The sequence below is a fragment of the Gordonia sp. QH-12 genome (genome assembly GCF_001578675.1).
Taxonomy (GTDB): Bacteria; Actinomycetota; Actinomycetes; order Mycobacteriales; family Mycobacteriaceae; genus Gordonia; species Gordonia sihwensis.
Map to the genome: position 1 here is coordinate 113,411 of NZ_KQ969288.1, position 55,700 is coordinate 169,110.

General features: G+C 68.2%; 57 protein-coding genes and 1 tRNA gene (2 of these 58 running past the window's edge). 27 read left to right on the forward strand and 31 right to left on the reverse strand.

Translation table 11 applies throughout. The features are described 5' to 3' along the window. A protein-coding gene (gene eccCa, locus Y710_RS08250) for a type VII secretion protein EccCa (protein WP_062367119.1) crosses the window boundary here: on the reverse strand, nucleotides 1-272 show its start. Its footprint begins 3,679 nt before the window's first position; only the first 272 of its 3,951 coding nucleotides appear in the window; its start codon is at nucleotides 270-272; its stop codon lies beyond the left edge, outside the window. A gap of 161 nt (nucleotides 273-433) precedes the next feature. On the opposite strand from eccCa, the gene eccD reads away from it, so the two are divergent. Further along, on the forward strand, nucleotides 434-1,885 hold the full coding sequence (gene eccD / locus Y710_RS08255; RefSeq protein ID WP_062367121.1) for a type VII secretion integral membrane protein EccD: 1,452 nt from the start codon (nucleotides 434-436) through the stop codon (nucleotides 1,883-1,885). Continuing rightward, nucleotides 1,882-3,201 (forward strand): type VII secretion-associated serine protease mycosin, encoded by a 1,320-nt coding sequence (gene mycP, locus Y710_RS08260; protein WP_006898019.1) that lies wholly within the window; start codon nucleotides 1,882-1,884, stop codon nucleotides 3,199-3,201. The genes eccD and mycP overlap by 4 nt, the downstream gene beginning before the upstream one ends. A gap of 27 nt (nucleotides 3,202-3,228) precedes the next feature. On the opposite strand, the gene Y710_RS08265 is transcribed toward mycP, so the two are convergent. Next, the gene (locus Y710_RS08265) at nucleotides 3,229-4,182 is read right to left on the reverse strand and encodes a 4-hydroxy-3-methylbut-2-enyl diphosphate reductase (protein WP_081598154.1); all 954 of its coding nucleotides are present in this window, start codon (nucleotides 4,180-4,182) and stop codon (nucleotides 3,229-3,231) included. A gap of 34 nt (nucleotides 4,183-4,216) precedes the next feature. On the opposite strand from Y710_RS08265, the gene Y710_RS08270 reads away from it, so the two are divergent. The 3 genes from Y710_RS08270 to Y710_RS08280 are packed head-to-tail and all read left to right on the forward strand — an operon-like array spanning nucleotide 4,217 to nucleotide 6,461. Then, nucleotides 4,217-4,930, forward strand: a complete 714-nt coding sequence (locus Y710_RS08270) for a lipid droplet-associated protein (RefSeq protein ID WP_006898021.1) — start codon at nucleotides 4,217-4,219, stop codon at nucleotides 4,928-4,930. A 50-nt stretch (nucleotides 4,931-4,980) separates the two neighbouring features. After that, nucleotides 4,981-6,225, forward strand: a complete 1,245-nt coding sequence (xseA, locus tag Y710_RS08275) for an exodeoxyribonuclease VII large subunit (protein WP_006898022.1) — start codon at nucleotides 4,981-4,983, stop codon at nucleotides 6,223-6,225. Then, complete coding sequence (locus Y710_RS08280; protein ID WP_062367124.1) at nucleotides 6,222-6,461, forward strand: exodeoxyribonuclease VII small subunit; 240 nt, start codon at nucleotides 6,222-6,224, stop codon at nucleotides 6,459-6,461. The genes xseA and Y710_RS08280 overlap by 4 nt, the downstream gene beginning before the upstream one ends. Nucleotides 6,462-6,539: 78 nt before the next feature. Here Y710_RS08280 and Y710_RS08285 read toward each other — a convergent pair whose 3' ends face one another. Next, the gene (locus tag Y710_RS08285) at nucleotides 6,540-7,109 is read right to left on the reverse strand and encodes a DUF4245 domain-containing protein (RefSeq protein ID WP_006898024.1); all 570 of its coding nucleotides are present in this window, start codon (nucleotides 7,107-7,109) and stop codon (nucleotides 6,540-6,542) included. A 108-nt stretch (nucleotides 7,110-7,217) separates the two neighbouring features. On the opposite strand from Y710_RS08285, the gene glpX reads away from it, so the two are divergent. Next, entirely contained in the window at nucleotides 7,218-8,204 is a 987-nt protein-coding gene (glpX, locus tag Y710_RS08290) for a class II fructose-bisphosphatase (protein ID WP_006898025.1), read from the forward strand. 117 nt (nucleotides 8,205-8,321) lie between these two features. Here the strand turns inward: glpX and Y710_RS08295 are convergent, their stop codons facing one another. Further along, complete coding sequence (locus tag Y710_RS08295; protein WP_062367126.1) at nucleotides 8,322-9,020, reverse strand: ABC transporter ATP-binding protein; 699 nt, start codon at nucleotides 9,018-9,020, stop codon at nucleotides 8,322-8,324. A gap of 41 nt (nucleotides 9,021-9,061) precedes the next feature. Further along, nucleotides 9,062-10,033: an ABC transporter permease gene (locus Y710_RS08300; RefSeq protein ID WP_045539652.1), complete on the reverse strand. Its 972-nt coding sequence runs from the start codon at nucleotides 10,031-10,033 to the stop codon at nucleotides 9,062-9,064. A 181-nt stretch (nucleotides 10,034-10,214) separates the two neighbouring features. Here Y710_RS08300 and Y710_RS08305 point away from each other — a divergent pair, with 181 nt between their 5' ends. The 3 genes from Y710_RS08305 to Y710_RS08315 are packed head-to-tail and all read left to right on the forward strand — an operon-like array spanning nucleotide 10,215 to nucleotide 12,755. After that, nucleotides 10,215-11,402, forward strand: coding sequence for a sensor histidine kinase (locus Y710_RS08305; protein WP_039868099.1), 1,188 nt, complete (start codon nucleotides 10,215-10,217; stop codon nucleotides 11,400-11,402). Beyond that, the gene (locus Y710_RS08310; RefSeq protein ID WP_006898029.1) at nucleotides 11,399-12,031 is read left to right on the forward strand and encodes a response regulator; all 633 of its coding nucleotides are present in this window, start codon (nucleotides 11,399-11,401) and stop codon (nucleotides 12,029-12,031) included. Before Y710_RS08305 ends, Y710_RS08310 begins: the two co-directional genes overlap by 4 nt. A gap of 46 nt (nucleotides 12,032-12,077) precedes the next feature. After that, a complete protein-coding gene (locus tag Y710_RS08315; RefSeq protein WP_062367128.1) occupies nucleotides 12,078-12,755 on the forward strand; it encodes a PIG-L deacetylase family protein in 678 nt (225 codons plus the stop codon). Between the two features lie 90 nt (nucleotides 12,756-12,845). Here Y710_RS08315 and Y710_RS08320 read toward each other — a convergent pair whose 3' ends face one another. Then, nucleotides 12,846-13,709, reverse strand: coding sequence for a L,D-transpeptidase family protein (locus Y710_RS08320; RefSeq protein ID WP_062367130.1), 864 nt, complete (start codon nucleotides 13,707-13,709; stop codon nucleotides 12,846-12,848). Between the two features lie 193 nt (nucleotides 13,710-13,902). On the opposite strand from Y710_RS08320, the gene Y710_RS08325 reads away from it, so the two are divergent. Then, a complete protein-coding gene (locus Y710_RS08325; protein ID WP_062367132.1) occupies nucleotides 13,903-14,502 on the forward strand; it encodes a class I SAM-dependent methyltransferase in 600 nt (199 codons plus the stop codon). Between the two features lie 96 nt (nucleotides 14,503-14,598). Next, nucleotides 14,599-15,429 carry a DUF559 domain-containing protein gene (locus tag Y710_RS08330; RefSeq protein ID WP_062367134.1) on the forward strand — a complete coding sequence of 277 codons (831 nt, stop codon included), beginning with the start codon at nucleotides 14,599-14,601 and terminating at the stop codon, nucleotides 15,427-15,429. Between the two features lie 73 nt (nucleotides 15,430-15,502). On the opposite strand, the gene Y710_RS08335 is transcribed toward Y710_RS08330, so the two are convergent. The 4 genes from Y710_RS08335 to Y710_RS08350 all read right to left on the reverse strand — a co-directional run bounded on the left by Y710_RS08335 (nucleotide 15,503) and on the right by Y710_RS08350 (nucleotide 20,855). Continuing rightward, nucleotides 15,503-16,807 (reverse strand): PhoH family protein, encoded by a 1,305-nt coding sequence (locus Y710_RS08335; RefSeq protein ID WP_006898034.1) that lies wholly within the window; start codon nucleotides 16,805-16,807, stop codon nucleotides 15,503-15,505. A gap of 498 nt (nucleotides 16,808-17,305) precedes the next feature. Then, nucleotides 17,306-18,175 carry an acyl-ACP desaturase gene (locus Y710_RS08340; RefSeq protein ID WP_006898035.1) on the reverse strand — a complete coding sequence of 290 codons (870 nt, stop codon included), beginning with the start codon at nucleotides 18,173-18,175 and terminating at the stop codon, nucleotides 17,306-17,308. An 89-nt stretch (nucleotides 18,176-18,264) separates the two neighbouring features. Continuing rightward, the gene (gene glyA, locus Y710_RS08345) at nucleotides 18,265-19,560 is read right to left on the reverse strand and encodes a serine hydroxymethyltransferase (RefSeq protein ID WP_006898036.1); all 1,296 of its coding nucleotides are present in this window, start codon (nucleotides 19,558-19,560) and stop codon (nucleotides 18,265-18,267) included. Nucleotides 19,561-19,628: 68 nt separating this feature from the next. Continuing rightward, complete coding sequence (locus tag Y710_RS08350; protein ID WP_062367136.1) at nucleotides 19,629-20,855, reverse strand: hypothetical protein; 1,227 nt, start codon at nucleotides 20,853-20,855, stop codon at nucleotides 19,629-19,631. A gap of 70 nt (nucleotides 20,856-20,925) precedes the next feature. Here Y710_RS08350 and coaA point away from each other — a divergent pair, with 70 nt between their 5' ends. Continuing rightward, entirely contained in the window at nucleotides 20,926-21,867 is a 942-nt protein-coding gene (coaA, locus tag Y710_RS08355; protein ID WP_062367139.1) for a type I pantothenate kinase, read from the forward strand. A gap of 28 nt (nucleotides 21,868-21,895) precedes the next feature. Here coaA and Y710_RS08360 read toward each other — a convergent pair whose 3' ends face one another. The 3 genes from Y710_RS08360 to Y710_RS08370 are packed head-to-tail and all read right to left on the reverse strand — an operon-like array spanning nucleotide 21,896 to nucleotide 23,946. Then, nucleotides 21,896-22,381, reverse strand: coding sequence for an aminoacyl-tRNA deacylase (locus Y710_RS08360; protein WP_062367179.1), 486 nt, complete (start codon nucleotides 22,379-22,381; stop codon nucleotides 21,896-21,898). After that, nucleotides 22,381-23,124 carry an SDR family oxidoreductase gene (locus Y710_RS08365; protein ID WP_062367141.1) on the reverse strand — a complete coding sequence of 248 codons (744 nt, stop codon included), beginning with the start codon at nucleotides 23,122-23,124 and terminating at the stop codon, nucleotides 22,381-22,383. The genes Y710_RS08360 and Y710_RS08365 overlap by 1 nt, the downstream gene beginning before the upstream one ends. Before the next feature lie 39 nt (nucleotides 23,125-23,163). After that, complete coding sequence (locus tag Y710_RS08370; protein ID WP_006898042.1) at nucleotides 23,164-23,946, reverse strand: isoprenyl transferase; 783 nt, start codon at nucleotides 23,944-23,946, stop codon at nucleotides 23,164-23,166. 60 nt (nucleotides 23,947-24,006) lie between these two features. On the opposite strand from Y710_RS08370, the gene Y710_RS08375 reads away from it, so the two are divergent. The 3 genes from Y710_RS08375 to Y710_RS08385 all read left to right on the forward strand — a co-directional run bounded on the left by Y710_RS08375 (nucleotide 24,007) and on the right by Y710_RS08385 (nucleotide 26,736). Further along, on the forward strand, nucleotides 24,007-24,693 hold the full coding sequence (locus tag Y710_RS08375) for a PAQR family membrane homeostasis protein TrhA (protein WP_062367143.1): 687 nt from the start codon (nucleotides 24,007-24,009) through the stop codon (nucleotides 24,691-24,693). Between the two features lie 23 nt (nucleotides 24,694-24,716). Beyond that, a complete protein-coding gene (locus Y710_RS08380) occupies nucleotides 24,717-25,217 on the forward strand; it encodes a hypothetical protein (protein WP_006898044.1) in 501 nt (166 codons plus the stop codon). Between the two features lie 70 nt (nucleotides 25,218-25,287). Next, the gene (locus Y710_RS08385; RefSeq protein ID WP_062367145.1) at nucleotides 25,288-26,736 is read left to right on the forward strand and encodes a PepSY-associated TM helix domain-containing protein; all 1,449 of its coding nucleotides are present in this window, start codon (nucleotides 25,288-25,290) and stop codon (nucleotides 26,734-26,736) included. A gap of 105 nt (nucleotides 26,737-26,841) precedes the next feature. On the opposite strand, the gene Y710_RS08390 is transcribed toward Y710_RS08385, so the two are convergent. From Y710_RS08390 to mca, 4 genes are all read right to left on the reverse strand, one after another. Further along, complete coding sequence (locus Y710_RS08390) at nucleotides 26,842-27,933, reverse strand: 3-deoxy-7-phosphoheptulonate synthase (protein WP_006898046.1); 1,092 nt, start codon at nucleotides 27,931-27,933, stop codon at nucleotides 26,842-26,844. 271 nt (nucleotides 27,934-28,204) lie between these two features. After that, nucleotides 28,205-30,241: a thioredoxin domain-containing protein gene (locus tag Y710_RS08395; protein WP_062367147.1), complete on the reverse strand. Its 2,037-nt coding sequence runs from the start codon at nucleotides 30,239-30,241 to the stop codon at nucleotides 28,205-28,207. Beyond that, a complete protein-coding gene (locus Y710_RS19085; protein ID WP_006898048.1) occupies nucleotides 30,201-30,566 on the reverse strand; it encodes a hypothetical protein in 366 nt (121 codons plus the stop codon). The genes Y710_RS08395 and Y710_RS19085 overlap by 41 nt, the downstream gene beginning before the upstream one ends. Next, the gene (gene mca, locus Y710_RS08405) at nucleotides 30,563-31,414 is read right to left on the reverse strand and encodes a mycothiol conjugate amidase Mca (protein WP_045537340.1); all 852 of its coding nucleotides are present in this window, start codon (nucleotides 31,412-31,414) and stop codon (nucleotides 30,563-30,565) included. The genes Y710_RS19085 and mca overlap by 4 nt, the downstream gene beginning before the upstream one ends. A 79-nt stretch (nucleotides 31,415-31,493) precedes the next feature. Here mca and Y710_RS08410 point away from each other — a divergent pair, with 79 nt between their 5' ends. The 3 genes from Y710_RS08410 to greA all read left to right on the forward strand — a co-directional run bounded on the left by Y710_RS08410 (nucleotide 31,494) and on the right by greA (nucleotide 33,301). Next, a complete protein-coding gene (locus Y710_RS08410) occupies nucleotides 31,494-31,952 on the forward strand; it encodes a DUF4307 domain-containing protein (RefSeq protein ID WP_006898050.1) in 459 nt (152 codons plus the stop codon). After that, nucleotides 31,949-32,698: a queuosine precursor transporter gene (locus tag Y710_RS08415; RefSeq protein ID WP_006898051.1), complete on the forward strand. Its 750-nt coding sequence runs from the start codon at nucleotides 31,949-31,951 to the stop codon at nucleotides 32,696-32,698. The genes Y710_RS08410 and Y710_RS08415 overlap by 4 nt, the downstream gene beginning before the upstream one ends. Before the next feature lie 114 nt (nucleotides 32,699-32,812). Further along, on the forward strand, nucleotides 32,813-33,301 hold the full coding sequence (greA, locus tag Y710_RS08420) for a transcription elongation factor GreA (protein WP_006898052.1): 489 nt from the start codon (nucleotides 32,813-32,815) through the stop codon (nucleotides 33,299-33,301). 73 nt (nucleotides 33,302-33,374) lie between these two features. Here greA and Y710_RS08425 read toward each other — a convergent pair whose 3' ends face one another. Together Y710_RS08425 and Y710_RS08430 are read right to left on the reverse strand one after the other, a co-directional pair. Beyond that, entirely contained in the window at nucleotides 33,375-33,806 is a 432-nt protein-coding gene (locus tag Y710_RS08425; protein ID WP_006898053.1) for a helix-turn-helix domain-containing protein, read from the reverse strand. Between the two features lie 717 nt (nucleotides 33,807-34,523). Next, on the reverse strand, nucleotides 34,524-34,823 hold the full coding sequence (locus Y710_RS08430; protein WP_197462924.1) for a hypothetical protein: 300 nt from the start codon (nucleotides 34,821-34,823) through the stop codon (nucleotides 34,524-34,526). Nucleotides 34,824-35,075: 252 nt separating this feature from the next. Between Y710_RS08430 and Y710_RS08435 the strand changes: the two genes are divergently transcribed. After that, a complete protein-coding gene (locus tag Y710_RS08435) occupies nucleotides 35,076-35,579 on the forward strand; it encodes an SRPBCC family protein (protein ID WP_062367151.1) in 504 nt (167 codons plus the stop codon). A 40-nt stretch (nucleotides 35,580-35,619) separates the two neighbouring features. Here the strand turns inward: Y710_RS08435 and Y710_RS08440 are convergent, their stop codons facing one another. Together Y710_RS08440 and Y710_RS08445 are read right to left on the reverse strand one after the other, a co-directional pair. Then, on the reverse strand, nucleotides 35,620-36,762 hold the full coding sequence (locus tag Y710_RS08440) for a cystathionine gamma-synthase (RefSeq protein ID WP_006898057.1): 1,143 nt from the start codon (nucleotides 36,760-36,762) through the stop codon (nucleotides 35,620-35,622). Continuing rightward, nucleotides 36,762-38,177 carry a cystathionine beta-synthase gene (locus Y710_RS08445; protein WP_006898058.1) on the reverse strand — a complete coding sequence of 472 codons (1,416 nt, stop codon included), beginning with the start codon at nucleotides 38,175-38,177 and terminating at the stop codon, nucleotides 36,762-36,764. The genes Y710_RS08440 and Y710_RS08445 overlap by 1 nt, the downstream gene beginning before the upstream one ends. A gap of 97 nt (nucleotides 38,178-38,274) precedes the next feature. On the opposite strand from Y710_RS08445, the gene Y710_RS08450 reads away from it, so the two are divergent. Further along, nucleotides 38,275-39,495, forward strand: a complete 1,221-nt coding sequence (locus tag Y710_RS08450; RefSeq protein WP_062367153.1) for an acetyl-CoA C-acetyltransferase — start codon at nucleotides 38,275-38,277, stop codon at nucleotides 39,493-39,495. An 87-nt stretch (nucleotides 39,496-39,582) separates the two neighbouring features. Here the strand turns inward: Y710_RS08450 and Y710_RS08455 are convergent, their stop codons facing one another. From Y710_RS08455 to Y710_RS08470, 4 genes are all read right to left on the reverse strand, one after another. Beyond that, a complete protein-coding gene (locus Y710_RS08455) occupies nucleotides 39,583-40,017 on the reverse strand; it encodes a hypothetical protein (protein ID WP_006898060.1) in 435 nt (144 codons plus the stop codon). A 109-nt stretch (nucleotides 40,018-40,126) separates the two neighbouring features. Then, nucleotides 40,127-40,993 (reverse strand): Bax inhibitor-1/YccA family protein, encoded by an 867-nt coding sequence (locus Y710_RS08460; protein WP_006898061.1) that lies wholly within the window; start codon nucleotides 40,991-40,993, stop codon nucleotides 40,127-40,129. Between the two features lie 89 nt (nucleotides 40,994-41,082). After that, on the reverse strand, nucleotides 41,083-41,706 hold the full coding sequence (locus Y710_RS08465; RefSeq protein WP_006898062.1) for a TetR/AcrR family transcriptional regulator: 624 nt from the start codon (nucleotides 41,704-41,706) through the stop codon (nucleotides 41,083-41,085). Nucleotides 41,707-41,715: 9 nt separating this feature from the next. Further along, complete coding sequence (locus Y710_RS08470; RefSeq protein WP_062367155.1) at nucleotides 41,716-43,929, reverse strand: MMPL family transporter; 2,214 nt, start codon at nucleotides 43,927-43,929, stop codon at nucleotides 41,716-41,718. Nucleotides 43,930-44,056: 127 nt separating this feature from the next. Here Y710_RS08470 and Y710_RS08475 point away from each other — a divergent pair, with 127 nt between their 5' ends. Together Y710_RS08475 and Y710_RS08480 are read left to right on the forward strand one after the other, a co-directional pair. Next, the gene (locus Y710_RS08475; protein WP_006898064.1) at nucleotides 44,057-45,178 is read left to right on the forward strand and encodes a phosphotransferase family protein; all 1,122 of its coding nucleotides are present in this window, start codon (nucleotides 44,057-44,059) and stop codon (nucleotides 45,176-45,178) included. Further along, nucleotides 45,178-46,302 (forward strand): Rv3169 family protein, encoded by a 1,125-nt coding sequence (locus Y710_RS08480; RefSeq protein ID WP_062367180.1) that lies wholly within the window; start codon nucleotides 45,178-45,180, stop codon nucleotides 46,300-46,302. The genes Y710_RS08475 and Y710_RS08480 overlap by 1 nt, the downstream gene beginning before the upstream one ends. A 64-nt stretch (nucleotides 46,303-46,366) precedes the next feature. Here Y710_RS08480 and Y710_RS08485 read toward each other — a convergent pair whose 3' ends face one another. From Y710_RS08485 to Y710_RS08500, 4 genes are all read right to left on the reverse strand, one after another. Beyond that, nucleotides 46,367-47,002, reverse strand: coding sequence for a DsbA family oxidoreductase (locus Y710_RS08485; RefSeq protein WP_062367157.1), 636 nt, complete (start codon nucleotides 47,000-47,002; stop codon nucleotides 46,367-46,369). A 69-nt stretch (nucleotides 47,003-47,071) separates the two neighbouring features. Next, on the reverse strand, nucleotides 47,072-48,013 hold the full coding sequence (locus Y710_RS08490; protein ID WP_231875710.1) for an MFS transporter: 942 nt from the start codon (nucleotides 48,011-48,013) through the stop codon (nucleotides 47,072-47,074). Nucleotides 48,014-48,219: 206 nt separating this feature from the next. Beyond that, the gene (locus tag Y710_RS08495) at nucleotides 48,220-49,074 is read right to left on the reverse strand and encodes a 3-hydroxyacyl-CoA dehydrogenase (RefSeq protein ID WP_062367159.1); all 855 of its coding nucleotides are present in this window, start codon (nucleotides 49,072-49,074) and stop codon (nucleotides 48,220-48,222) included. 2 nt (nucleotides 49,075-49,076) lie between these two features. Further along, nucleotides 49,077-49,736 (reverse strand): TetR/AcrR family transcriptional regulator, encoded by a 660-nt coding sequence (locus Y710_RS08500; protein WP_006898069.1) that lies wholly within the window; start codon nucleotides 49,734-49,736, stop codon nucleotides 49,077-49,079. A gap of 145 nt (nucleotides 49,737-49,881) precedes the next feature. Between Y710_RS08500 and Y710_RS08505 the strand changes: the two genes are divergently transcribed. Beyond that, a tRNA-Leu gene (locus tag Y710_RS08505) sits at nucleotides 49,882-49,954 on the forward strand. Nucleotides 49,955-50,098: 144 nt separating this feature from the next. Here Y710_RS08505 and Y710_RS08510 read toward each other — a convergent pair. After that, nucleotides 50,099-51,244 (reverse strand): lactonase family protein, encoded by a 1,146-nt coding sequence (locus Y710_RS08510; protein WP_156479426.1) that lies wholly within the window; start codon nucleotides 51,242-51,244, stop codon nucleotides 50,099-50,101. Nucleotides 51,245-51,343: 99 nt separating this feature from the next. Between Y710_RS08510 and Y710_RS08515 the strand changes: the two genes are divergently transcribed. Together Y710_RS08515 and Y710_RS08520 are read left to right on the forward strand one after the other, a co-directional pair. Further along, the gene (locus Y710_RS08515; protein ID WP_045537310.1) at nucleotides 51,344-52,942 is read left to right on the forward strand and encodes an FUSC family protein; all 1,599 of its coding nucleotides are present in this window, start codon (nucleotides 51,344-51,346) and stop codon (nucleotides 52,940-52,942) included. Nucleotides 52,943-52,985: 43 nt separating this feature from the next. Continuing rightward, nucleotides 52,986-53,588, forward strand: coding sequence for a DUF998 domain-containing protein (locus Y710_RS08520; RefSeq protein WP_006897531.1), 603 nt, complete (start codon nucleotides 52,986-52,988; stop codon nucleotides 53,586-53,588). A gap of 33 nt (nucleotides 53,589-53,621) precedes the next feature. Here the strand turns inward: Y710_RS08520 and Y710_RS08525 are convergent, their stop codons facing one another. Continuing rightward, nucleotides 53,622-54,890, reverse strand: coding sequence for a competence/damage-inducible protein A (locus tag Y710_RS08525; protein ID WP_006897532.1), 1,269 nt, complete (start codon nucleotides 54,888-54,890; stop codon nucleotides 53,622-53,624). Nucleotides 54,891-54,992: 102 nt separating this feature from the next. Here Y710_RS08525 and Y710_RS08530 point away from each other — a divergent pair, with 102 nt between their 5' ends. Both Y710_RS08530 and Y710_RS08535 read left to right on the forward strand, forming a co-directional pair. Further along, nucleotides 54,993-55,403: a hypothetical protein gene (locus Y710_RS08530; protein WP_006897533.1), complete on the forward strand. Its 411-nt coding sequence runs from the start codon at nucleotides 54,993-54,995 to the stop codon at nucleotides 55,401-55,403. Further along, on the forward strand, nucleotides 55,370-55,700 hold the 5' portion of the coding sequence (locus tag Y710_RS08535) for a hypothetical protein (RefSeq protein WP_051999673.1). 83 nt of this gene lie beyond the right edge of the window; the window shows 331 of its 414 coding nt (coding positions 1-331); its start codon is at nucleotides 55,370-55,372; the stop codon falls past the right edge of the window. Before Y710_RS08530 ends, Y710_RS08535 begins: the two co-directional genes overlap by 34 nt.

Consider the following 55,700-nt stretch of genomic DNA (forward strand, 5'->3'; position numbering starts at 1 on the left):
GATGCCAGCATTCCCACCATCGACATCACCATCATCAGCGGGAACATCAGAAACATCGGATTCGCCAGTGCCCCAGCGCCTCCGGTCATCACCATCATGGCGACCATGCCGATGACGGCGACCACCATGACCACCGGCAGAAGCCGCACCAGCAGATTCGGCGGCACTGCGCGCGACAGCTCCGGCGGCGCGGTCAGCTCGATCTCCCCGTCCGGCGGAGCCTCCACGACGATCCGCGGACGACGCGCGAAACCGATTGTTGCACTGCCCATTCGAGCCCCCCAGCTCTGATTCGGCCGCCGCGTGAGGCCGGTTGAGCGATTTCCCCCAATCGCTGACCGCGACGACTCCCGACATGGTTATCTCGACGACGTCCTCGCCTCACGGGCGATGGAAGAGGTTGTATCAGGAACCTTGGGGGAAGGTTTGCCGAATGACCGTGTTGACCGAACCGGACATGATCCGGACATCGATCGTGGGTGGGAGCACTCAACTCGACGCAGGCCTTCCGGCCGGCGTGCCGATCGCGGCGCTGATGCCCGATCTTCTCGACGCTCTGCGGGTCCGGGTGGACGACAGCGCTGAACCCGCGAACTGGACACTCGCCCGCATCGACGGAACCGCCTTGGCCGCCGAGCACACTCTCGCGCAGTGCGGGGTGTGCGACGGCGATCTGCTGGTGATCCGCACTGCGCCGGCCGATGCCGGGACGGTGCTGATCGACGACGTCGCCGACGGTGTGGCGGCGGCTCTGCAGCGGGACCGCTTCGGCTGGTCGTCGGACGCCTCACGCATGGTGAGCTATCTGGTCTTCCTGGTCGCGGTGGTCGGGGCCGTCCCGGCCGGCCGCTGGGCGGCGGCCGCCGGCGACGCTCCGGTGGTCCTCGCGGTCTCGGCCCTGGGTGCGGCGGTCTCACTCGGGGCGGCACTGTCCGGCCGTCGCCTGGAGAGCGACCCGCGGACCTCCGCCGTCCTCAGCATCGCGGGCTGCGTCCTCGGCGCCGTCGCGGCCTCGCTCGTCGTGCCCGGCGCGGCGGGCGGAGTCCAGCTCGCGTTAGCGGGCATCGCTGCCCTGGCCGGTGCGGTGATCGGATACCAGGGCACCGGCCGGGCCGCGGCGGCCCACACCGCGATCGCCGTGGTCGGCGGCGCAACCGCGGCGACCGGGCTGCTCGCCACGGTGTGGGCGCCGTCAGTGCGGGATCTGGCCGCAGTCGTCGCGGCGGCGGGCGTCGGCCTGGTGCTCTGCGCGCCGCGAATCGCGATCGCCGCCGGACGTCTGCCGTTGCCGTCGGTGCCGAACACTGCGCCGGCGGCACCCGACGGGACCGATCCCGCGGTGGTCGACGGCGTGGACGCGGTCCGGCTCTCGACCCGCGATCCGCTCGGCGCAATCGCCGACCTCGCGCTGGGCGACCTCGACGCGCTCGCGCGCCGCGCCGCCGTGACCGCATCGATTCTGACGGGCGCACTCGCCGGTGCCGTCCTGGTCACCGGGGTCGCGACCGCGGCCGTCGCCGCTGCGGCGGGCGGATCGCCGGTGGCGCTGGGCTACTGCGCGTGCATCGTGGTGGCACTCGCCGCCCGCGGCCGGACGCACGCCGACCGGCTGCAGTCGGCTCTGCTGGTCGGGGCGGCCGGGATCATCGGAGTCGTCGCCGCGCTCGCCGCCGTCGCGGGGTCCGGCCCGGAACCGGTCTGGGTGTTCGCGGGGACGATCGGCTGGGCGGTCGGCGCTCTGCTGCTGGGCACGGTCGCATCCGGCCGCGACTACTCTCCGCCCGCCGTGCGCGCCGTCGAGATCGCCGAATACGCCGCGCTGACCGCGGTGATTCCGCTGCTGCTCTGGGTCCTGGACGTCTATCAGGCGGTCCGGACCCTGTGATCCGGCGGATCGGCGCGATCACGGCGGTCGCGGCGGTCGTCTGGTTCTCCGGCGCGGGTGCCGCCGTGGCGGTCCCGGCGCCGGTGATCGCCCGGGCGACGGTCTCGGCCGCACCGCTGGGCCCGCCCGAGCCGACCGAGCAGCGCGCCCGCTGCGCGACCACCGCCGACGCGGACACCGCAGGCGAACCCGCGGGCCACCGACTGCTCGACGTGGCAGCGGCCCATCGGTTCAGTCGCGGCGCCGGCGTGTCCGTGGCGGTCATCGACACGGGTGTGAGCCCGCACACCAGGCTGCCGCGCCTCGTCGCCGGCGGCGACTACGTCGGGACCGGCGACGGACTGTCGGACTGCGACGCCCACGGAACGCTGGTCGCGGGCATCATCGCAGCACAGCCCTCCGCCGACGACGACTTCGTCGGTGTGGCGCCCGAGGCGACCATCATCTCGATTCGGCAGTCGAGCGGAGCGTTCAGCGCCCGGGGCAGCGGAGCCGACGACGCCGTGGTGGGAGCCGGATACGGCCCGCTCACCACTCTCGCGCGGTCGGTGGTACGGGCCGTCGACCTGGGTGCACGGGTGATCAACATCTCAGAGGTGGCATGCGCACCCGCCGCCGGTCCGCTCGATGACGGTCTCGTCGGGACCGCGCTGGCCTACGCGCGTGAGCGGGACGTGGTGGTGGTCGTGGCAGCCGGGAACCTGACCGAGACCACGGCGTGTCGGGAGCAGAACCCGTCGGGTGCGGCCTCGGTCGAGCAGGCGTGGGCGCGACTGCGCACGGCCGTCACCCCGGCGCGATTCGCGCCGCTGGTGCTGACGGTGGGCGCCGTCGCGGCCGCCGACGGCGCAGCGGCGGACTTCAGCCTGCGCGGGCCGTGGGTGAGCGTGGCGGCGCCGGGCACCGATGTGGTCAGCGTGATGCCGGGCTCGGGCGGCCCGCGGCTCGCCGGCGGCCTGCGCACCGGCGACGGGGTGGCCCCGCTCGCCGGCACCAGCTACGCGGCGCCGTACGTGTCGGGCCTGGCGGCGCTGATCCGGTCCCGGTACCCACGACTGTCGGCCGCTGAGGTGATCGACCGCATCGTCGACACGGCGCACGGCGGCGGCCGGGACGACGCCGTCGGCAGCGGGGTGATCGATCCGCTCGCCGCACTCACCGACGACCCCGAGGTGCGCGCCGCTCCGGGTCTGCGGCCGTTGGCTCTCCCCGACGATGAGCCCGAGTCGGGCTCCGGTGCGGGCGTCATCCTCGCGGGTGCGGGTTTCGCGGCTGTCGCCGTCGTGGGCGGACGCCTGCTGCGCCGCCGCCGATGATCGCTGCCGAGGCGATGGGCGCCGCGGTCAGCGGGGATTGCGGGCGGGCCGCAGTTCGCGCGGCAACGCGAAGGTGAGCGTCTCCTCGGCGGTGGTCACGGTCTCGACGTCCGCGTAACCGTGCTCGGCGAGCAGATCCACCACCCCGCGGACGAGGACCTCCGGGACCGAGGCACCCGAGGTGACGCCGACCGTGGTGACGCCGTCGAGCCAGGCCAGGTCGATGTCGCGGGCGTAGTCCACCAGGTAAGACGCCTCGGCGCCGTTCTGCAGCGCCACCTCCACCAGCCGCTGCGAATTGGACGAGTTCTGCGAACCGACCACGATCACCAGCTCGCACCGCGGCGCCATCGCCTTGACAGCTACCTGGCGGTTCTGGGTGGCGTAGCAGATATCGTCCGACGGCGGGTCGTTCAGCAGCGGGAACCGTTCCCGGAGCCGGGACACCGTCTCCATCGTCTCGTCCACCGACAGCGTGGTCTGCGACAGCCAGATCACCCGCGACTCGTCGCGCACCTGCACGTCGTCGACGGCGTCGGGTCCGTCGACCACCTGGATGTGCTGCGGGGCCTCGCCGGCGGTGCCCTCGACCTCCTCGTGGCCCTCGTGGCCGATCAGCACGATGTCGTAATCGTCGCGCGCGAACCGCTTCGCCTCCTGATGCACCTTGGTGACCAGCGGGCACGTCGCGTCGATGGTCTTGAGGCTGCGCTGCGCAGCGCTCTGGTGCACCTCGGGAGAGACTCCGTGGGCGGAGAAGACCACGATCGCACCCTCGGGCACTTCGTCGGTCTCGTCGACGAAGATCGCGCCACGCTCGGTCAGCGTGTCGACCACATGCCGGTTGTGCACGATCTCCTTGCGGACATACACCGGCGCACCGTGCTTGTCGAGGGTCCGCTCGACAGTCTCCACGGCCCGGTCGACGCCTGCACAATATCCACGGGGCGACGCGAGAAGGACGCGCTTACTATCAGCCATGAACTCCAGGGTACGGCTGTGAGAGAGTTAGTACATGAGTCGTCCTCCATACGCTGCCCGCGTGGTCGCCGGTCTGGTCGCCACCACCATCGAGGAAACCCGCAAACTGCCGACGCGAGTCATCACTCTGCCGATGGGTGCGGTGAGCCGGAGTCTGCAGGCCGGCATGCGACTTCAGCAGAACATCGCCGAGCTCGCCATCAAGGGCGACGAGCTGCTCGCGCCGCTGTGCGACAAGTCTCAGGAACAGCCCGAGTGGGCGCGGTTCGACGAAGACGACGACGCGGAGGCGGCGAGCCGGCCGCTGCGTGCCGACGCGCCGGCCACTGTTCCGCAAGCCCCGGCCCGCGCCCCTGAGATGAACTCCGCGACAAACCACGCTGAGACGAGCGCCGCCGAGGCCTCCGCTGCGAGCCCCGACGAGTCCGCCGCCGACAGCGCCGCGCCCCCGGCCAACGCCGGACGTTTCGCGCTCTACAGCTCGGCTCCGGCCGACGTGGCCGCGGGCCCCACCTCTACGACGCCGGATGCCGCAGCGTCGCCGGAGCATCTCCCGGCCGCCGTCGCCGCCCTCGACTACCCGACGCTGACGCTGGCCCAGCTGCGCGCCAAGGTCCGCGGGCTCGGCACCGAGGAACTCACCGAGATCCTCGAGTTCGAGAAGGCGAACCGCAATCGCACGCCCTTCGTCACGATGCTCGACAACCGCATCGTCAGCCAGCAGAAGAAGGCCGAATCCGCGCAGTGAGCAACCGGCGCAGTGATCGACCCGGCCCGGCTCTGCACCGGGGTTCCGCGATGACGCCCGAGCAGGGGAACACCGCCGAGAATCCGTGGCCGGTGCGCACGCTCAGTTTCAAGATCGCGGACTGGATCCACCGGCTCGGGCAGGTGTGGGTGGAAGGTCAGATCACCCAGCTGAGCCTGCGCCGCGGCACGCGCACCGCTTTTCTGACGTTGCGCGATCCCGCCGCCGACATCTCGATCTCGGTGACCTGCGACCCGGGTCTGCTTCAGCGGAGTCCGGTGCCGCTCACCGAGGGCGCCCGGGTGGTGGTGTACGGCCGGCCCAACTTCTACACCGGCCGGGGCACTCTGTCGCTGCGGATCACCGACATCCGGCCGGTCGGCATCGGCGAACTCCTCGCCCGGATCGAACGCGTCAGGGCCCTGCTCGCCGCCGAGGGGCTCTTCGACGCCCGCCGAAAGAGGCCGCTGCCGTTCCTCCCCCACACGATCGGACTGATCACCGGCCGCGCCAGTGCCGCACAGCGCGATGTGATCGCCGTCGCGACCGCCCGGTGGGACGCGGTGCGGTTCGAGGTCCGGGATTCGCCCGTGCAGGGACCGACCGCGGTGCCTGCGATCGTCGAGCACCTCGCGGCGCTGGACGCCGCACCGCACGTCCAGGTCATCGTCATCGCGCGCGGGGGCGGCAGCGTCGAGGACCTGCTCCCCTTCTCCGACGAGACGCTGCTGCGCGCCGTCTCCGCCTGCCGGACCCCCGTGGTGAGCGCCATCGGCCACGAACCCGACAGTCCGCTGCTCGACCTGGTGGCCGACGTCCGCGCCGCGACGCCGACCGATGCCGCCAAGCGTGTGGTGCCGGACGTCTCGGCCGAACTGCAGGGAATCGCCGAGTTGCGCCGGCGCAGTGCCCACGCGCTGCGCAACTGGGTGCACCGGGAGGAACGGGTGGTCGAGGGGCTCCGGGCCCGGCCCGTGCTCGCGAACCCGCTGCGCATGGTCGACGACCGGCAGGACCGTGTCGACGGCGCAGTGCGCGACATCCGCCGCAGTGTCCGGCACCTGGTGACTGTCGAGGAGCATCGCACCGAACGTCTCGCATCGCAGCTGTCGACCCTCGGACCAGCGCAGACGCTCGCCCGCGGATACGCCGTGGTGCAGCGCACCGACTCCGACCAGCCGCACGCGGTCCGCTCGGTGGACGACCTGCCGGCCGGAGCGGCCGTGCGCATCCGCGTCGCCGACGGATCGGCCGCGGCAGTGATCTCGCCGACCACGAAGGAGAGCCGACAGTGACCGATCCCGGAGCCGATTTCACGCCCGTCGCCGAACTCGACTACGAGCAGGCTCGTGACGAATTGTCGGAGGTGGTCACCGCACTCGAGCGGGGTGGACTGGGTCTCGACGAGTCGCTGGCGCTCTGGGAGCGCGGCGAGGCGCTGGCCAAGCGGTGCACCGAGCATCTCGAGGGAGCTCGATCACGGATCGAGGCCGCACTGAACGACGACGCCGAGACCGACGACGAGGACTGAGGGACGAGGGCTGGCGGACGAGGACTGGAAGATTAACTTCCCCGCAGGCCCGGTGGCCGATCCGGCGACCGGCTCGGGTCAGGGACGCTTGGACGGCAGCGGTTCGGCCTCGGTGACCGCCTTCGCGAGGGTCTGCATGTCGGAGTCCGCGCCGCGGCTCACCACGCCCACTCGCACGTCGCCCATGTCGGCGATCCATGCCTTGCGGTGATCGTCGCCTGAGTAGGTGACCCAGCGCTGGCCCGAGATCTCGCGCACGCCACCGCCACTCGCGCCGTCGCCGAGCAGCTTCGGAACCAGCTGCTCCTCGGTCGCGGCGGTCTGCGTCAGCTGGATGTAGACGCCGTTGGGGGTGATCCAGCCGACGTTGCTGGAGAGAGTGGCGCCGATCTCCTGAGTCGAACCCGAGTTGGCCTTCCAGTTCGCGGGCAGTTTCGGCTCCCGGATCGGGAACGGCATCGACTCCGCATCGGCGTGCAGACCTGCACTGACGTTGAAACTGGGAATCTTCTGCTCGGTCGCCGAGTTGCCGAAGCCCCAGGAGCAACTGCCGCTGACCCCGGCCACGATCAGTGCGATCACCAGCAGCGGGATGAGCGACCAGACGAGGTCTCGTCCGTCTTGCAGGATCCGGGGTTTCTGGGCCATGGCTTCGATTATCGCAGTCGGGCGCCGCCCCCAGCCAATCGCCGGTCCCGGCCATGAAAGAATCGAGGTCTAGACCTCATCAAGGTTCGCAACGAAAGTGGAGTCCGCATGACCAAGCAAGCACCCGACCGCAACCTGGCCATGGAACTGGTCCGTGTCACCGAGGCCGCGGCGCTGGCCGCTGGTCGGTGGGTCGGGCGCGGCGACAAGAACTCCGGCGACGGCGCCGCGGTCGACGCGATGCGCGAACTCCTCTCCACAGTGTCGATGCGCGGAACCGTCGTGATCGGCGAGGGCGAGAAGGATGAGGCCCCGATGCTGTACAACGGCGAGATCGTCGGCAACGGCGAGGGCCCCGAGGTGGACGTCGCCGTCGACCCGATCGACGGCACCACGCTGATGGCCGAGGGACGTCCGAACTCGATCGCCGTCATCGCGGTCTCCGAACGCGGCACCATGTACGACCCGTCGGCGGTGTTCTACATGAACAAGATCGCCGTCGGCCCGGCCGCGAAGGGCGCGATCGACATCAACCAGTCCACCGAGTGGAACATCAATTCGGTCGCCGCGGCCAAGGGCATCGACGTCGCCGACCTGACCGTCGTCGTCCTCGACCGTCCCCGCCACGCCGAGCTGATCCACGAGATCCGTGAGGCCGGCGCCAAGATCCGGCTGATCTCCGACGGCGACGTGGCCGGCGCCATCGCCGCCGCCGGCGATTACAGCACCGTCGACATGCTCATGGGCATCGGCGGCACCCCCGAAGGCATCATCAGTGCCGTCGCGATGAAGTGCATGGGCGGCGAGATCCAGGGCAAGCTGTGGCCCAAGGACGACGCCGAACGCCAGAAGGCCGTCGACGCGGGCCTGGACCCGGACATGGTCCTGACCAACGACATCCTGGTGCGCGGAGAGAACTCCTTCTTCTGCGCGACCGGCGTCACCAACGGCGACATGCTCCGCGGCGTCACCTACCGTCCCAACGGGGCCACCACCCGCTCGCTGGTCATGCGCTCCAAGTCGGGCACCATCCGGACCATCGAGGCGGTCCACCAGACGTCCAAGCTGCGCGAGTACGCGCGCCTGGACATCTGATCCCCGCGATCGACCCCCGCGATCGACTGACCCCGGCCTCGCACCGAGGACCGACGATGCCCCTCGACTCCATGAGTCGAGGGGCATCGGTGCGTTCGGTGGGGAACGGCAGCGGTGTCAGACCCCGACACCGGCCAGCAGGGCGCCGTCCTTCATCTCCAGCACTCCGTCCACCCCGGTCACCGTCTGCAGATCGTGCGTCACCAGCAGGGAGGCGATGACGCGGTCTCGCGCCAGTTCGGTGAGCAGTTCGACGATCTGCGTTCCCCGTGTCGAGTCGAGCGCGGAGGTGGGTTCGTCGATCAGCAGCACCTGCGGTCCGTTCATCAGCGCCCGGGCGATGTTGACCCGCTGCCGCATTCCGCCCGAGAGCTGTCCGGGCCGGCGTCCGAACGCTCCGTCGAGCCCGACGGCCGAGAGGAGTTCGCGGGCCTGGGCGCGGTGCCGCGACGGCCGGCGACCGGCCACATGCGCCGCGAGCAGCAGTTGTTCCTCTGCGGTGAGTCCGGGTACCAGGTTGTCGTTCTGGAAGATCAGTCCGATCCGTTCGCGCCGGACGCGGGCCAGCGCCTCCGCGTCGAGGCCGTCGAGGCATCGGTCGCCGATCCGCACCGTCCCCGAGTCGGGCCGGATCAGTGCGCCGGCCACCGCGAGCACGCTCGACTTCCCGCATCCGGAGGGGCCGGTGAGCGCGACGGTGGTGCCCGGCTCCACGTGCAGGCTCACCCCGCGCACCGCGCGCACCACGCTGTCGCCGTCGGGGTAGGTCAGATCGATGTCGGTGAGTGTCAGTCCCGTGTCAGTTGCAGATCCCATGTCAGTTCCCATCAGTAGTCATCGGTCGGATCGGAGAAGTGTCAGCGGTTGAGGGCGACCAGCGGGTCCACCTTCACCAGGGGCCGCAGCGCCAGCGCCGCGCCCACCAGTCCCAGGACGGCCATGCCTGCGAGGACCGTCGCCCCGGCCGCCGGGTCGACGACCACCGGCGCCTTGCCCGACAGCAGCGAGGCGAAACCGACCGCCAGTGCCGCGCCGAGTGCCAGGCCGACCACCAGGACCGAACCGGCTTGGGCGAGGCCGTCGCGCAGCAGGTACCAGCGTCCCGCGCCCATCGCCCGGACCACCGCGAGCGAGCCGATGCGCTGACCGGTCCACACGGCGAAGAATCCGCAGACGACGACCGCCGAGATCACCACGAGCAGCCCCTGGATCAACAGCAGCGACATGTGTTCGGACGAGAAGCCCGGGACCAGGTCGGGCAGATCGGCGTGCGCCACCCGGACCAGGCCCGCCGGAGCCGCACTATCGGAGTCGACGATCAGTGCGTTCACCGAATCGCGGTGCGTCACCTCGCGCCATTCGCCGACCGGCATGGAGATCACCTGCTGATGGGCGTACTGACCGACGTCGGCCACGCGGTCGACCCGCACCGTCGTGGATCCGAGCTGGATCGAGCCGCCGGGGACCACGCCCAGCGTCTTCGCGATGTCCGGCGACACCGCCACCTCGTGAACGTCGCCGCGGCCGAACACCGCGACCGTGGAGTTGGCTCCGTCATGGCTGGCACGCAGCGTCGCCACCCCCAGTTCGGTGCCCTCACCGGCGGTGCGGGTGATCTCGCTGTCCGACAGCAGCGCGGGCTTGTCGCCGTCCTCCTGCACCAGCAACGCGGCTCCGGGGAGCTTCTCCACGGCCGACACCGACTGCTGGCGGAGCCCCTCGGTCAGCGCCGACAGCGCGACCACCATGAACGCGAGCAGTGTCACCACCCCGACGACGAGCGCGAACCGCCCTGCTGCAGCGCGGAACTCCCGCAATCCCAGATACATGCGTCCTCCTGTGAACAGCGGTGCGAAACCGCTCGACCAACGTGCTTCCAGCCTGTCGGGAATCGGGCGCCGGAACATCGTCTGGGCACCTCAGATCTGCATCCATCCGGCGGCGCGCGGGCATCCATCGAAAGTTGTAGACGCCATGGTCGGTGGCGGCGGGGCGGTGATACTGGAGGCTATGACGCACGATCGACCGGCCGAGCGCTATGCGGAATGGGGCGGCCACATCCTGTTCCTGGCGCTTCTGCTCGCCGGAATGGCTCAAGCTCTGGCCGGCTCGGCGCCCATCGTGTTCGGCGGGGCCGCCGCGGTGATCGCCGGTGTCGCCGTCGTCGGCGGGTGGTACCTGCTCGGCGTGTGGTCGCACACGCGCGGCCGGGGCCTCGACACGGGCATCTGGGTGGTGATCCTCACCCTGCTGTGGGTCGCACTGGTGCTGCTCTCCCCCGGGTTCGTCTGGCTGGCCTTCGTCCTGGCCATGCTGTGCTGGTACTTCCTCGAACCGCCGGTCTCGGTGGTCGCCGAGGTGGTGATCGTGACGACGTCGATCGGCTCCACGCTGCTCCACAGTCCCGAGCTGATGGTCGGCGGCATCATCGGTCCGGCGTTCGGCATCGCCACCGCGGTCGCCGTGACTGAGATCTTCCGTCGGATCATCGCGATGGTGGACGAGCGCGACGAGCTCGTCGCCGATCTCCTCGCAACCCGAGAACTTTTGGCCGCCAAGGAACGTCAGGCCGGGATCCTCGCCGAGCGGGAGCGCCTGGGCGGGGAGATCCACGACGGCACCGGGCAGAGCCTGGCGAGCATCGTGCTGCTGCTGCGCTCGGCCACCAACGATGAGACCCCGGGCGATCAGCGCGACGTCCAGGTCCGCACCGCGCTCGACACCGCACAGAAGGCGCTCACCGAGTCGCGACGCTTCCTTCGCGGGCTCGACGGGCCGGACCTGCGCCCGGACGGCCTCACCGACGCCCTGCGCGAGGAGGTGGATCGGGTCTCCCAGAGCGGGTTGCCGGCTGAACTGCGAGTGCACGGCGACACCGTCGCGCTCCGGCCGGAGACCCGCAACACGCTGCTGAGAACGGCGCAGGAGGCGCTCACCAACGCCGCCCGCCACGCCCACGCGACCCGGGCCACCGTGACCCTGACCTATCTGCCCGACGAGGTGCATCTCGACGTCGTCGACGACGGAGTCGGCTTCCCGGCCGGCCGGCGACCCCCGCGCAGGTCCGACGGCTCGGGCTTCGGCCTGCGCGCCATGCAGAATCGGGTGTCGGAGGCGGGCGGGAGCGTCAGCGTCGAATCGGAGCCCGACGACGGTACCGTGATCCACGCCCGGCTCCCGATCGGAGGGCAACCGTGATCCGCATCATGCTGGTCGACGACCACCCCGTGGTCCGCGCAGGTCTGCGCGCCGTCCTGGGCGCCTCCCCCGATCTCGACGTGGTGGCCGAGGCCGGTACCGCCGACGAGGCGATCGCCCTCGCCGGCGAACTCTCCCTCGACGTCGTCCTGATGGATCTGCGCCTGCACGGGACCGAGACGCACGACGCGGACGGCGTCTACGCCACCCAATCGATCCGCCGGCTGGCCGATCCGCCTCAGGTGCTGATCCTCACCACCTACGAATCCGATGCCGACATCGTCCGATCGGTCAGTGCCGGTGCCGTCGGCTACCTGCTCAAGGACGCCGCGCCCGAGACCCTGATCAGCGCCATCCGGTCGGCTGCCGCCGGCGAGACGGTCCTCGGCCCAGCGGTGGCGGCGCGACTGCTGACCCGCGTCACCGACAGCAGGCCGGCCCTCACGGCACGAGAGCTCGAGATCGTGGAGCATCTCGACCTCGGCCTCAGCAACCGCGAGATCGCCAAGCGTCTGTTCATCTCGGAGGCCACCGTCAAGTCGCATCTGGTGCACATCTTCGACAAGCTCGGCGTCTCGAGCCGCAGCAAGGTGGTTGCCGTCGCACGTCAGCGCGGACTGATCGGCTGAGCGCACCCGCCGGACGGGATCGCCGGTTCCGCGTACCGTGACCCGCATGAGCCTCACCACGTTTCCCACGGACTGGTCCACCGCCCTCGTGCTCGTCGCACATCCCGACGACCCGGAGTACGGGATGGCCGCGGCCGTCGCGCGCTGGACATCCGAAGGCAGACGCGTGGTCTACGGCCTGGCGACCAGCGGAGAGGTCGGCATCGAGGGGATGGCCGCGGCCGAGGCCGGGCCGCTGCGAGAAGGTGAGCAGATCGCCTCGGCCGCCGTGGTCGGCGTCGACGAGGTGGAGTTCTGGGGCTTCCCGGACAGCGAGTTGCACAACACTCCGGAGCTGCGCGCGAAGATCACCGAGGCGATCGAGCGCGTGTCGCCCGACGTCGTCCTGGCGACGTACGGCGGCCCCGAGTGGGCGCCGGGCTTCCCCAATCAGCGCGATCACATGGAGTTCGCGGCGGCGGTGGTCGACGCCTACGACGAGCTCGCTGACCCGCCCTCGGGATTGTTCTGGAACGGCCCGCACCCGACGCACGCGGTGGACGTGACGGGCTTCGTCGAGGCGGCGGTCGAGTCGCTGTCGTGCCACCGCGTGTACCTCGAGGTGCTCGATCCGTCGACACCGGTGGCCGATCAGGCCCGCAATCAGGTGGAGTCGTTCACCGCCGCGATCGACGAGTTCGACGCCGCGCACGCCACGGGTTTCGAACAGGTCCGGCCCCGCTGAACTGGCCTGTGGTGCCCCCGAGACAAGCGCCGGGGCCGCACGCGTCGTCGCATGCGGCCCCGGGTCCAACCGATGTGGCTTGGGCGCGTGTCAGCGCATCGCGCCGCTGAGCAGGTTCGGGATCAGCGTGGCGAGATTCCCCAGGACTCCGCCGATGAGATCGGCACCGGGCATCTTCTGCTCGGCCGGAGCCTCCTTCGGCGCGTTGACGTTGACGCCGATGGTGATCTTCGGGTTCTTGGCCGGGTCGAGCCACTTGAGGATCTCGACCATCTTGTCGCGGTCGATCGCGACGCAGCCCTGCGTCGGTTCGCCGTTGGTCACGTGCAGGAAGATCGCCGACGCGTCGCCCGGTGTGTTGGTCGGGTTGTGGTTGATGTTGACCGCGTAGTCGTACACCGGTCCGCTGTTGTACAGGTTCTCGCTGTCGCCGCCCGGGCTGGTGGCCGACTTGACGTGCGTGTTGTAGGTCGGCGACTTCTCGTTGGAGTCCCACCAGTCCTGCGTGGTCGCCTGGAAGTACGGCATCTTGGTCCCGGGATTCGCCTGGCGACCGAAGGCCTGGTCGAGTCCGAACGTGCCCTCCGGAGTCCGGTACACGTTGTCCTGCGCCTTGCCCATGCCCTTCTCGCCGAGGAAGGCCTTGGTCGGGCCGATGACCGGCTTCCACTGACCTGCCGCATCCTTCTCGAACGCGGTCAGCGTCGCGGTCTGCGACGACGCCACCGGCGCCGTCACGACGATCATCTGGCTCGTCTCCTGCGCACCGGGCACGGCGGGGGTACCCGGTTCCTTCATCCCCTTGAGCAGGTTGTCGATCAACGTCGTGATGCTGTCGGATCCGGTCTGCGGAGACCCTGTCTGCGGCGCGGTCTGCGGGACCGCGGACGCCTGTCCGGCACCCACGACGAGTGCTCCGAGGAGCGCAGTAAGCGCAAACCCCACTTGCAACATTCGCCTCATCAGTAACTTCAGCACCATGCCAGTGTGCCAGTCGTTCGCTCGTGGCTGCCACACCTGGAGACCATCGTCACCTTTCCGCAACTGTTCTGTGAGCTGCCTGCGGAGGGTTCGCCGACGGCGTCCGCACCGAGGCCCGGCCCCGCACCCATGCCGCTGACCTGTGGCTCCGGCTACCGTGGAGGCCATGACCCCTGCTCCCCGATGGATCACCGACACCGCGCCCGGCCACAGTGAGTGGTACATCCAGCGATTCCGTGAGATGGCGGCGAACGGCGACGATCTGTTCGGGGAGGGTCGACTCATCGATGCGATGGTCGCCCGCTCGGCGCGGGTCCTGGACGCCGGTTGCGGACCCGGCCGGGTCGGCGGCTACCTGCACGGCGTCGGTCACCGGGTCACCGGCGTCGACGTCGATCCGAAGCTCATCGAGGCAGCGCAGACCGACTACCCCGGCCCCCACTGGCGCGTCGCCGATCTCGCCGAACTCGATCTCCGCCGGCCGGACGGAACGCGCGAGCAGTTCGACGCAATCGTCTGCGCGGGCAATGTGCTGGCCTTCGTGGCGCCGAACACCGAGGCGGTCGTGCTGCAGCGCTTGTCCGACCATCTGCTGCCGGACGGCTTCGTCGCCGTCGGGTTCCATACGGCGAAACTGGCGGTGGAGACCTTCGACGCCGCCCTGACCGAGACCGACCTGTCGCTCGACCTCCGGCTGTCGACCTGGGACGTCCGCCCGTGGCACGACGACGCCGACTTCGCCGTGTCGATTCTGCGGCGCGCATGAGGTTGACGCCTGTAGACGAGGAGCAATCGATCCACACTCGCGCTCCCGCGCGGAGGAAACCCGGAACGCAGTTCCCGAAGTGCGCATCATCTGCGCATGAACGCGATCAGATCCGGGGTGTACCCGTACCGAGAGATCGAACGGATGATCGGCCGCGCCCGCTTGAACGACCTGATCCGGCGCGGCCACGCCGAACAGCTCCGTCGGGGCTGGTACCGAATCGGCGAGGCGCGCAGTGACGACGTCGCCGCGGTCCGCCGCGGCGGTGTAGTGAGTTGCATGTCGGCCCTCAGACGCCACGGCGTCTGGGTTCCCGCCGACGACCGGCTCCACGTCCGCGGCAACTCGTGGGCGGTGCAGCACCTTCGAGGACCGTTCTGCAGGCAGTTCGGGCGGCCCGTTCCGGAGGCCGGCGCAGTCGACGACCTCCCGACCGCACTGCGACACGCGGCTCGCTGCCTCGATGCTGAGGGATTTGTGGTCGTTTGCGATTCGGTGCTGAACCTGCGACTGATGCACATCGAGGAGCTCGAGTACCTGTTCCGCGACGCTCCGAAGTCCGTCCGACTGCTGATCGATGAGTGCGATCCGAACGCCGAGTCAGGCCCGGAGTCGATGGCTCGCCGACGACTGCGCACTCACCGCGTCCCCGTGCGAACGCAGGTGAAGATCGACGGAGTCGGCCGGGTCGACCTCCTCATCGGCGACTACCTGATCATCGAGATCGACGGCTGGGAGATCCACGGCGACCGGCCGCACTTCCAGTCCGACCGGACGCGCGACGCGACCGCCTTCGACCTCGGCTATCACACGCTCCGCTTCACCTACGACGACATCGTCTTCCGATGGAAGGCAACCCTCGCGAAGATCATCCGGGCCGTCCGCAACGGCGCTCACATGCGTCCGGCGCAGCGCGCACAGCATTGACCGCTCACGCGTGTCGCCCGAACTTCTCGGCCGGAAGCCGCCGAATCGGTCAATGCTGTGCGCGAGCCCGGAGTCACACCCCGGCGCCCGGCGCGAACTCCTCCAGCATGTCGGTCACCAGCGCTGCGATCGGCGACCGCTCGCTCCTGGTGAGGGTCACGTGTGCGAACAGCGGATGGCCCTTGAGCTTCTCGATCACCGCGGCGACACCGTCATGGCGGCCGACGCGCAGGTTGTCGCGCTGCGCGACATCGTGCGTCAGCACCACGCGCGACCCCGACCCGAGCCGCGAGAGCACCGTGAGCAGCACGTTGCGCTCGAGCGACTGCGCTTCGTCGACGATCACGAAGGAATCGTGCAGCGACCGTCCGCGGATGTGCGTCAGCGGCAGAACCTCGAGCATGCCCCTCGACAGGACCTCGTCGACCACCTCGGTCGACACCAGTCCCTCCAGCGTGTCGAAGACGGCCTGCGCCCACGGCCCCATCTTCTCGGCCTCGCCTCCGGGCAGGTAGCCCAGTTGCTGACCGCCGACCGCGTACAGCGGGCGAAAGACGACCACTTTGCGCTGAGTGCGACGCTCGAGCACCGCCTCCAGACCCGCGCACAGGGCCAGCGCCGACTTGCCGGTGCCGGCCTTGCCGCCCAGGGAGACGATCCCGACGGATTCGTCGAGCAGCAGGTCGAGCGCCACGCGCTGTTCCGCCGACCGGCCGCGCAGGCCGAACGCCTCGCGGTCGCCGCGGACGAGCTGTACCTGTTTGGTCTCGGTGACGCGGCCCAGCGCACTCTGCCCGTTACCGACCATCCGCACGCCCGTGTGGCAGGGCAGTTCCCGCGCCTCGTCGAGATCGATCAGCCCGTCGGCGAACAGGGCGTCGATCGCCGTGTCGGCGACGTCGATCTCGTCCATTCCGGTCCATCCCGAGACCACCACGTCCTGGGCGTGGTACTCGTCGGCGGCGAGGCCGACCGCGCCCGCCTTGACGCGCAGCGGGGTGTCCTTCGAGACCAGCGTGACGTCGCGGCCCTCCGCACGCAGATTGAGCGCGCAGGCCAGGATCCGCGAGTCGTTCGTGTCGTTGCGGAAACCGGCGGGCAGGACCGTCGGGTCGGTGTGGTTGAGCTCCACCTGCACGGTTCCGCCCTCGTCGCCGATCGAGATCGGCAGATCGAGACGTTCGTGTCTGACTCGCAGGTCGTCGAGCAGGCGAAGTGCCTGACGCGCGAACCAGCCGAGTTCGCTGTGGTGGCGTTTGCCCTCGAGTTCGCTGATGACGACCAGCGGGAGCACTACGTGATGCTCCGCGAAGCGGGTCACCGCCCACGGGTCGGACAGCAGGACGGAGGTATCGAGGACGTAGGTGCGAACGGTCACGTCGGACTCCTAGTCGCCCGTGCAGCCCCGCACGGAACGAGTTTGTCTGAGCAGCCGGTCGGCTCGTGCCTGCTCGATCTCCACCTGCCGGCGGTCAACCGAAGTCGGCGAGAGCCGGGGCCGGCCCTCTCGTGACACCTGTGTCGTTCACGAATCGAACCTCCCGAACGAACCGCTTCCCCGCGGCCCGTTAAGGCCCAACGTACGCTGCGTCACATCTCCGAGTGGCCAAGCGCAGTCGGCGCGTCGGTGAAGGTTGAGTTACCGAACGACGACGCCGAGCGATCTCTCGTCACACCACGGATCAGCGGCAACTTCAGCACCACGACAGCGGTCGACGGGCGTCGCGCCCGTCGACCGGTCACCAATGGTGGATCGACCGCCGCCGGGACGTGCGGGGCGGTTCGCCGCGCGACGCCTTACGGACGCGGGTGTCTGTGAATCGGCTCGGGCCGGGAACGACGATCTCCCGGACCCGATTCCGGGGCCTGCAGGGAGTCAGTGCCCGGCAGCCTTCGCGAGAATCCGGGCACGCGCGGACTCGGCCTCGGCGCTGAGCTCCTGAAGGCTCTCCAGCTTGAGCTCCGAGGCCAGCTTCGCCGCGATCGCGGCGTCGGTCGAGACGTCTTCGAAGTCCGAGATGAAATCGCGCTGCGCGTCGAAGTCGGCGATGTCGGAACCGATGTGCTCGATCCCGGCGAGCGCCTTGTCGACGGCCAGGACGGTGGACTCCTGGTCCGCTACCACGCCCGCCATCAGGAAGGCCTGGAACGTCGCGGCCTGCACGGCGTCGTCGGTCTGGATCTTGGTCAGGATCTGAGTCAGGTTCTCGTCGTCGACGTAGCCCAGCAGCTTCTCGATGAACGTGACGCACTGGTTCTCGTGGACCGCGAGCAGGGCCAGGACGTCCATCGGTCCAAGGTTCTCGATGGCCTCGGGCGACTGCCGCCAGCCGGCGACCACATGGATGCGACGACGGTTCTCGGCCTCCACCGGATCCACCGCCCGGGTCACCACCAGGTAGTCGCGCAGGACGATCGAGTGACGATTGTCCTCGGCGGTCCACACGCCGACCAGCTGTCGCCAATCGGAGAACGCGGGGAAGTGCATCGCGAGGACGCGATGGAACGAGGGCAGATTGTCCTTGGTGAGCAGCAGCGCCTGGAGTCCGGCCGCGGCGGTCTCGGGCAGCGTGGAATCGGACGGCACGTAGTCGTCACCGCCCAGGAAGGCGAAGTTGCGGCCCAGGTCCCAGGGGATCCAATCCGACGGCGTCCACGAGATGGCACCTTCGGCGTGCTCCTCCGCGATCTCCGGGAGCGCCTTCTCCAGCGCGTTGATCAACTCGTCATTGCTCAGTACAGCCACGACACCCACCCTAAACGACGGACGGCCCCCACCGAAACCAGGCGACGCCGGCCACTACGGGACCGGCGTCGCCTGGATTTCGGCTCGGATCAGGCCTGCGCGCTCATCAGACCCCAGTCCTCGAGGCCCTCGTACAGAGGCAGATCGAGAGCGAGCTTGCTGACGCGTGCACGAAGGGCCGAGACGTCGGCGCCCTTGCCCGCGGCGAGCGCGGTGCCGATGATGTCGGCGACCTCGGTGAACTCGGCGTCGCCGAATCCGCGCGTCGCGAGCGCCGGGGTGCCGATGCGCAGCCCGGAGGTCACCATCGGCGGGCGGGGGTCGAACGGCACGGCATTGCGGTTGACCGTGATGCCGACCTCGTGCAGCAGATCCTCGGCCTGCTGGCCGTCGAGGTCGGAGTTGCGCAGATCCACCAGCACGAGGTGGACGTCGGTGCCGCCGGTCAGGACCGAGACGCCGGCCTTGGTCACGTCGTCGGCCGTCAGGCGCTCGGCGAGGATCTTGGCGCCCGACAGGGTGCGGCGCTGGCGCTCGGCGAACTCCTCGCTCGCGGCGATCTTCAGCGCGACGGCCTTGGCCGCGATGACGTGCATCAGCGGTCCGCCCTGCTGGCCGGGGAACACCGCGGAGTTGAGCTTCTTGGCCCACTCCTGCTTGGCGAGGATCATGCCCGAGCGCGGACCGCCGAGAGTCTTGTGGACGGTGGTGGAGACGACGTCGGCGTGCGGCACCGGGCTCGGGTGCAGCCCGGCCGCGACCAGACCGGCGAAGTGCGCCATGTCGACCCAGAGGTGTGCGCCGACCTCATCCGCGATCTCGCGGAACGCGGCGAAGTCGAGGGTGCGCGGGTACGCCGACCATCCGGCGACGATCACCTTCGGACGGGTGTCGAGCGCGATCTTGCGCACCTCGTCCATGTCGACGCGGAAGTCCTCTTTGCTGACGCCGTAGAAGGCGTTCTCGTAGAGCTTGCCGGAGAAGTTGAGCCGCATGCCGTGGGTCAGGTGGCCGCCGTGCGCCAGATCGAGTCCGAGGAGCGTCTCCCCCGGTTCCATGAGAGCCTGCAGCACCGCGGCATTCGCCTGCGCACCCGCGTGCGGCTGGACGTTGGCGAAATCGGCGCCGAAGAGAGCCTTGGCGCGGTCGCGGGCGATGTCCTCGATCACGTCCACGTGTTCGCAGCCGCCGTAGTAGCGGCGTCCCGGGTAGCCCTCGGCGTACTTGTTGGTCAGCACGCTGCCCTGCGCCTGCAGGACGGCCCGGGGAACGAAGTTCTCCGACGCGATCATCTCCAGGGTGTCGCGCTGACGCGACAACTCGCCGTTCATGGCGGCGGCTACATCGGGATCCAGGTCGGCAAGGGACTGCGAAAACAGGCTCATGGCGCCCGATTCTACCTGCGTGTCTCCGCTCTCCACCGCGTCGGGTTCACGGGCGAACCGGCGGCCCGCTACGCGGCGAGTTCCCTGCGCAGCGACGCCGGGATCAGCGGCTCGTCCAGCAGTCGGCCGAACCGTGCCAGACGTTCCGGACCCGAGGGGCCGGCCCGATCGAGCCAGGTCTCGAGCAAGGCGTAGCCCTCGACGTAGGTGGAGATGTACGCGCGCCAGAGCGGCGAGGTGAGGAACCGGAGCATCTGGCGGGCCCGGTCAGGAGCCACGAGCAGCCAGCGCTGGAGGAAGGCCGCGACATCGTCGATGTCGTCGCCGCGATCGTGCAGCGCCAGGGCCGCGTCCTGACGCACCCGGATCAGACCGGCGGCCGCGGCCCCGACCGCGCGCGCCCGCTCGGGGTCGAAACGCAGCCCGAAGTCGGCGTAGATCTCCGCGGCCCACTCGTGCCACCCGGTGCCCTTGGCCGCCGCGAGCGCGTGGTCGGCGAGCCCCTCGGCCATCAGACACTGGGGCGTGTTGACCAGGAACACGGTGTGTTCGAGTTGTCCCGATCCGACCAGACCCTGTTCCTTGCGGCAGTGCTCGGTGTGGTGTCCCGGGTAGGCCTCGTGAGCGATCAGCCCCGGCAATGAGGACATGTACTGCGGCAGATCGGTGTTCACCGCGACCTTGGAACGGTAACCGCCCAGGTAGTAGTTGAAGCCCGACCACGGTTTGTCGCCGACCACTTCGAACTCGACGGTCTCCGCATCCGGCAGCGGGAAGGCGGTGCGCACCGTCTCGCGCAGACTGCCCGAGAACTCCGCGATCAGTTGCGCCACCGCGGCGGCCGGGATCTCGTCGGCCCGACGGTAGGCGGCGTACGCCTCGCGGAGCCGGTCGCCGGTCGCCCCCGGCACCCCGAGCGCCTCGGCCATCCCGGCGTGGGCCTCGCGGTAGACGGCCTCGTCGCCGGGCTCGATCCGGACGTCGAAGTACGCCTGGACCTCGTCGACGAACCCGACCTCCTCGCCCGCGAACTTGCGGGCCGAGCACTCGAGTGCACGCAAGTGGGCCCCGACGAACTCGGCCCGTTCGGCGGGCAGACCGGCCGGCAACTCGCGCTGCAGCGCGCGGGCGCGGTCCGCCAGCTCGGCCGGGTGCGGCGCGGGCGCGTTCTCGACCTCCACGCGCAATGCGGGATCACCGGTGTAGGCGTCGACGAATCCCTCTTCGAGGCGGTCGAACGCCAGCCCCAGCCGCAGGTACTCGGTCACCGGATCCGCGGACATGCCACCTGTCATGTGACCAACGCTACCGGCGACGCCCGGCTATCGTCTCCGCGACATCGGCGTCCCTGTAGCCTTACCCTCCATGGCGCGTCTATCCCACGACCGCGACCCCGGCCTGTACCTGGAACTCGACCGCAAGCAGTGGCGTGAGCTGCGGCAGTCGATGCCCATGGTGCTGAACGAGTCTGAACTCGACAAACTCGTCGGCCTCGGTGAGCAAGTCGATCTCAACGAGGTCGCTGAGGTCTACCTTCCGCTGTCCCGGTTGATCCACCTGCAGGTGGAGGCCAGACAGCGACTGTTCGCGGCGACGTCGACCTTCCTCGGCGAACGTCAGCGGAATCGACAGGTGCCCTTCGTGATCGGCATCGCCGGTTCGGTGGCCGTCGGCAAGTCGACCACCGCCCGCGTCCTGGCGACGCTGCTGTCGCGGTGGGAGACCCACCCGAAGGTCGACCTCGTCACCACCGACGGATTCCTACTGCCGACGGCGGAGTTGGAGCGGCGGGGCATCATGCACCGCAAGGGCTTTCCCGAGTCGTACGACCGCCGCGCGCTGCTGCGCTTCGTGACCGAGGTGAAGTCGGGCACGCCCGAGGTCTCGGCACCGGTCTACGACCACGTCAGTTACGACATCGTGCCCGGCGTGGTGCACTCGGTGCGCCAGCCCGACATCCTGATCGTCGAGGGCCTCAACGTCCTCCAGACCGGTCCCACCCTGACCGTCTCGGATCTGTTCGACTTCTCGATCTACGTCGACGCGAAGACCTCCGACATCGAGAAGTGGTACATCTCCCGATTCCTGCAGATGCGCACCGGTTCGTTCGCCGACCCCGAGTCGCATTTCCACTACTACTCGTCGCTGACCGACGAGCAGGCGACGATCGCGGCGCGCGACATCTGGACCTCCATCAACCGCCCGAACCTGATCGAGAACATCCTGCCGACGCGACCGCGGGCCACCCTCGTGCTGCGCAAAGACGGCAACCACGCGATCAACCGGGTGCGGCTGCGCAAACTCTGACGCCGGCCCGATGCCGACGAGCGCGGCCTCAGGCCGTGATCGGCGCGATCTCCGCGTTCGTCGCGGTCACCAGGTCGGCGGGAGCCAGCCGGATCTCCAGGCCGCGGCGGCCCCCGCTGCACAGCACCGAATCCCATTGCAGCGCAGACTCGTCGACGACGGTCCGCAGCGCGGTCTTCTGGCCCAGCGGCGACACACCGCCGAGGACGTAGCCGGTGGAGCGGGTCACTCTCGCCGCCTGCGCCATCTCCGCCTTCGGCGCTCCGAACGCCTTGGCCACCGCCTTCAACGACAGTTTCTCCGGCACCGGCAGGATCGCCACACCGAGTTCGCCGCCGAGGTCCACCACCAGGGTCTTGAGGATCTGCGCGGCGTCGACGCCGAGGGTCGACACCGTGACGGCGACCGCCTCGTCGCCGTAGTCGCCGCGTCGGCGGTCGTGTTTGTACCGGTGGACCTCGAAGGGCAGGCCCGCGCGCTCCAGCGCCGCGATGGCCGGCGTCGCCGCTGCCATCAGCGCCTCGCCAGCCACTGATCGAAAGTCGTCTCGGTGATCGCATCCGGGTGGTCCGGGACCAGTCCGCCCGAGCGCAGACCGGGTCCGCCGTAGTTGACGCCGAACACGAATCTCGGCGAACCCTTCTGCGCGGCTATCGCTTTGGCGGCGTCGGCCAGATCCATGACGGCCGGTCCAGCCACCGTCACACGGGCAGGTCGCGCAGTGTCCAGCACGACGTCGGCGAACATCTCGGCCACATCCTCGACCGCCGCGGGACGGCTGAGCATCCGGGGTGCTGCACCGATCGGACCGAAGGTGAGCATCGAGAGGAACTTCTGCGCCAGTGAGTACCACTGCGTCGACAGCACCGCGGTGGCCGTGCCGCCGAGGGTCTCGGCGTACACCGTCTCCTGCTCCGCCTTGCCGCGGTAGTGCCCCATCTTCCTGTTGACGACCGGGTCGGACGCACCGTAGATCGACAGGAACACCACTGCCGCGCCCGCAGCCTCCGCGGCGATCGAGATGTTCCGGGCCACGGCACCGAAGAATCGCACGGATTCGTCACCGCTTCGGGACAGCAGGCTGGTGGCGTCGACCACGACGTCGGCGCCCTCGCACGCCTGCGCCAGGCCCGAACCGGTGACCGCGTCCACGCCGGTCGCCCGATGCGCTCGGGTCACCTGCGCACCGCGGCGTTGCAGTATGTCGCTGAGCACCGAACCGAACTCCCCGCTGGCGCCGACGACGGTGACTCGCATGTTCTCAGCCCTCTCGTGGATTCTCGCCGCCGATCGACCTCATTTGCCGAAGCGGCGGTTACGTGCCGTGTAGTCCCGCAAGGCGCGCAGGAAGTCGACGCGCCGGAACTCAGGCCAGTAGGCGTCGGTGAACCAGATCTCCGAGTACGCGGACTGCCAGAGCAGAAATCCACTGAGGCGCTGCTCGCCCGAAGTCCGGATCACCAGGTCCGGATCGGGCGTCCCACTGGTGTAGAGGTGGGAGTCGATGCCCTCGACGGTCACCGCGTCCACCAGTTCCTCGGAGGACGCGCCCGCCGCCAGGGCCTCGATCAGCAATTGCTGTACCGCGTCGACGATCTCCTGCCGTCCGCCGTAGCCGACGGCCACGTTCACGGTCATGTCGGCCGCGCCCTCGGTGCGATCGGACGCCTCGCGCAGCCGTTGGGCCACCGCGGTCGGGAGCTGATCGAGGTTTCCGACGATCCGGACGCGCCAGTCGGCGTCGACGTCGGAGATCTCGTCCACGATGTCGGGGACTATCTCCATGAGCGCATCGAGCTCGTCCGAGTCGCGCGTGAGGTTCTCGGTCGAGAGCAGGTAGATGGTGACCGCTTCGATGCCCAGTTCCGAGCACCACCCGAGCATGTCGGCGATGCGCTGTGCGCCCACCCGGTGCCCGTGGCTGACGTCCTCGAAGCCGGCTTCCCGCGCCCACCGCCGGTTGCCGTCGCAGATGATCGCCACGTGCCGCGGAATGCGCTCGGGATCCATCAGCTGTACAAGCCGATGCTCGTAGACGCGCAGCATGCCTCCGCGTAGCCGGTCTGGGAGCAGTTTCACAGCCGTGATCCTACTCCGCCGGTAAGTTACCGGAGCGAAACTTACGGTACCGTAGGTTTCATGACGGACTCCTCGACGCCTACCAGGCCCGCAGGCCCCGCCGCCGGGGTCAAGCCCGTGCTGCGCGGAGTCATCCACACGTACGCCGCCTTCGTCGCGGCGGCCGTCGGCGTCGTGCTGATCGTCGGCACGGCGATGCACCGGAGCGCCCCCGCGGTGGTGGCAGTGGTCGTGTACGTGATCACCATCTGCGGGCTGTTCGGCACCAGCAGCGTGTACCACCGGATCGACTGGCGGACCCCCAGGGCGAGGATCGCCATGAAACGCGCCGACCATTCGATGATCTTCGTCTTCATCGCCGGCACCTACAGCCCGTTCTGCGTGATGGGTCTCGATTCGCCGACACGCTGGTGGGTGCTGGGCGTCGTGTGGGCCGGTGCCGTCGTCGGAGTGGCTCTCAAGATGATCTGGCCCGCCTCGCCGCGCTGGCTGGGAGTGGTGCTCTACATCGTGCTCGGGTGGGTGATCATCGCAGTCTCGCCGATGCTGGTCCACAACACCGGCGTCGCGGTCATCGTGCTGCTCGCCGTCGGCGGCGTGTTCTACAGCCTCGGCGGCGTTCTCTACGCCCTGCGCTGGCCCGAACCCTGGCCCGGAGTATTCGGCCATCATGAGGTGTTCCACGCCTGTACCGCCATCGCAGCGACCCTGCACTACATCGCCGTCTGGCTGGTGGTGATCGGCTGAGGCCGCCGGGCTAATCTGAGCGGGTGAACACGCCGATCCGCCTCTCGCGCCTGCGTGGCGCAGTGGTCGGCGGAACGTCCGCCGTCACCGGCGTGCTCGCCCACGCGACCGCGCAGGGCATGCTCCCCGAGACGTCGGTACTTCTGATGGTCGGAGCGGCCGCGGTGGCCGTGGGCATCGGCGTCCGCGCCGCGCCCAGCGTTCGGGCACTGCCCGCACTCGTGGCCGGCCAGGCACTGGTCCACCTGCTGCTCGTGCTCACCTCGGGTCATCACCATGACCTGTTCACCGCGCCGATGGCCGTCATGCACACCGCGGGCACCATAGCCGCACTGCTGCTGCTGTGCGGAGCCGAGATCCTGGTGCGGGCCGTCTCTGCGCTCGCCGTTCGCGCGAGCAGTCTGCGGCTGCGGCCCCGGACCGGCTACGCCGCCGTCGTCGTTCCCGCTCCCCCGCAAGCCGCACCGGCCGCGCTCGTCTTCCTCGGCGCCGTCGGACGCCGAGGCCCGCCCTTTTCGGTCTAGCAACCCACGTCATCACATCGCGTGCCGTCGACGGCGCGCGATGACTTCTGCTTGACCGAAAGGCACACCGTTGTCCACCACTCTGTCTTCGGCGACCCCGGAAACTCCGGACTCGCCGCCGAGACCCGCATCCACCCGCGCGACCCTCATCCGCCTCGTTCAGCGACTGCACTTCTACGCCGGCGTGCTGATCGCTCCGTTCCTGCTCATCGCCGCCGTCACCGGCGCTCTCTACGCCGTCTCCCCGTCGGCCGAGCAGTTGATCTACCGGCACCAACTGCACACGGACTCGTCCGGTCCGGCCAAGTCGGTCGCCGAGCAGGTCCGCGCCGCCCAGGCCGTACGCCCCGATCTCCAGGTCACGGCGGTGCAGCCGGCCACCGAACCCGGTGCCACCACTCGCGTGCTCTTCTCCGACCCGTCGCTCGGCGAGTCGGAGCGACTCGCCGTCTTCATCGACCCGGTGACCGGTGAGTCGCTCGGCCAGCTCGCGTCGTACGGGTCGTCCGGCGCGCTCCCGGTCCGTACGTGGATCGACCAACTCCACCGCAGTCTGCACCTCGGCGAACCGGGCAGGATGTACTCCGAGCTGGCCGCGTCGTGGCTGTGGGTCGTCGCGCTCGGCGGTCTGGTCATGTGGGCGGTCCAGGTCCGCAAGCGCCGCCGCGCGACCGGCAGTGGTTCCATGCTGCGCGGCCTTCCCCGCATGCGCGGCCGGGGCCGAACCATCAGCAGACACGGCGTCATCGGCACCTGGATCGCCGTGGCGCTGCTGTTCCTGTCGGCCACCGGCCTCACCTGGTCGACCTACGCGGGCGAACACGTCACCGAGCTGCGGTCGGCGCTGAATTGGACCACTCCGACCGTCGACTCGTCCCTCACCGGCACACCGCAGGCCGCCGGAGGCGAGCACGCCGATCATCAGATGAGCGGATCGGGCTCCATGTCCGGTGCCATGTCCTCGGCCGACGAGGTCGCGGGAATCGACGGCGCCATCGCTATCGCGCGTGCCAACGGCATCGGCGGGCAGGTGGAGGTGACGATCCCCGACAACGCCTCGACAGCCTTCGTCGTGGCCCAGAATCGCGTCCCGTGGCGGATGTCGACCAGCTCCATCGCCGTCGATCCGTCGCGCGACGCCGTGGTCGACGTCAACGACTTCTCCGACTGGCCGCTGGCCGCCAAGTTGTCCGCGTGGGGCATCCAGCTGCACATGGGGCTGCTGTTCGGCCTGGCCAATCAGCTCCTGCTGTTCGCGGTGATGATCGCGCTCATCGTCGCGATCGTGCTCGGTTACCGGTCGTGGTGGCAGCGGCGGTCGCGCACCCGCCGGATCGGTGCGCCCCCGGCACGTGGCGCGTTGCGGGAGCTCCCGTTGCCCCTCACGCTCGCGATCGCGGTGGCAGCGGTGGCCATCGGTTGGTTCATCCCGCTGCTCGGCTGGCCACTGCTGGCATTCCTGGTGGTCGACACAGTGATCGGCGCCGTCCGCACACGCGGTCTCGAATCAGCCGCATAGCTGATTCTCCGTCTACCCGGAACGGGCGAAAGGCGGCGAGGCATGGCGCGCCCGTACCCCGCTCCGGGTAGTCGCCGCTGAGGGTAGGGGTGCCGCTCGGCACCCCTACCGCGCGGCGCGCGCCAACCGGGCGAGCACTTCGGCCGACGCGTCCCATCCCATGCACTTGTCGGTGACCGACTGCCCGTACACCAGGTCGCCGCCGAGCGACTGCGCTCCCGGCACCAGGAAGCTCTCCAGCATCACACCCGAGAGCACCTGGTCCTCGCCCGCACGACGAGCCGCGGCGAACATCTCCGCGACCTCCACCGCGACCTCCGCCTGCCGCTCGTGATCCTTGCCCGAGTTCGCATGAGAGCAGTCGACCATCACCTTCGGCGACAGACCGGCCTCCGCGAGAGTCTGAACCGCGGAGTCCACCGAAGCCGCGTCGTAATTCGGGCCGGGCGTGCCACCGCGCAGGATGATGTGGCAGTCCTCGTTGCCCGAGGTGTGGACAACGGCGCCGCGACCGAAGTCGTCGACCCCGAAGAAGACGTGTTCGGCCGCCGCGGCCTTGACGCCGTCGATCGCGACCTGGACGTTGCCGTCGGTCCCGTTCTTGAAACCGACCGGCATCGACAGTCCCGACACCAGCTGGCGATGCACCTGCGATTCGGTGGTGCGAGCGCCGATCGCGCCCCAGGCGACGGTGTCCGCGATGTACTGCGGGCTGGTCGGCTCGAGGAATTCGCAGCCCACCGGCAGTCCCAGATCGATGACGTCGAGCAGCAGCGCGCGGGCCGTCCGCAGTCCGCGCTCGACGTCGAACGATCCGTCCATCCCGGGATCGTTGATCAGTCCCTTCCATCCCACGGTGGTGCGCGGCTTCTCGAAGTACACGCGCATCACGATCTTCAGCGCGTCGCGGTACTGCTCGGCGAGCGGCGCGAGGCGACGGGCGTAGTCGAGCGCGGCGACCGGATCGTGGACCGAGCAGGGCCCCACCACCACGATCATCCGATCGTCGTGGCCGGCGAGGATCGCCGCGATCTCCTCCCGATCGCGCTGCACGGCTTCGGCGCGACGCGCGGTCAGCGGAAGCTCACTGCGGAGAGCCTCCGGAGACGGGATCGGCGAGAACGCCGTCACCCGCCGGTCGGAGGTGGACGAACTCTGCCCACTGTCGGTGGTTGCGGCGTCGGTGGTGGTAGTCAAGGAAATGCCTTTCAGGTGTCATCCGCGAATCGGGCTGGTCCGCCGCTTCCGGATTCACGCCTGAGGCGCTCTGAGATACTCCCGAAACGACGAGAGCAGCGACCATCAGGTCACTGCTCAGGCTCCGGGAAGGTTGATGCGTGCGCGCGTTATCGCTTCATCTCGGCCCCACCCGGAGCCTTGATAAAGAAACGCCAATAGCGTGCGGACTGCATCACGCGACCGAGGCTAGCACAACCGCTTCCCCGGCCGCCAAATCGGCGGTCGGGGGTCACGGGATCGCGGCCAGCACGGTCTCCGCGTCGACGGCGGGCAGATCGCAGACGGTTCCGCGGCACACGTAGGCGGCGTCCAACCCGCCGACCGGTCCTCGATCCTCCAACAGCGGCAGCGAATCCCGTTCGCCGGCGACCACCACCACGCCGCCCGGCACGCCGCGCCGGATCTGCGCGGCGAGTTCGCCCGCGCTGTCGGCGGACTGAGCCACCGCCACCTGGACGGGCCCGGCCACTCGCGCGATCGCCACCGAAAGCCAATGCCCGGCCGAGCGCGGCGCCTTGGCGAGAATGAGTCCCGAGCGGCTCAGGGTCGCGTCGAGCAGTTCCCCGTAGCGTGCGGCATCGTCGACGGAGGGGACGAGAGTCGACGCCAGAAGCAACGCCTCGGCGGCCAGCGAGGCACCCGCCGGGGTGGCCCCGTCCACCGGATCGCGCGGACGGAGCAGCAGGCCGGTCGGATGGGCGTCGTACCAGGCGCCGAACGAATCCGGGTCGGCGAAGACCTCGATCATCTTCTCGATGACCGCCGACGCCGTTGTGCGCCAGCCGATCTCACCAGTCACCTGGTGCAGCGTCAGCAGCGCCGTCGCGAAGGCCGCGTAGTCGTCGAGACCGCCGAGGGGCGCCGCCGGCGTCCCGTCGAGCGACGACCGTCGCAACTCGTCCCCGACCAAGTGCACCTCGGCGAGGACCCGCGCGCATTCGGCGGCTCGCGCCACCCACCGCGGTCTTGCCAGCGCGGCGCCGGCCTCGGCCAAAGCCGTCACCGTCATCGCGTTCCACGCGGTCACCACCTTGTCGTCCCGGTCGGGCTGCGGTCGCCGGTCCCGTGCGGCGCGCAGACGCGACCGCACCGAGGCGTAACGGATCCGGTCGCCCGGGTCGCGGAGCAACTGCAGCGTGGAAGCCCCCTGCTCGAACGTCCCCCGACCGGTCACGGTGAACAGCGCCGCGGCCCACGCGCCGTCGTCGGGTCCGAGCACGTCGATGAGTTCGCCGGGGCGCCAGACGTAGGTGAGCCCTTCGACGCCTTCGGTGTCGGCATCGAGCGACGAGGCGAATCCCGACCCGGTCCACAGGTGCTCGTCGAGGAAGTCGGCGGTCTCCTCCGCCACCCGCAGCGCCAGCGCGTCACCGCGCCTCGCTAGATGGGCGTACGCGCGCAACAGCAGAGCGTTGTCGTAGAGCATCTTCTCGAAGTGCGGAACCACCCAGTCTGCGTCGACGGCATAGCGGGCGAAACCGCCCGCTAGCTGGTCGTATATGCCTCCGCGCGCCATCGCGTGGGCGGTGCGCGTGGCCACGGCACCTGCTTCGCCGAGACCCAGCAGTTCATCGGCGCGCAACAGTGCTTCCAGCAGGGCGGTGGGCGGGAACTTCGGCGCAGCGCCGAATCCGGACGAGCGCGGATCCTCGTCGGAACAGATCGCGCGGACCGCGTCGGCGAGCAGTTGTGCGTCCGGCGGCGGCCCGGTCGGCAGTGAGGCCGCGTTGGCGCGCAGGTGTTCTGCGATCTTGGTTCCTGCGACGATCACCTCGTCGCGCCGGTGATCCCAGGTCCGGGTGATCGCGTCCATCACCTCGGAGAATCCGGGCTGCCCGTTGCGGGGCGTGGGCGGAAAGTAGGTGCCGCAGTAGAACGGATCGGCGTCGGGTGTCAGGAAGCAGGTCATCGGCCACCCGCCCTGGCCGGTCATCGCGACCGTCGCGGCCATGTAGATCGCGTCGATGTCGGGACGTTCTTCTCGGTCCACCTTGATGCAGACGAAGTCCCGGTTCATCTGCGCGGCCAGCGTCTCGTTCTCGAAGGTCTCGTGCGCCATCACGTGACACCAGTGGCACGCGGCATACCCCACCGACAGCAGCACCGGGACGTCGCGGCGGCGCGCCTCGTCGAAGGCCTCCTCACCCCACTCCTGCCAGTGAACCGGGTTGGCGGCGTGCTGGCGCAGATAGGGGCTCGACGATTCACCGAGCCGATTACGAGCGCTATCCGCGGTCTGTGGATCCTCCACTGTTCTGGCCTCCATTGTCGTGGCCCGTGTTGTTCCGGTGTCCGTCACCGGCGCCGTTCTCGGCCTCGGCCGGTGTCGTCGACTCGGGTAGCCCGGCCGGGTCGTCGACTCGGTCGGTGCCGTCGTCGAAGGCCTGGTCCGGTGCAGGATTGTCGGCGTCGAAACTCTCGGGCAGCTTCTTGAGCTGCTTGTTCATCGACCGGATCAGCAAGAAGACGGCGATCAGCAGCAGGATGATGATCAGCAGGCCGATCGGCGACGCCTTGCCGAATTCCGGGCCTTTCGCCGGCTCGTCGGCCAGTAGCATCACCGCGTCAGAGGACAGGGACAGGACGTTCATTGCTGCTCAATTCCGGCGAAGAGATCGTTCTCCGGGAGGTCTGTGTGCACCCGGGTCTGCGCCAGCTCGAATTCTTCGGTCGGCCACAGTCGCTGCTGCCATTCCAGCGGGACAGCGAAGAAGAAGCCGTTGGGGTCGATCTGCGTCGCGTGTGCGCGGAGTGCGTCGTCGCGCTGCACGAAGTAGTCGCTGCACTCCACCTGGGTGGTGACGCGGCCCATCATGTCGCCTTGGTTACGGCGCCACTTGCTGAGCCATTCCTTGAACGGGTTCTCCTGACCGGCCTTCTCGAACTCGTCCGAGAACGCGAGGATCCGATCGCGGATGAAACCGTGCGTGTAATAGAGCTTGAGCGGCGTCCACGGATCGCCGGCCTCGGGGAACTGTTCCGGATCACCGGACGAGTCCCACGCCGCCATCGACACCTCGTGGCACTTGATGTGGTCGGGATGCGGGTAGCCGCCGTTCTCGTCGTAGGTGATGATCACGTGCGGACGGAACTCGCGGATCACCTTCACCAGACGCTCGTTGGCCTCCTCGAGCGGTACCAGCGCGAAGCATCCCTCCGGCAGCGGAGGCAGCGGGTCGCCCTCGGGCAGACCCGAGTCGACGAAGCCGAGCCACCGGTGCTGCACGCCGAGCGCCTTGGCCGCGGCAGCCATCTCGTCACGCCGGATCTGTGTGATGTTGTCCATCACTCCCGGGCGGTCCATCGCCGGGTTCAGGATGTCGCCGCGCTCCCCGCCGGTGAGGGTGACGACCATCACCTCGTGCCCCTGCGCTGCGTATTTGGCCAGAGTCGCCGCCGCTTTGCTCGACTCGTCGTCGGGATGTGCGTGCACAGCCATGAGCCGCAGCCCGTTCGCGCGTTCGGTCACGCTTCCTCACCTTCGCTTAGCTCCTACCCAACATGGTAGGTATTGACGCGTGAGCACATCAGACGGGGGCGCCGACCAGCAGAAGCCGCGCAGTGGCCCGCGGGCGACCTATCCGGCAGATCGGTCGCGGAGCAGCAAGCGCCGCTGGTTCTACGGGCTCGCCGTGCTCGTCGTCGTCGCGGGTGTCGGGATCGCATACCTCGGTTTCCGTCAGTTCGGCGATCCGGACGTCTCTGGACAGGCGACGGGTTACGAGCTCCTCTCGTCCGACCGCGTCGCCGTTCAGTACACCGTCAACCGCAACAGCCCGGACGACGCCGTCGTCTGCATCGTCCGCGCGCGCGCCAAGGACGGCGCCGAAGTGGGCCGCCGCGAGGTGCTGGTCCCCGCGGGCACCGAGGTGCAGGTCGGCGCCCGCACCGAGGTCGCGACGTCTCGGCCGCCGGTGATCGGCGAGGTGTTCGGCTGCACGCTCAACGTACCCCCCTACCTCTCCCCGAACGCATGACGCACGCCGGGAAGGCGGTCTTCGCCAAACTCGCCAGTCCGTACTACCCGGCGCTGACGGCGCTGTTCGTCGGCATCATGCTGATCAGCAACATCGCCGCCACCAAGGCCGTCGTCCTGTTCGACGACTGGCTGCACTTCGACCTCGGCCCTCTTCACGTCAACGGCCTGGTGACCGACGGGGCCTTCTTCCTGTTCCCGCTGAGCTACGTCATCGGCGACGTCATCAGCGAGGTCTACGGGTTCCGCGCGATGCGCCGGACCATCGCCTCCGGTTTCGCTGTGATCGTCCTCGCGTCCCTGTGCTTCTGGGTGGCGATCGAACTGCCCGCCGCAGACTTCTACGACGGCCAGTCCGGGTTCGAGTCGGTCCTCGGCACGGTTCCGCGGATCGTCGCCGCCGGGCTCGCCGGTTACGTCGTCGGCGAGCTGCTGAATTCCTTCGTGCTCGTGAAGATGAAGGAGCGGGCCGGGGAGCGGCACCTATGGGCCCGGCTGATCGGGTCCACCGTGGTCGGCGAGTTCTTCGACACGCTCGTGTTCTGTTCCATTGCCGCCACGGCGATCGGAATCAGCACGTGGTCGGACTTCATCAACTACGTCGTCATCGGTTTCGTGTGGAAGACGCTGGTGGAAGTGGTCGTCATGCCGATCACGTACGCCGTGGTCCGCTACCTCAAGCGGGCCGAGCCGAGCTATGCCGAAGCGCTCGCCGATGTTAGCCGAGTCACCTCGGATGTGCCTTAGAACACAGGCGCTGCTATCATTGGCTGTGCACGGCTCCGCGAGGGGCCGTGTTGCTGCATTTAGAGCAGTCCAAGCGGACAGATCGTCCAGTAGCGGACAGCAAAGGAGACCACAATGACCGATGCGGGTGTGACTTGGTTGACGCCGGAGTCGTACGAGCGCTTGAAGGGTGAGCTCGATTCGCTTATTGCGAATCGGCCGGTCATTGCCGCCGAGATCAACGAGCGCCGCGAAGAGGGCGACCTCAAGGAGAACGGCGGCTATCACGCAGCGCGCGAGGAGCAGGGCCAGCAGGAAGCGCGTATTCGCCAGCTGCAGGATCTGCTCAACAAGGCGAAGGTCGGCGAAGCCCCGAAGCAGTCGGGTGTGGCGCTCCCCGGCTCGGTCGTGACCGTCTACTACGACGGCGACGAGTCGGACAAGGAGACTTTCCTCATCGCCACCCGCGAGGAGGGTTCGGGCGACATCGAGATCTACTCGCCGAGCTCGCCGCTGGGCGCGGCTCTCATCGATGCGAAGGTCGGAGAGACTCGGACGTACACGGTCCCCAGCGGCGCCGAGATCAGTGTGACGCTGGTCAGCGCAGAGCCGTACCAGCCGTAAGTTCAGGCCGGAAAGGGCCGATCCGCACAGCGGATCGGCCCTTTCTCATGTCTGGACCCACTCCGAGGGAACGTCAGTACCGCCGGCCCGGAAAGTCGTCTGGGCGGGGCTCATCAGGCCGGTCGGGCGTCGTCTCGTCCGACTGCGCGAACTCATCCGCCAGCAGCCTCAGTAGCTCCGCCTCGACGTCGGAGAGCGCGTGGTTGGTCTCCTGCTCGGCCGCCCGCATCCCCGGCCGCGTATCAGCGCCGGGCATCAGATAGGTCGGTGGAACGTCGAGCGCCCGAGCGAGGCGGTACACCGTCGACATCAGCGGGTCGGCGATCCCCGACGCGCTGTTGCTGGTCGCTCGCTCCAGATTCGATACCGCGTTTCGGTGCAACCCGCACCGCTCCGCGAGCTCTTCCTGGGACAGGCCGCGCGCCTTCCGGACGGTCACCAGACGATGACCGAACGCGAACGCATAGGTATCCCACTCGAGGGATCCACGGTCGGCCGACAGCACAACAACCAATCTGACGACTGCACACCAGAATGTCCGCACACCACCGTGTGCGAGTGCCGTGACCTGCGCCTACGCGGCGAAATTTGTTGTCACAAAGGCATTTTCGAGATCGTCGCGCGAGTGAAGGCCAGTGCACGGTCGCAGATCTCGGAGGGCGGCGACGGTGGGACTACATGGAACATGACCAACGTGATCACACCTGCTCGGCCAGATTGGACGTAGGTGTCACAATCCTGACCCGAAGATGTGTAATGAACTCCGACAGTGCGACCGCCAATCTGAACGTCCGGTAGCCAAGAGTCAACCTCTGAAGAGTATCTCGCCTGGTTGGCCGCAAGGCTCACGGAATTCCCTACGAACTGGCTCACCGTCCAATCCGCTCGACCGAGAGCCGTCGACTTCCATCGACAGCCTCGCAAAGACTGGCCGTCCGTCCCTGCAGAATCGTTAACCGTCGATGGGTCGAGACCAAGGTCAACCAGGGCCTCATGCGACACGGCCGCACACGGTTCATAGGTGGTGCCGTCGTTCCGTTCGTTCCACCGATGGGGAAACGCGTTCTCGAAAGGGAGCGCCCCAGTCTCTGTCTGCTGTTGAAAGACCCCTACCGTTTCAGCGGATCGCACTTCTTCGCTTGCCTCACGGATGTGCGCACAACCGCCGGCGACGAACGTGAGCAGCAGAGCACCGAGTACTCTCGCTCCCCTTGTGCACACGCTAGGACACATGTCGGATCGCCACGTCATCCGCTTCCCGAAGACGCAGCTCTGCTGCAGTAGCAGTCTCGGCCAGCCCCGCTGCAGAGTCCGCCTGGCCATTCAGAGACTGAACACCATCACGGACCAGTATTTGAAGATTGTGGAAGAGTCCCTCGCCCTCCACACAACCTGTTCCGAAGTAGTTCGTTCGGATAACACTGCCGAGCGCCGTCGCCAACTCCCCCAACTCATCGGCGCACTCTTGCGCGACCTCCGCCCGTTTTCGCCAGAGTTCCTGCACGTAGACGAGTTCGCTCACTATGCCCTCCGGTACGCCGACGCGATGGAACGACATTCCGTAGCGGAGACCGTCACCCCCCAAATCGAGACGGTCTCCGCTCCGGAATCCCCTTCGCCATCAAGTCTGTTTTCGTGTTCATGAATTAGACGCACCAAACGCCCGATCGGTTCCACTTTTGCGCGAGAATTCTTTTCCAGCAACCGTTTTCGCTGGTCAAGAGACCAGCCAGAACAGCACCGGCGTGTCGGCGCACGGCTACACTGCGTACCCATGGCCTACGACCTGCAACCGTTCGACGAGTTCTACTTCGACACCGCGCCGATGAAGTACACCATCGATGTGCACATCCCCGTCGCTCCCGAGACCGCGTGGGCCGAGTTCACGCGCCAGAACACCCTGGACTGGTGCCGTGCACTGAACTCGGTCACGTACACATCGCCCGCGCCGTACGGCGTGGGCACCACACGCTCGGTGGCACTCGCCCCGGGCGTCGTGAAGATGGACGAGTACTTCTTCCTGTGGGACGAGGACTCCGAGACGTCGACGTACAAACACGGCTTCCACGGCGTGCGGGCGAACATCCCCGGACTCAGGAAGTTCGGCGAATACACCGGGGTGTCGCCGACCGAGCACGGCTCACGCCTTGTCTGGAAGTTCGCGATGGAACTCGGCGGCACCGGGCTGCCGCCGTTCCTGTCCGGTCCCATCGCCAACGGCGCCTTCGGCACGGTGAAGACCGACACCGTCAAGCATTTCGCGACCTTCAACGGCTGACACCGCGAGCCGTTCGCCACGGCTCACGGCGTCGTCCCCGTTACGCGAGCGCCTGGCGCACGTCTTCGAGAAGATCGTCGGCGTCCTCGATTCCGACCGACAGTCGGACGAGGTTGTCGGGCACCTCGAGCAGAGAGCCGGCGGTGGACGCGTGGGTCATCGCTCCCGGATGCTCGATCAGCGACTCGATGCCGCCGAGCGATTCGGCGAGGGTGAACACCTTAGTCCGCGCACAGAAGTCGAGCGCAGCCTCACGACCACCGGTCAGCTGAACGGAGATCATGCCGCCGAAGCGCCGCATCTGCTTGGCCGCGACCGCATGCCCCGGGTGGTCGGCCAGCCCCGGATAGAGCACCTTCTCGATCTTCGGATGCGCCGAGAAGAACTCGACGAGCTTCTCGGCGTTGTCGCAGTGCCGGTCCATTCGCACGGCGAGTGTCTTGATGCCTCGCATCGTCAGGTAGGCGTCGAAGGGCCCCGGAACTGCGCCCGCGCCGTTCTGGAGGAAGGCGATGTCGGAGTCGAGCTGCTCGTCGTTGGTGACGATCGCTCCGCCGACCACGTCCGAGTGTCCGCCGAGATACTTGGTCGTCGAATGCACGACGGCATCGGCGCCGAGCGTCAGCGGCTGCTGCAGGTACGGAGTCGCGAAGGTGTTGTCCACGACGAGCTTGGCGCCGGCCGCGTGCGCGACCTCGGCGACAGCCGCGATGTCGCCGACGTTGAGAAGCGGATTGGTGGGCGTCTCGACCCAGACGAGCTTGGTCGCGGGGGTGATCGCCGCACGGATCGCCTCGACGTCGACGACCGGCGCCACCGAGTAGGTGATACCCCACTCGGTGAATACCTTGTCGATCAGCCGGAAGGTGCCGCCGTACGCGTCGTTCGGGATCACGAGGTGGTCGCCGGGACGCAGCGTGGCGCGCAGCAGCGCGTCGGTGGCCGCCATGCCCGACGCGAACCCGCGACCGAACCGTCCGGCCTCGATGGCCGCGATATTGGCCTCCAGCACCCGGCGGGTCGGGTTGCCGGTACGCGCGTACTCGAACCCGTCGCGCATCCCGCCGACGCCGTCCTGCGCGAACGTGGAGCTCGCGTAGATCGGCACGTTCACCGCACCGGTGCGCTCATCCGGATCCCAGCCCGCGTGAATTGCCTTGGTCGAAAATCCCTGCTCGGACACTACTTCTCCTCCTGCTGACGGATGGCGATCGGGTGCGTGCTCGCGAAGGCGAGCAGGTCGTGCCGGGTGATGACGCCGACCGGCTTGCCGTCGTCCACCACCATCAACGCGTCGGAGGTGCTGAGAGCTTCCATCGCGGCCGAGACGGGCTCGCCCGCACCGATGAGCGGAAACGCCTCGCCCATGTGCGCCGACACCGGGTCGGCCAGATTGGCGCGCCCCTCGAAGACCGCGCTGAGCAGGTCACGCTCGGACACCGCGCCTGCGACCTCGCCGGCGGTGATGGGCGGTTCGGCGCCGACAACCGGCATCTGCGAGACGCCGAACTCGCGAAGAATCTCGATCGCGTCGCGGAGCGTCTCCTGGGGATGCGTGTGCACCAGATCAGGCAGCGTGCCGCCCTTTCCTCGGAGCACATCGCCGACACGCGATTCCGTGCGCGGAGTGCCGTCGAGCGGCGTGCGCAGGAACCCGTAGCTGCTCATCCAATCGTCGTTGAAGATCTTCGACATGTAGCCGCGACCGCCGTCCGGAAGCAGCACCACGACCACGGCGTCCGGCCCCTCACGCTCGGCGATCTTCAGCGCGGCCACCACCGCCATACCGCACGAGCCGCCGACCAGCAGGCCCTCTTCACGCGCCAGCCGCCGGGTCATCTCGAACGAGTCGGCGTCGGACACCGCGACGATCTCGTCGGGGACGGTGGGGTCGTAGGCGTCCGGCCAGAAGTCCTCGCCCACGCCCTCGACGAGGTACGGACGCCCCGATCCACCCGAATAGACCGAGCCTTCGGGGTCGACGCCGACCACCTTCACGCGCCCGTCGGAGACCTCCTTGAGGTAGCGGCCGGTTCCGGTGATGGTGCCGCCGGTGCCGACGCCTGCGACGAAATGGGTCACCTTGCCCTCGGTGTCGCGCCAGATCTCCGGACCGGTGGTCTCGTAATGACTCAGCGGGCCGTTCGGATTCGCGTACTGGTTCGGCTTCCACGCTCCCGGGATCTCCCGGGTGAGGCGATCGGAGACGTTGTAGTAGCTGTCGGGGTGCTCCGGCGGGACGGCGGTCGGGCACACGACCACCTCGGCACCGTAGGCGCGCAGCACGTTGCGCTTGTCCTCGGCCACCTTGTCCGGGCAGACGAAGACGCATTTGTAACCGCGCTGCTGCGCGACCAACGCGAGACCCACACCGGTGTTGCCCGACGTCGGCTCGACGATGGTGCCACCGGGCTTGAGCTCGCCGGATTCCTCGGCCGCGTCGATCATGCGGGTGGCGATGCGGTCCTTGGAACTGCCGCCCGGGTTGAGGTACTCGACTTTGGCGGCGACCAGGCCGGACCCCGGCTGCACGACCTTGTTGAGCTTGACGAGCGGAGTGTTCCCGACCAGGTCTACAACGTGATTGGCGATGCGCATACCGTCCATGGTCCCATCTACGACCACGCCCCGCCCGATCGGGCGGTCAATGGATCGTCCGAAATGCGCAGTGACGCCCTGGAGTAACGTGGCGCACATGTCTGAAGCTGTCATCGTCTCCACCGCACGCTCCCCGATCGGCCGCGCCGGCAAGGGCTCTCTGAAGGACGTTCGTCCGGACGAGCTCGCTCGCCAGATGGTCGCCGCCGCACTCGCCAAGGTTCCCGAACTCGACGTCGCCGACATCGAGGACATCCACATGGGCATCGGCCAGCCCGGTGGCCAGGGCGCCTACAACATCGGCCGCGTGGTCGCCGTCGAGCTCGGTCTCGACCACGTCCCCGGCGTCACCGTCAACCGCTACTGCTCGTCGTCGCTGCAGACCACTCGCATGGCGTTCCACGCCATCAAGGCCGGCGAGGGCGACGTCTTCATCTCCGGCGGCGTCGAGAGCGTCTCCAGCTTCGGTGTCTCCGGCGGCGCCGACGGGGCACCCAACTCGAAGAACCCGGTCTTCGACGAGGCCATCGCTCGTACGGCCAAGGCCTCCGAGGGCGGCGCGGGAAAGTGGCACGATCCCCGCGAGGACGGGCTGCTCCCCGACGTCTACATCGCGATGGGCGAGACCGCCGAGAACGTCGCCTCGTACACCGGCATCTCCCGCGAGGATCAGGACCGCTGGGGCGTCCTGAGCCAGAACCGTGCCGAGAAGGCCATCAACGACGGCTTCTTCGCCCGCGAGATCGACCCGGTCACGCTGGCCGACGGCACCCAGGTCACCACTGACGACGGCCCGCGCGCCGGCACCACCTACGAGAAGATCTCGCAGCTCAAGCCGGTCTTCCGTCCGGACGGCACGGTGACGGCGGGCAACGCGTGCCCGCTGAACGACGGCGCCGCCGCGCTGGTCGTCATGAGCGATGACAAAGCGAAGGCGCTCGGTCTCAAGCCGCTGGCCCGCATCGTCGCGACCGCGGCCACCGCCCTGTCGCCCGAGATCATGGGGCTGGGCCCGATCGAGGCCGTGCGCAAGGTTCTCCGCGTCGCAGGCATGTCGATCTCCGACATCGATCTGTTCGAGATCAACGAGGCATTCGCCGTCCAGGTCCTGGGTTCGGCGGCCGAGCTCGGCATCGACCATGACAAGCTGAACGTCTCCGGCGGCGCGATCGCCCTGGGTCACCCGTTCGGCATGACCGGCGCCCGGATCACCACCACCCTGCTGAACAACCTCAACACCTACGACGGTCAGTTCGGCATCGAGACCATGTGCGTCGGCGGTGGCCAGGGCATGGCGATGGTGCTCGAGCGTCTCTGACGGCGAGCCCTCACACGACCGCGAACGGGCGGGTCCGGAGATCTTCTTCGGACCCGCCCGTTCTGCGTCCGCGGGGCCGCTCGCAGTTCAGCGAACGTCGACCGTCGCGAATCCCGGTGTGACGACCCCGCCCGCGGCCATCAGCGTGACGACGATCCGGCCCCGCCCGGTGTGCAGCACCGCCTGCGCCGGGTGGTCGTTGAGCCCGGCCGACATCCGTGCGGCGCCGGTCGCGCCGGTCGCCGTGTTCAGCCACCACACGCGCCCGAACGGCAGACAGCCCCACCGTTCGGAGAGGGTTCCGGTCACGGTCACCTGGCCCGCCCCGGGGCCGCTCTCGAGCCCGCAGTGGATGGGCGGCACATCGAAACTGCCGTTCGGGTTCCCGAAGGATGCCGGCTGGATCGCGAACGGCTGTACCGGCGCCGCCGAGGCGGTCCCCGCGCCCACCGTCGCCGCCACAACCGAGCCCGCGACCGCCGCCGCAAGCGTCAACCGCCGCCGTAGACCTTGTTCGATCATGTCCGACTCCCGTCGTCGCGCCTGTATCCACCGAACAACAAAGAGCCCGGTGATGCAACCGATCTCTCGGTGCACACCGGGCTCTGAGCCGACCAGCCAAGTCTATTGACTAGTCACTGTTGAAGTAGCTCAGCAGTCGCAGGATCTCGACGTACAGCCAGACCAGGGTGACGGTCAGCCCCAGCGCCACACCCCATGCCGCCTTCGACGGCGCGCCGGCGCGGATGAGCTCGTCGGCCTGGTCGAAATCGAGCAGGAACGAGAAAGCCGCGAGGGCGATGCAGACCAGCGAGAAGATGATCGCGATCGGTCCGCCGCTCCGCAGGCCGCTGTCGACGCCGAACAGTCCGAGGACCAGGTTGCCGAGCATCAGGACGAGCACACCGACCATGCCCGCCATCAGCATGCGGGTGAATCGGGGGGTGACGCGGATGGCGCCCACCTTGTAGACCACCAGCATGCCGACGAACACACCGAGGGTGCCGAGGACCGCCTGCCCGATCAGCGCACCGGCCGAGGTGTCATCGCTGATGACCCAGTTACCGAACACATACGAGATCGAACCGACGAACAGTCCCTCGAATGCCGAGTAGGTGAGGACGATCGCGGGGTTGTCCTGTTTGCGGCCGAAGCTCGCGATGAGGACGAGGATCAGACCGCCGATCGCACCGACAGCCATCAGCGGCGCGGCGAGCGAGGCCTGCTGCGAGATCGCGAAGTAGGCGCCGGCGGCGACGACGATCAGGACGCCGAGCGTCATTGCGGTCTTGGTGACGACGTCGTCGATCGTCATCGGGCGGGTGTCGGCCTGAGGCACGTATCCCTGGGTGTACTGGTCGGTGTACTGCTGCTGGCCGGTCGCCATCGACGCCTGGCCGGCGCCCGCCAGTCCCTGACCGAAGGAGGCGTAACCGCCCGCCTCCTTCTTATTGTCACGGACCACGCCACGCATGATCGGGTTACTGCTCTCTCGCACTGGTGCTCCTTTAGAAAGTTGTGCGCATCAGTTGACTTGGCTGATTCACGGGTTCAACGATCCTCGAGCCGATTCGGTTCCGACTTTACCTATTCTTGACCGAGGCCGTTGCACACGGCGCGCAGCGCCGACTCCGCCAGCTCGTATCCCTCACCCCACGGCAGGCCCGGCTTGGCGATCATCAGCGATGCGAGACCGTGCGCAGTGGCCCAGAGCGTGAGGACCGTCTGCACGGTGTCCGCACGCGGAATCAGTCCCTGGTCCATCATCTCTTCGACGGTGTCGGAGAAGTGCACGAACGCCGACGAGAGCAAGACCTCGTCGGTGAGCGTCGGCTCCCCCGGCGGGGTGACGCGGGCGAAGGTGATGCGGTACATCACGGCACTGTCGATGGCGAACCGGACGTAGGCCAGCCCCTGCGCCAAGCCGCGGTCGAAGAGGTCGTCGATCCCCTCCGACGCCCGCATCATCACCTCGTCGAACTGCTCGAAGAATCGGGCGCATACGGCGTCGAGCAGCGCTTCCTTGTCCTCGAAGTGCAAGTAGATCGACGGAGGCGTCACCCCGACACGGCCCGCGACCGCCCGGATGGACACCTTCTCCTCACTGCCCGACTCGATGAGCAGGTCGGTGGTGGCCGAGATGATCTCCTCGGCGAGCTGATCGCCCGATCCTCGCGGTGAGCGCGGACGGGGCGACACATGATCGTTCATGACCGCAGTTCACTCCTCCTTGAATCCGAACCGGTCGTGCAGCGCACGAAGCGGTGCCGGCGCCCACCAGTTTCCCACTCCCATGATCCGCATGAACGCGGGAACCAGAAGCATGCGGATGAACGACGCGTCCATCAACACTGCGATGGTGAGACCGACTCCGAACATTCTCATGAACGACACCTCCGACGCGGCGATCCCGGCGAAGACGATGCTCATCAGCAGGGCAGCTGCCGTGACCACGCGCCCGGTTCGGGCGATGCCGACGGCGACGGCGTGGTCGTTGGCTGCTCTGGTCCGATCGGATTTGAGCCACTCCTCCCTGATTCTGCCGAGCAGGAACACCTCGTAGTCCATCGAGAGCCCGAAGGCGATGCAGAACATCAGCACGGGCATCGTCGCCACCAGGTAGCCGGTCGACGTGGTGCCGAGGCCCCCGAGGTGACCGTCCTGGAAGATCCAGACCATCGCGCCGAACGTGGCCGACAGCGACAGCACGTTCAGGACGACGGCCTTGAGCGGTAGCACCACGCTCCCGCTGAACAGGAACAGCAGGACATACGTGAGCACGGCGATCACACCGAGCACCCACGGCAGATAGGTGAGCAACGCCGCGACCACATCGTGGTTGAGTGCGGCGAGGCCGGTCACCTGGACCACTGAACCCTGCGGGGCCGGGACCGCGCGCAGCGCCGACACCTGATCTTGACCTGCCTCGCTCAGCGGATCGACGTCGCTCGACGCCGTCACCACCGAGTACTCGCCCGACCCGGCCGAGGGGTCGCCGGGCGCCACCTGACGCCCTTCCAGGAATACGCCGACCGGGGCTGTGACGGCGCCGACCCCGGTGACTCTCGACAGTGCCGCCGCGTAGTCCGACATCGCGTGGTCGGAGACCGCCCCCTCGACCACCACGGTCGCCGTGCCGCCCGAGTCCTGGTCGTACTCGTCCCGGATCTCCTGCTGCACCGAGTGGGCGGTGGCCGTCGACGGCAGCACGCGGTCGTCGGGGAAGCCGAACTTGATGCCGAGGAAGGGTGCTCCGAGGAGCAGCAGCACTGCGGGAACGATGATCGCGACGGGGACGGCGCGTCGCAGCACCACCGTCGCCATGCGGTACCAGCCCGTCTGCTCGATCGGCTTCGGTTCCGGCTCGGGACGGCCGCGCCGCCGCCGGATCCACGCCCGGACGTCGAGCGCGTCGACACGATCGCCGAGAACCACCAACAGTGCGGGCGTGATGATCAGGGCCGCGGCCACCGCCACGACCACCACACCGACGCCCGCATAGGCGAACGAACGGAGGAAGTACATCGGGAAGATCGCCAGCGCCGCGAGCGACAGTCCGACCGTGATGCCGGAGAAGAACACCGTGCGCCCGGCGGTGTCCATCGTTCGGAGCACGGCGTCGCGACGGCTCAACCCGCGATCGACCTCCTCGCGGTATCGGGTGACGATCAACAGGGTGTAGTCGATCGCCAGCGCCAGCCCCATCGCGGTGGTGAGGTTGAGCGCGAAGATCGACACGTCGGCGAATCCAGCAATGACCCGCAGTAACGCCATCGTTCCGGCGATCGCCGCCACGCCGACCAGGATCGGCAGTGCCGCGGCCACCGCCCCGCCGAACACCACGATCAGGAGCAGGAAGCTGATCGGGATCGCGATGGCCTCCGCCACCGCGAGATCCTTCGACGTCTGCTGATTCACCTGGCTGTACATCAACCCCTGGCCGCCGACCTTCACCTCGAAGCCGTCGATTTTCCCGGTGAGCCGATCGGACAGTTCGGCCGCGTGCTTCGGAGCCAGTTCGTCACCGCCGTCGAGGCCCGCGATGATCTGCGTGGAGGTCTTGTCCCTGCTGAGGAGTTCTCCGGCCAGCCCCGGATTCGACCAGATCGAGAGGATGGGCTTCTGTACGTAGCCCGCCGCCTCGAGCTCACCGACGATCTTCCGGCCGACCTCCGCGGCCGCGCCGCTCGTCGCCATATCGGTACCCGCGGGCCCGTCGATCTTCACCACCACGTCGGCACCACCCCGATGGAACTCCCGATCGAGGACGTCGCGGGCCTGGGACGACTCCGCATGCGGGTCGTCGTATCCGCCGGCGAGCATCTTGTCCGCGGCACCGAGCCCGTAGAAGCCGCACAGCGCGAGCAGCACCACCGCTACTCCCAGTACCAGTCTGGGCGCGCCGACCACACGTCGTGTCAATCCAGTGAGCATCTCCGAGTCCCCTGATCGCGATCACTTATCAGCGTTAAGTTAGCAACTGGGCGTCCATTCGAGGAAGCCCCGGCTGCCGCCGAGTGATTCACCACACGTTTGAAATAGAACGTGTTTCAATCGACATATGGCGGATGCGATCGATCACGAAGGCAGCGCGCAGGTGGCACGACCGAGCGAATCCCGGCGCGATCCGGACTGGCTCCGCGAACGACTCGGTCACTGGTTGCGTCGGCAGGAGGGTCCCGATGCACGTGTCACGGCCGTGACGGTGCCGGAGTCGAACGGGATGTCGAGCGAGACGCTCCTCGCCGAAGCGTCGTGGGGAGGTCAGGAGCGGTCCCTGGTGATCCGCGTGGCGCCGCAAGCCGAGAGCGATCCGGTCTTCCCCTCCTACGACCTCGACGGGCAGTACCGGCTCATTGATCACGTCCGCACTCATTCCGACATTCCGCTGCCCCGGCTCTGGTGGTCGGAGACGGGATCGGCGGCGCTGGGCGCACCGTTCTTCGTGATGGACCGCGTGGACGGACAGGTGCCGCCGGATGTCATGCCGTACAACTTCGGCTCCTGGGTCACCGAGGCCACGCCCGAACAGCGATCGTCGATGATGTGTGCGACGGTCCGAGTCCTCGCCGAGATCCACCGCGTACCGGTGCCGGACGTGTTCATCGCGCAGCCCGCCGCCGGCGAGTCTCCGCTCGCCGCACACATCCGGCGCCTTCGCGACTTCTACCGCTGGGCCAGCGCAGGCCGGGCGGGGTCGCCACTCATCGAACGCGCCTTCGCCTGGGTCGAGCAGAACAGGCCGGAGCCGGCCGAGAACGTGCTCACCTGGGGAGACGCCCGCATCGGCAACATCATGTACCGCGATTTCGAACCGGTGGCCGTTCTCGACTGGGAGATGGCCGCCCTCGGCCCGAGGGAACTCGACATCGGGTGGATGATCTTTCTCCACCGCTTCTTTCAGGACCTCGCGGAGATGGCGGGAATCGAGGGACTGCCCGACTTCCTGCGACGCGAGGACGTCGCCGCCGAATACCGGCGGCAGACCGGACACGCACCCGCCGATCTGGACTTCTACACCACGTACGCGGCCCTGATCCACGCGGTGGTGATGTTCCGAATCCAATGTCGCGCGATCCATTTCGGTCAAGCAGCGGAACCCGCCGATCCCGACGAACTGATCATGCACCGGGCGACTCTCGAAGCGATGCTGGCCGGTACCTACTGGGAACAGGTGAAATGATGCTCTCGGAGATGGACGACTACCCGATTCACCAGGTCGCCGAGCTGATCCGTCACGTCGGCACCTCCGACCGCAACTTCTACGATCGCTACTACTTCAACTGCCATCACGGCGATCCCGACGACCCGTGGCTGATCGTCGGACTCGGCGTGTATCCCAATCTCGGCGTCACCGATTGTTTCGCCGTGGTGCGGTATCGCGACGAGCACATCGTGGTGCGAGGATCACGGGCGCTGGGCGCCAACCGCAACGACCTGCGCGTGGGCCCCTTCCTCGTCGAGGTGGTGGACGGTCTGCAGAAGCTGCACGTGCGACTCGCGCCGGGTCACGGAGACCTCTCCTTCGATCTCGTCTTCGACGCCGACTCTCCTGCTGCTCTGGAGCCGCGCCACTTTCAGCGACAGCTCGAACGCGTCACCTTCGACACCATGCGATTCGTCCAGACCGGCCGATGGACCGGATCGATGACAGTGGACGGCACTCATTTCGCGGTGGAGCCGCACACCTGGCGCGGCAACCGCGACCGGTCGTGGGGTGTGCGCCCGGTCGGCGAAGCGGAGCCGCCGGGGCGACGCGCCGCCGAGACCGATGCCGCGTCGTTCTTCTGGATCTACTCGGTGATGCGGTTCGACGATTACGCGGTCACGGTTATCGTGCAGGAACTGCGCACCGGAGAGCGGGTCATGGGCGATGCGCGACGGATCTGGAACGATCCGGCGCGCGAGCCGGAATGGCTCGGCCGCGTGGAGCACGACGTCACGTTCGTGCCGGGCGGGCGCGAGCCGGCGTCGGCCACCCTGCGGTTCATCCGGCCCGGCGGCGAGGAGATCGTGGTGCGCTGCGCGCCACGGCTGGCGAACTTCATCGGATTCGGCGCGGGCTACGGACTGGAACAGGACTGGCGGCACGGCATGTGGCAGGGCGAGGAGAAGGTGGAGTCGCTGCACCTGAAGGTCTCCGCACTCGACGCGACCATGAAGCTATTCTGTCCTGCCGACCATCTCGCGACCTTCGAACTGTCGGAGGGGGATCGCACCGTGCGGGGCGAGGGCTTGTTCGAGTTCTCCGTCATCGGTCCGCACGATCAGTACGGATTCACCGACTACACGGATGTGGCGCCGTAGGCGACGGCACAGACCAGATCTTGTCGAGTTGTGCACCCCACGGGTACACAACTCGACAAGATTCTCAGTCCCATGCCCTGTTGAGGACTTGGGTGAACAATTCCGCCGGCTGCGCCCCGGACACCGCGTACTTGCGGTCGAAGACGTAGAACGGCACTCCGTTGACGCCGAACTCCTGCGCCTGCCGTTCGTCGGCGCGGACCAGGTCTGCGTATCGGTGCTCGTCGGAGAGAACCTCTCGCACACTCGTCTCGTCGAAACCGGCACCGACTGCGACCCGGACGAGGCGCTCGGTGTCGCCGAACAACGGCTCGCTCTCCGCGAAATTGGCCAGGTACAGCGCGTCCAGCATCGCCTCCTGCCGATCCAGTTCCTTCGCCCAGTGAAGGAGCCGGTGCATATCGAAGGAGTTGCCGTAGTCGCGCCCGTCGGTGACGTACTCCAGCCCGGCCTCCTGCGCCGCGTCGCCGAGCCGTCGCTCGCCTTCCGCGGCCTGCTCCAGGGTGCGCCCGTACTTCTCCGCCAGATGCTGCACTACGTCGCCCGAGGTTCCCGCGGGCACCGTCGGGCCCAGTTCGAACGAGCGGTGCACCACCTGCACCTGCTCGGCGTGGTCGAACTCGGCCAACGCGTCGTTGAATCGCTTCTTCCCCAGATAGCAGAAGGGACAGTTGACGTCGGTCCAGATCTCGACCTGCATGAGCGCGCCTCCAAGAATTGATGTCGTCTCGGTCCAACACCAGCGCCGGCGTCGATGTTCCTTCGTGCCTCAGGCCCGGACACCTTCGTGCCGGACAGTGGGCGCCGGCACCGAGGCTCGGCCCGGGAGCAGCAGCGCCAGCACACCGCCCGCGACCGCCAGGCCGGTGGCCCACCAGAACGAGTAGCGGAACCCGATGGTCATGGTGGCGCCGGCGGTCAGGACGACGGCGATCACCGCCGTCCCGAATGAGCCGCCGACCTGCTGGAACGACCGCGTGACGACACTGATGTCGTTGCGTTCCGAACCGTCGGCCCCCACGAAGCCCGCCGCCATCAGCGGACTCAGCAGTGTTCCCAGCCCCAGACCGCGAACGAAGAGCGCGACCATCAGCCACACCAGATTCGTCGAGGCGTCCGCGAGCGCGAACGGGACGGTGGCCACGGCGATGATGCCGAAGCCCGCAACAGCGATCCAGCGAGCCCCGATGCGATCGGTCAGTGCACCGGCGAGGGACCGAGACATCAGGGCACCCACTCCCTGCGGAATGAGGACGAGGGCGGCCATGAGCACCGACTCGTCACGTTCGCTCTGCAGATACAACGGCAGCGCGAGCATCGCACCGAACGAGACCACGCTGAAGAAGAACAGCCCGATCGACGACGCCGACACCGCGCGCCGGGCCAGCACCCGCACGTCGACGAGCGTGGCTCCAGTGGCATGAGCGGAGCGGAACGCGAAGACGGCCAGGAGCACGACACCGGCGAGCATCGGGAGCAGGACGTCGGTTCGCATCACACCGCGGTGGGTGTTCGAGAGACCGAGGAGCACTCCGACCAGACCGGGTGCGAGCAGGCACAGGCCGATCACGTCGAGACGGGCGCGGTCGGAGTCGGGCGCACGGTCGTCCGGGATCCGGTGCGAGAGCGCCAGCGCGACCAGACAGACCGGGACGTTCACCACGAAGAGCCACTGCCAGTCGAGCCAGTGCAGGATCACGCCGCCGATCACCGGACCCAGAATCGGGCCGAGCGCGGTCGGCCAGACTCACCAGTGCCACGAGCCGGCCCATCGCGCGACCACCGCCTGCCGCCACCAGAATCGACGTCATCAGCGGGAACAACAGCCCACCGCCCTCACCGGCTCGCGCACATCCGATCACATTCACGGTAGAGCAGATGCCACCGTGGCAAGCGACGCGAGCCGGTGCGGACCTGTCACCGGTACTTGTAGAAGCCTTCGCCCGCCGCGATCCCCAGCTTGCCCTTGTCGATGTAGTTCTCCTTGAGCCAGGCGGCCAGCTGCTGGGCGTGCTCATCACCGTTGGCCATGATGTTGTACGGCGTGTTGAGACCGATCACGTCGTACATCTGGAACGGCCCGATCGGTGCTCCGGTTGCGATCCGCCAGGTGTTGTCGACGTCCTTGGGTTCGGCGTAGTCGCCCGCAGCCAGTTCGAGCGCCGCGTTGAGGAAGGGAACGAGCAGTGAGTTGAGCACATAGCCGGCCTTCTCCTTGTGGATGGGGATGGCCACCATGCCGATCTCGCCCGCGAACTCGACGATCGTGTCGAAGACAGTCGGCGAGGTCTGTGCGGTGCCCATCACCTCGGCGGTGTTGAACTGCCACACGCGGTTGGCGAAGTGCAATGCCAGGAACCGGTCCGGGCGGTCGGTGGACCCCACGATGTCGCTGGGCAGCAAGGTCGACGAGTTGGTCGCGAAGATGGTCTTCTCCGGCGCCACGGCGGACAGCTTCTGATAGATGTCGCGTTTGAGGTCGAGTACCTCGGGAACGGCTTCGATCACCAGATCGGCGTCGGCGACGGCCTCTGCCAGATCCGAGGAGTACGCCAGCTCGGCCAGGGCGGCCTCGGCCTTCCCGTCCGCGGCGCCCGGCACCTCGTTCTTGTAAGTCTCGACCAGTCCGGCGAACCGCTCCTTCGCCTTGGCGAGGGCGTCGTCGTCGATGTCGTAAGCGGTGACCTCGAACCCGCTGTAGGCCGACTGGAACGCGATCTGCGATCCCAGCACGCCCGTTCCCAGTACCACTACCTTCTTGATGTCGGACATTGTCAGTTCCTCTCATCGTGATCGGCTAAGAATCCATCGACGATCTGCCGGAGTTGTCTGCGCAGATCGGCGGGGTCGGAGGGGGCGTCGGACTCGGGGTCGTCGAGTGTCGCGGCGCTGCGCGCGACGTCGAGGTGGACCGCGGCGAAGACCGAGCGGCCGGCGGCGCGCACCGCGTCCGCGGATGTGACGACGCCCCGTCGGCGCGCCTCCGCGGCGAGCACGTCCGCCAGCGCCACCTCGGTCTGTCGAACCAGGCCGACGCCCTCTGCTCGATATCGTTCGGATCGGGTTCCGAAGACCAACTCCCGCTGGTAAGCGGCCGCGTTCTCCGGCCGCACGGCGGCGCTCCGGAGTATGGGCGCGACCACCGCGAGCAGCGCGTCGACCACGTCGTCCGACTCGGCGGAACGTTCGACGCCGGACTCCAGTGATCGACGGAACTGCTCGTTGTAGACCATCAGCAGCAGTTCGACCTTCGACGACGCGTACCGGAACAGGGTCCCGGCGGCGACGTCGGCACGTTCGGAGATCTCGCGCGTGGTGACGGCGTCGTATCCCTTCTCGGCGAACAGTTCCGTTGCCGCGCGGAAGATGCGGTCGCGCTTCTGACGCATATTGCGGTCGCGGCGCCCGCCGGCAGCCGTCTCGTTCTCGACCACCTGCCACCTCCCGCAATCGTCGATCACGCTTATTAATGAGCGTACTCCGTTTCTGCGGCAGGCGCCATGGTTGAAGTCCGGTTCCACCGGTTCGGCGGAGACCGGCAGACACCCGGCCTCCGGCGGCCTGGCATGCTTGTCACGCGCCCCCATAGCCCAACGGCAGAGGCATCGGACTTAAAATCCGCTCAGTCCGGGTTCGAATCCCGGTGGGGGCACCCCATATTCGCGGTCACATCCGCAGTGGCGGAGATCAGTACGCACACCTCCGGCCGACCGAACGACAACGTCGGCGCAGGCTGTCGCCTGCGCCGACGTCGCGTCCACGGTCCACCGCGACCGTGGTCACCGGCCGGGGGTGACTACCGGCCGGGGGCCATTGTGATGACCTTTCCGTCGGAGATCAGCGTTCCAGTTCGCACATAGGTGGAGCGGTCGTGGCGCAGCGTGCCGTTGGGCATCACGAAGAACCGCTGCATGATGCACTCGTTGCCGCGCGCCATGTCCTGGCCGAGTGTCCACAGCACCTTGCCGCTCGGCGAGAGCGTGGAGGACTCGGGCATCGGCCCGAGCGGGCTGGTGCCGGTCTGCGCATTCGGCAGCGCGCGGAGTGTGCCGTTCGAATTGATCGCGAACACGCTGATGAACGTCGACGCCAGATTCGGGACGTACATGAATCGGCCGTCGGGAGTCACGCTGGCCACATGCGGGAACAGACCCGTCGGCATCGGAGCCTGCCCGGTCGGCACCAGTCGCCCGTCACCCAGGATGTTGTAGCCGGACACGCTGTTGCCGGTCTCGTTCATGATGTACACGTGCCGGCCATTGGGCGTGATGACCGGGAAGATCGGGCCCGACTGCGTCGGCACGCGCTGCCGCACCGGGGTGAGGGTGCGGTCCGCCTTGATGTCGAAGCGGAGCAACTCGTGGCGCAGGTAGCTGCCGACGATGAGATGGCGGGTGTTCGGCGTCACCATCACCGTCGTGAGACCGTCGAGCGGCTGCCCCACCGGAACCCGCCGGCCCAACGGCCGCGCCGAGCCGTCGTCCGTCATGCGGTACGGCTGAATCGTGGCGTTGGCGACGCCCATCGTGAGATAGAAGTTCTTGCTGTCCGGAGTGAACTCGAGACCGACCGGAATGTCCGGTAGCGGCGTCTCCTGCCGCAGGTGCAGTCGGCCGACGTTGTCGATGTCGTAGTTGCGCAGGACCGCGGGCACACCGGATGCGACGAGCAGATGCCTGCCGTCGGGCGACGCTGTCTTCGGCCACGAGCCCATTCCCGCGACGGGGTTGCCGCCGATCTTGCGCACCGGCCCGTGGTCGGTGACCCGGTAGCCCACGGTCGGCGAACTCAGGAAGCCGTGCGTGTACAGGTTGTACGGCTTCGACCCGGAGACGCCGCCCGACGGGGGCGGATCGGCCATCGACGGCCCCGCGGCGCTTCCGCTCCCGACGAGGGATGCGGCGGCGACGCACAGTGTGACGAGTGCTACACGGATTCTCATGAACGTCAATTTAGGGCCGTATGAGAGTTGCCGACTGTTCGATTTCTTGGACACTCCCGCCGCATCATCGGCTCGACCGTTCGACTAACGTCGAACGGTGTGAATGAGAACGGTCCCGTACGCTCCCCCGCACTGCGTCGCGTGACCCGCGGGTTACTGGGCCTCTTCGCGGTGCAGCACATCCCGGGCACCATCCGGCCGGCACTCGTCAAGGCCGCGATCACCGCGACGACAGTCCTGATCTGCTGTGCGCTCTTCGGCCCTGAACTCGGCATCTTCGGGATGCTCGGCGCCTTCGTCACGTTCTGGGAGACCGATCGCCCGCTGTGGCCCCGGGTGCGCAACACCCTTCTGGTCACGGCGCTGATCGTAGGATCCATGTCCTTCGGTGTGGCGATCGCGCCGCACCGCTGGGCCTTCGTTCCGGCGGCGGTACTCATCGTGGTGGTCTTCTCGATGCTGTACAACACCTTCATGCTCGGCCGGGGGCCGTCACCGGTGCTGCCGATGTACGCGGGCATCGTCGGCGCGTTCTTCGGTGTCGACCAGCACCTCGGCTGGAGTCTGGTCGGTCTCACCGCACTGGCCGGAACCATCACGGCGGCATTGCTCACCGTCCCCCTCCTGTTCGAGCCGCACGGGCCTGAGGAGCGTGCGGTGGCGCGAGCGAAGGCAGCGGTGGCCGCGTACGTCGGTCTGCCCGACGACGTCCCGGACGAGATGCGCCGCCAGATCCGGAACACCGCCTTCGCGGCGTGCGACAGCGCCCTCGTCACTCTCCGATCAGCATGGCCGGCGACCCGCAACGCACGGCACCACGAACTCGCGGACACACTGTACGAGGCGCAGTCAGCGTTGTACTCACAGATGCTGACCCGTCTCGGGGAGGACCCGACGCTGCGCGACGACGTCCCCCGCGCCGCGCTCGTCGAACGCAGGCCCGCCACTGCGTACCTCGCCTACCACGCGTTGCACTGGACCTCGGTGGAGTGGTTCACGTCATGGCGAATGGGCTTCGTCGCCGCCCTCGGCGGACTGGTAGCGCTCAGCACCGGCGCCGGACACCCGTACTGGGCGATCCTCACCGGCGTCATCATCCTGAACCAGTGGTCCCACCGCGCGACGTCGATCCGGCGAGCCGGTCAACGCACCGTCGGGACCATGATCGGCGTCGGTGCGACGTACCTGCTCTCGCTGCTGCACCCGAACGAGTGGTGGTCGATCGTGATCGTTCTGGCGTGCATGACCGGCATGTACGCGCTGCTCGCGCTGAACTACGCGATCGCCCTCATCTTCATCACGCCGATGGCACTGGTGATGGTCGAGTCGGTCACCGGTGCCGGAGCCGAACTCGTGTCCGCCGACCGCTTCCTCGACACCATCGTCGGCGCGCTCGCCGCGCTCGCCGTCACCTGGCTCACCTCGTACCGGTTCCCGAGGAAGCTCGCTCTGACCCAGTCGCGGCGAACCGCCCGAGCCATCGACGCCGTCGACGCCGTCAACCGTGCCGGCCGGGCCTTCGAGCCCGACGGCCATCGCGCGCGCGTGGCTCTCCACTACGAGCTGTCTCAGCAGCTCGCCGTCGTCGAACGAGCGGTCAACGACGATCCGCAGCTAGCCGATCTGCGCGCATCGGAACACGCGTTGTCCGAGCGCGGATACCGTGCGCTCGCGCGGTCGTGGCAACCGACCGTCTGAGATTCGGCGAGCGGCGTAGGCTCCGACGCGCAAGAATGCAGAGATGAGTTCCGTACTGGCCGTCATCTCGGTGATTCTGTGGCTTGCGCGCCTCGGCATGTTCGCCGGGCTGCACATGGTTGCGAGCCCCTACAACGCGATCGAGCACGCGGTCAGCGATTACGCCGTCGGTCCCACCAAGCGACTCTCCGCCGCGATGACCTGGACCACCGCCCTGGGCTGGCTCACTCTCGCAGGCGCGGTGTGGTGGGGCCTGACCGACTGGCCCGACCGCGGTCTGACGGTCTTCCTCCTGCTGATTCTCACGGCGATCTTCACTGTGCTTCCGCTGGTCCCGACCGACGTCGAAGGCCAGACGATCACGCGTATCGGCATCGTCCACTACGTCCTGGCGATCGCCTGGTTCGCCATCGCATACTCACTCACCGGGAACTTCTCCCGCTGGATGACCGACGCGGTCGGCGGCAGCCTGGCGGTCGCCGGACAGGTCCTTCACATCGTCACGCTCGTCGCCCTGATCGCGGCGATCGCGGCGTTGGTCATCACACCCCTGCGTCGCAGACTCTTCGGCACGGCCGAGCGGGTCTTCCTGGTCGCCGTCACGCTGTTCTACCTTCTGGTCGCGATCGCCCTGTTGGGTGCGTGACTGGGCCGGTTCCGGCCGCGGTTCTCGTCGGCGCTACTCGCGCAGTGCGCCGGCCACCATGTGCAGCGCCGCGGAGGTGGCGAGCCGCCGCACCGCACCGCGGTCGCCTGGGAACTTCCGCGTGACGGTGACGGTCGGGCGACCGTCGATCGCCAGGCCGAAGCACACCGTCCCGACCGGCTTTCCGGGACGTTCTCCGCCGGGCCCGGCGATTCCGGTGGTGGAGACCGCGATGTCGGAGCGCAGGACGCGCCTCGCGCCCTCGGCCATCGCAGCGGCGACGGGTTCGCTCACCGCCCCGAGATCGGCGATGAGGTCTTCGGGGACGCCGAGCACGCCCGACTTCACGTCGTTCGCGTACGAGACCACGCCGCCGAGCATGTAGGCCGAGGATCCCGCACGGTCGGTGAGCGCCGCCGCCACCATTCCGCCGGTGCACGACTCGGCCGTACCGATGGTGCGTGACCCGAGCAGCCGCGCGAGAACCTCGTTGATCGGCTCGCCGTCGGTCGAGAACACGCGGTCGCCGTGCCTGGTCAGGATGAGTTCTTCCAGATCCCGATACGATTGCGCGGCACTGGATTCGAAGCGGGTGACGATCTCGAGTTCGCCGCCTCGCATGCACGTGGTGATCTCGAGCTCGTCGAAGCCTTCGACCACTCCCTCGGCGCGTCGCAACGACACCGCCAGGTCCGCCTCCGACAGCCCGTACGCGAGGATCGTGTGCTGGTCGTACGAGTCGCGCCCGGCGATCGCGTCCTCGACGGCGGAGGTCGCGAGGGCTGCCGGCCACATCCCGTGCACCTCGTGCGGCGGGCCGGGCAGGACCAGGATCGCCGGAACGTCGTCGGTGGCGGCCACCGCCACACCCGGCGCGGTGCCGACAGGCGCAATCGCCTCCGCGCCCGCCGGAATCAGCGCCTGCTTGTCGATCGCCGCCACCACTGCGTCGGGGAGCACGTCGTCGTACTTGCGCCAGCCGCGGATCACCGACTCGATGGTCTGTCGCATCACCGGATCGGCGACGAGGTCGCGGCCGGTGAAATCCGCGACCGCGGCCACGGTGAGATCGTCGGCGGTGGGTCCGAGCCCGCCGGTGGTGACGATCAGATCGACGCGCTCATCGGAGAGGAATCGGAGTTGCGCGGCGAGATCGCGCGGGCGGTCGCCGCAGACGGTGATGTGCGCGACGTCGACTCCGATCTCCAGGAGTCGCTGCGAGACCCACGGACCGTTCCGGTCGGTGATTCGGCCGCTGAGGACTTCGGTGCCGGTGACGACGATTCCTGCGCGAATGCTCACACAGACGAGGTTACGTCGCGAGTGCACACCCGGCCATGAACCCGGCTTCCCGGACCAGCACGCCGTTGCGATGACTCGGTTCGTCTCGTTTACGGTTGGCACATGCGCGGTTCGACTCTTCTGGGCACCTTCGCGAGGGTTCTCGGCTTCTCCCTCCTCGCCGGCATCGTGTTCCCTGTCTTCATCATCGTCTACCTGGTGGTCCCGAGCCCGCCGCTGTGGCTGCTGATCGTCGGCGTCATCGGGCTGGTCGACGTCGTCGTCATCGCGACCTTCATCGCCCTCAAGCTCCACAGGTCGCATCCTCCGGTCCAAGAGCTCGACGAGCCCGGGGTCCCCGGCATCGGCACCATCGCGCACGTCGCCGACACCGCCACCGAGATCGGCGGCCACCGAGTGATGGCCTTCGACTGGAGATCCGCGGGCCGCGGATCGACGAGTTCACCACCGAACTCAAGACCGTGGTACCGACCGCTTCGGTGGGCTCGCTCGGCCGCGGGCTGGTCGGCGTGACTGTCGGCGCCGACGGCCGGGTCGTGATCGACTGGCACGCCACCGCGCTGTACACGGGTGCGGTGCCGGCCCGGTTCGTCTCGGAGGACGACGGTCGCACCCACGACCTCACGGGACAGGCTGAACCTCTGCTGCGGATCGTCGACGCGCTCAGCAGACACGGCGTCGCACTCGGCCCCACGCTCGACATCCGGAGCCATCCCGAGGTCCGCTCCGAGATCCAGACGATTCTCACCGAGCACGAGGCGTCTCGACCCGCGACCGCCGACGGCCGGTCGACTTCGCAGCGACTCGACG

Bases quoted from the DNA above. Each gene is read 5' to 3' on its own strand.
- Y710_RS08365 (WP_062367141.1), bottom strand. From the start codon at position 23,124: ATGCGAGTCACCGTCGTCGGCGCCAGCGGGGAGTTCGGTTCGGTGCTC.
- Y710_RS08480 (WP_062367180.1), top strand. From the start codon at position 45,178: ATGCTCTCGGAGATGGACGACTACCCGATTCACCAGGTCGCCGAGCTG.
- mca (WP_045537340.1), bottom strand. From the start codon at position 31,414: ATGGCTGTGCACGCACATCCCGACGACGAGTCGAGCAAAGCGGCGGCG.
- glpX (WP_006898025.1), top strand. From the start codon at position 7,218: ATGACCAAGCAAGCACCCGACCGCAACCTGGCCATGGAACTGGTCCGT.
- Y710_RS08305 (WP_039868099.1), top strand. From the start codon at position 10,215: ATGACGCACGATCGACCGGCCGAGCGCTATGCGGAATGGGGCGGCCAC.
- Y710_RS08330 (WP_062367134.1), top strand. From the start codon at position 14,599: ATGAACGCGATCAGATCCGGGGTGTACCCGTACCGAGAGATCGAACGG.
- Y710_RS08395 (WP_062367147.1), bottom strand. From the start codon at position 30,241: ATGGAGGCCAGAACAGTGGAGGATCCACAGACCGCGGATAGCGCTCGT.
- coaA (WP_062367139.1), top strand. From the start codon at position 20,926: ATGGCGCGTCTATCCCACGACCGCGACCCCGGCCTGTACCTGGAACTC.
- Y710_RS08495 (WP_062367159.1), bottom strand. From the start codon at position 49,074: ATGTCCGACATCAAGAAGGTAGTGGTACTGGGAACGGGCGTGCTGGGA.
- Y710_RS08300 (WP_045539652.1), bottom strand. From the start codon at position 10,033: ATGTATCTGGGATTGCGGGAGTTCCGCGCTGCAGCAGGGCGGTTCGCG.
- Y710_RS08470 (WP_062367155.1), bottom strand. From the start codon at position 43,929: ATGCTCACTGGATTGACACGACGTGTGGTCGGCGCGCCCAGACTGGTA.
- xseA (WP_006898022.1), top strand. From the start codon at position 4,981: ATGACGCCCGAGCAGGGGAACACCGCCGAGAATCCGTGGCCGGTGCGC.
- eccD (WP_062367121.1), top strand. From the start codon at position 434: ATGACCGTGTTGACCGAACCGGACATGATCCGGACATCGATCGTGGGT.
- Y710_RS08285 (WP_006898024.1), bottom strand. From the start codon at position 7,109: ATGGCCCAGAAACCCCGGATCCTGCAAGACGGACGAGACCTCGTCTGG.
- Y710_RS08320 (WP_062367130.1), bottom strand. From the start codon at position 13,709: ATGTTGCAAGTGGGGTTTGCGCTTACTGCGCTCCTCGGAGCACTCGTC.
- Y710_RS08465 (WP_006898062.1), bottom strand. From the start codon at position 41,706: ATGAACGATCATGTGTCGCCCCGTCCGCGCTCACCGCGAGGATCGGGC.
- Y710_RS08360 (WP_062367179.1), bottom strand. From the start codon at position 22,381: ATGGCAGCGGCGACGCCGGCCATCGCGGCGCTGGAGCGCGCGGGCCTG.
- Y710_RS19085 (WP_006898048.1), bottom strand. From the start codon at position 30,566: ATGAACGTCCTGTCCCTGTCCTCTGACGCGGTGATGCTACTGGCCGAC.
- Y710_RS08520 (WP_006897531.1), top strand. From the start codon at position 52,986: ATGAGTTCCGTACTGGCCGTCATCTCGGTGATTCTGTGGCTTGCGCGC.
- Y710_RS08450 (WP_062367153.1), top strand. From the start codon at position 38,275: ATGTCTGAAGCTGTCATCGTCTCCACCGCACGCTCCCCGATCGGCCGC.
- Y710_RS08485 (WP_062367157.1), bottom strand. From the start codon at position 47,002: ATGCAGGTCGAGATCTGGACCGACGTCAACTGTCCCTTCTGCTATCTG.
- Y710_RS08270 (WP_006898021.1), top strand. From the start codon at position 4,217: ATGAGTCGTCCTCCATACGCTGCCCGCGTGGTCGCCGGTCTGGTCGCC.
- Y710_RS08265 (WP_081598154.1), bottom strand. From the start codon at position 4,182: ATGGCTGATAGTAAGCGCGTCCTTCTCGCGTCGCCCCGTGGATATTGT.
- greA (WP_006898052.1), top strand. From the start codon at position 32,813: ATGACCGATGCGGGTGTGACTTGGTTGACGCCGGAGTCGTACGAGCGC.
- Y710_RS08455 (WP_006898060.1), bottom strand. From the start codon at position 40,017: ATGATCGAACAAGGTCTACGGCGGCGGTTGACGCTTGCGGCGGCGGTC.
- Y710_RS08375 (WP_062367143.1), top strand. From the start codon at position 24,007: ATGACGGACTCCTCGACGCCTACCAGGCCCGCAGGCCCCGCCGCCGGG.
- Y710_RS08295 (WP_062367126.1), bottom strand. From the start codon at position 9,020: ATGGGATCTGCAACTGACACGGGACTGACACTCACCGACATCGATCTG.
- Y710_RS08415 (WP_006898051.1), top strand. From the start codon at position 31,949: ATGACGCACGCCGGGAAGGCGGTCTTCGCCAAACTCGCCAGTCCGTAC.
- Y710_RS08350 (WP_062367136.1), bottom strand. From the start codon at position 20,855: ATGACAGGTGGCATGTCCGCGGATCCGGTGACCGAGTACCTGCGGCTG.
- Y710_RS08530 (WP_006897533.1), top strand. From the start codon at position 54,993: ATGCGCGGTTCGACTCTTCTGGGCACCTTCGCGAGGGTTCTCGGCTTC.
- Y710_RS08445 (WP_006898058.1), bottom strand. From the start codon at position 38,177: ATGCGCATCGCCAATCACGTTGTAGACCTGGTCGGGAACACTCCGCTC.
- Y710_RS08510 (WP_156479426.1), bottom strand. From the start codon at position 51,244: ATGAGAATCCGTGTAGCACTCGTCACACTGTGCGTCGCCGCCGCATCC.
- Y710_RS08325 (WP_062367132.1), top strand. From the start codon at position 13,903: ATGACCCCTGCTCCCCGATGGATCACCGACACCGCGCCCGGCCACAGT.
- Y710_RS08475 (WP_006898064.1), top strand. From the start codon at position 44,057: ATGGCGGATGCGATCGATCACGAAGGCAGCGCGCAGGTGGCACGACCG.
- Y710_RS08315 (WP_062367128.1), top strand. From the start codon at position 12,078: ATGAGCCTCACCACGTTTCCCACGGACTGGTCCACCGCCCTCGTGCTC.
- Y710_RS08435 (WP_062367151.1), top strand. From the start codon at position 35,076: ATGGCCTACGACCTGCAACCGTTCGACGAGTTCTACTTCGACACCGCG.
- glyA (WP_006898036.1), bottom strand. From the start codon at position 19,560: ATGAGCCTGTTTTCGCAGTCCCTTGCCGACCTGGATCCCGATGTAGCC.